Below are 47,132 nucleotides of genomic sequence, written 5' to 3'. Positions count from 1 at the left end.
GCTCCTGTGCGAATTGAAGGGAGCGCTCCCGCAAACTGCCTATTGACAACTTATAGGAGCGTCGGTTTTGTTTTCGCACTTTTCAGCATGGTCTGGGCTCTCCGCGTTAACGTAGTAGATGGGCCCCTTTTGTGGCAAGGGGCCGACCTGCGGGCCAGGGTAGCTAAAAGAGCCCCGTCCCAAAAAGACTGTTGGAAGTTGCGGTGGAATAGTTCCTGTTTTTGCAGCTGAAGGCTTTGAGCAGGAACTATTCCACCGCAACTTATGAGGGGGCGGGGGATGCGATAGTATTGCATGGTGGTATTCGACTAACCGAGGGTTTATCCGAGGGCTTTATGGAACAGCACCAGCATTATCAGAGCCTGCAAGATCAGGCATACAACGCATTGCGCTCTAAGATCATCTATGCCGAGCTCAAGCCCGGCACGCGCCTTTCGGCGATTGGTCTGGAAAAGGAGACGGGAATCGGGCGCACGCCCATTCGCGAATCCTTTGTGCGCCTGCGTGAGCAGGAGCTGGTGGAAACGCGTCCCAAAAGCGGCACCTATGTCTCGAAAATCAGCATGGAGCGCGCCGAGAACGCCTGCTTTTTGCGCGAGAAGCTCGAGAGAAGCGTGCTTATTAAATGCTGTTCGGCCGCCACGCCCGAGCAAAAGCAGCGGCTTGAGCAGATTCTTACCGAGTCCGAGTCGCTCGACCATGGCGAAACGCGCCGCTTCTTTGACCTGGATAACCTGTTCCATGAGACATGTTTTGAGATTGCTGGTCGTCACATGTTGTGGGATTGGATGAAGAGCATCAACACGCATTTTGAGCGATACAACTGGTTGCGCATGGTGTCGCAGGATCTGGATTGGGAGCCGATTCGTCGGCAGCATCGCCGGATTCTCGAGGCCATTAAGGGGGGCGATACCGACACGGCGAGCTATCTGGCAGAGACGCACTTGCACCTGATGCCCGAGGAGCAGGGCCCGGTTATCGCCGTGCATCCCGACTATTTTGAGCTGTCCAAAGACTCGTTCATCTAATCAATCCCCATATAAAGTTGCGGTGAAATAGGGACTGTTTTGCGGCCTAGGTGGCGCAAACAGTCCCTATTTCACCGCAACTGCGTTGGGGCGTAACCGGGGCACAAAAAAGCTGCGGCGCCGCTTGGAGGAAAAGACCGGAAGCAAGGGTCCATTCCTCCAGACGGCGCCGCAACTGTTTTGATGGCTCGGCTTTTACCGAAGTGGCTCAGTTGGACGCGGTTGCCAACCGAGTAAGTAAAGCGGCTCGGGGGCGTGTCGCTTCCGTCACGTTCTATCAGCATACAAGACGGTTTCGGTTCTTGTTCGTGACGGAAACGGCGCGCTTCCGAGCCGCTTTAAAAGAAAGGGGACGAGGTCTAGGGCACGCCCCCTTTCACGATAGAGAGCTAAACCTAGCCGCGGACCTTCTTGACGACGTCCATGGCCTCGCGGGCAATCTGCTCGACCTTGGAGAAGTCGCCGTCGGCAAACAGGGCCGGCTTGACCATCCAGGTGCCACCGCAGGCGATGATGGCGGAGGAGCTCAGGTACTCCTCGACGTTGGCAGTGCTCACGCCGCCGGTGGGCATAAAGCGGTGACCGACAAACGGAGCGGCGAGGGCCTTGATGGTGTTCAGGCCGCCATACTGGGACGCGGGGAAGAACTTGGTGACCTTGAGGCCCAGGTTCTCGGCTGCGGTGACCTCGGAGGGGGTCACGGTGCCGGGAAGGACGGGCAGGTCGATGTCGATACAGTGCTTCACGACGTCCTCGTTGTAACCCGGAGAGACGATGAACTTGGCACCGGCTGCGCGGGCCTGCTCAACCTGCTCGACGGTCAGGACAGTGCCGGCGCCGACGCACATCTCGGGCTCGGCCTCGGCCATAGCGGCGATGCCCTCGGCGGCGCAGGCGGTGCGGAAGGTGACCTCGGCGGACTTCATGCCGGCTGCCATAAGGGCGTGGGCGAGCGGAGCGGCGTCCTCGACCTTGTCGAGCACGACGACCGGCACGATACCCAGGGACTCAAGCGTGGTGTAGAACTGATCGAACATGATGTTCCTTTCGATGTGTGGCGCGCACGGGCGCGTGGTTGCCAAATGTGCTGGTCAGGAGCCGATTCTGGATTGGTTATCGGAGGCACTGCTTGGGGTCACAAGCAATTCCAAAACCGGCTGCTCGACCAGTCATGTAGGGAATGCCAGGCAAAACCGGAATGGGACTGGTGGCTTTGCCCGACCGGAGGAATCGGGGAGCGGGCTGCAGAGGTATGGGTATGGAAAACTGCAGTCCGCGGAATGGGGAACGAATTAACGGGCGACGCGGGTGCCACCGTCGGCGGCGTTTGCCACGGCGGCAATCTCGTCAGCAGTCACCAGGTTGGAATCGCCCTTGATGGTGAGCTTGAGGATCGAGGCCGCAATGGCGTAGTTGATGGCAGCCTGCGGGTCAAAGTCGTTGATAAGGGCATGGACGAGTCCGGCGTTGAAAGCATCGCCGGCAGCAACGCCCTCGAGCACGTGTACGTCGTGAGCAGGGGAGAACCAGTGCTCACGACTCTCGGCGTCAAAGAGCATGCCCATCCAGACGGAGCGCTCGACGCAGGAGATGTTGCGGACGACCGAGGCGACCTTCTTGCAGCCGTACTCGGCGCAGATCTGACGGGCCATCTCGACGTAGGTGTCGCGTTCCTCGATGCCGTGGGCGAGGGAACCAGAGACGCAGGTCATGCCGAGGCCGGCAGGCGCGTCCTCGTCGTTGGCGATGCAGATGTCGACGAGCGGCAGGAGTTCCTTTATGGTGGCCTGCGACTTCTCGGGCGACCACATCTTGCCGCGATAGTTCACGTCGCACACGGTGGTGATGCCCTTGGCACGGCAGGCGGTGAGCGCATCCTTGCAGGCGGCGGCCATCTCATCGGAGACGGCGGGGGTCACGCCGGAGAAATAGAAGACATCGATGCCCTTGAGAATCTCGTCCCAGTCAAAGACGTCGCGCTTGGCCATGTTGATGGCAGAGTACTTGCGGTCGTAGACGCAGCCGTTGCCGCGCTGCGAGGCGCCGACCTCAAAGACATAGGAGCCCAGGCGATCGCCCTGACGCACGACGCGCGTTGTGTTGACGCCGTAGGCCTTCAGCGAGCGCAGGGCGCACTCGCCTAGGCGGTTGGCTGGAACAACGGAGACGTAAGCGGCCTTGTCGCCCTGGTAGGCCAGGGAAAGCGCGGTGTTGGCCTCGGCGCCGCCATAGCGAACGTCAAACTCGGTCGCCTGCTCAATGCGCAGATGGTCTTTGGGCGAGAGCCTCATCATGATCTCGCCGAAGGTAAGAACCGTTTTACCCATGGTCGCGCAGCTCCTTCTTGCTCGTGCGTACACCTTTGATATGGCGTTGGCACGGAGGTGCCAAGACGGTAGGGTGCATCTTTGCACCACCGTGCCAACGCTTGCCGAAATCGGTTTACGAAATCGGTTTCGTTTCGAGTTGTAGTATACTCACCTACAGCGTTTTGCAAGCGAGATTTTTAAAAAAATGCCTAAAATGGCTCAGGCTGCCGACAATGGGGAAACGGGGTGCGCCATGGCGCAGATGAGAATCAAGGACATTGCCGCCGAGGCGGGCGTGAGCCCGGCCACGGTCTCGCGCTATCTCAACAACCGCCCCGGGCAGATGACCGAGGAAACCCGCGCTCGCATCGCGGCGGTTATCGAGCGCACCGGCTATCGCCCACGTGCTGCCGCGCGCAATCTGCGCAGCTCGCGCACCAACCTCATCGGTGTGATCCTGGCCGACATCGCCAACCCGTTCTCGAGCGCCATGCTCGAGGGCCTTTCCGCCAGTGCCGCCGCGCGCGGCTGCTCGCTCATGACGGCCATTAGCGGCAACGATCCCGCCAAGGAGGCCGAGTCGCTCACCAGACTTATCGATGCCGGCGTGGACGGCCTGGTCGTCAACACCTGCGGAGGCAACGACAAGGCGATCGCCGCGGCCGCGGGGCGCCTGCCCGTTGTGCTGCTCGACCGCGACGTTGCCGACGCCGGTGTCGATCTGGTGACATCTAACAACCGTGAGCTGGTCGCCGGCCTGGTAGACGCCTTGACCGCCGCTGGCAGCGAGCGCCTGTGCCTGCTCACCGAGGCGAGCGACGACAGCCCCGTGCGTCGCGAGCGCGCCGAGGCCTTTACCGACGAGCTGTCGCGACGCGGCCTTGCCGGCGAGGTTGTCACCTTGGCCGATGGCGGTGCCACGGGCGTTGGTCGCTTGGACGAGACCATCCGCGGCTATGCAGGCAAAAAGCTCGGCCTCATTGCCGTCAACGGCCTAGTTTTCCTGCGTCTGACCGAGGCGCTGGCGCAGCTTGGTCCCTCGCTGCCGGCGGGGCTCAAGATCGCGACGTTTGACGACTACCCTTGGAACCATGTGCTCTTTGGCGGCGTCACCACGGCCGCGCAGGATACCCTCACCATTGCCGAGCGCGTGGTCGAGTGCCTGTCCGAGCGCATCGACATCGTTACCACTACGGTGGGCGATGCCGCAAAGCTCGCCCCCAAGCGCATCGAGATCCCCGGCCACATCGAACACCGCGCCTCGACCTCGCGCTAATCATTCGTTCGTGACGGCCTGTTCGAGCACGTTTTTTGAGCGCTTGATACGCTTTAACCCTGCGGAAACATTTTTCTGCGATAGTATCTGCGATATAGACCAGTCGAAACCCGCCCGAAAGAAAGGGGAGCGACATGAACCAGCAGAACATCGATTACGTACTCCGCTCTGTAGAGCAGCGTGACATCCGCTTTGTGCGTCTGTGGTTTGTCGACATTCTCGGCCGCCTCAAGAACTTTGCCATTAGCCCCGAGGACCTCGAGGTCGCTTTTGAGGAGGGTATCGGCTTTGACGGCTCGGCCATCGAGGGCTTTGCCACGCCCGAGGAAGCCGACATGCTGGCGTTTCCCGATGCTTCGACCTTCCAGATTCTGCCGTGGCGCCCGAGCCACAACGGCGTTGCCCGTGTGTTCTGCGACGTGTGCACTCCCGATTGCAAGCCCTTTGCCGGCGACCCGCGCGATGCCCTGCGCCGCATGTTCCGCAAGGCCGAGAAGGCTGGCTATCTGCTCAACGTGGGCGCCGAGCTGGAGTATTACTACTTCCCCGACGAGCACACCCCTGAGCCGCTCGACAATGTGGGCTACTTCGATCTTTCGGTGAGCGATGCCGCTCGCGACCTGCGTCGCAACACGGTCCTCACGCTCGAGAAGATGTCCGTGCCCGTGGAGTACACCTTCCACGCCGCCGGTCGCTCGCAGCACGGTATGAGCCTGCGCCACGCCGAGGCCCTGAGCATGTCCGACGCCATCACCACGGCCAAGCTCATCATTAAGCAGCAGGCTTACGAGAGCGGGTGCCACGCCTCCTTTATGCCCAAGCCGCTGGCGGGCGAGGACGGCAGCGCTATGTTCCTGTGCCAGTCGCTATTCGACCACGACGGCAACAACGTCTTTTGGGGCGAGGACGACGAGAAGTATCACCTCTCCGATATCGCCAAGCACTACATGGCCGGCATTCTGGCACACGCGCGCGAGATCAGCGCTATCACTAACCCCACGGTCAACTCGTACAAGCGCATCACCACGGGCGGCGATTCCGTGCCGCAGTACGCCACGTGGGGCCTGCGCAACCGCGCGAGCATGGTCCGCATTCCGGTCTACAAGCCCGGCAAGCAGCTGTCCACGCGCATCGAGCTTCGTAGCCCCGACCCCATGGCCAACCCGTACCTGGTCAACGCCGTCACGCTGGCGGCTGGTCTGGACGGCATCGAGCGCAAGCTGGAACTCCCGCCCGAGGCAACGGCCGAGACGCTCAAGCTTACCGACCGTCAGATGCTCGAGGCCGGCTACACGCCGCTGCCGCGCTCGCTCAAAGAGGCGCTCGACGTGTTTGAGGACTCGCAGTTTATGAAGGATGCCCTCGGCGAGCACATCCACAGCTTCTTCCTCAAAAAGAAGCGCGACGAGTGGCATAAGTTTGAGTCTACGATCACCGAGTGGGAGATCAAGCACTACCTGGCGAACTCCTAATCGCGCTGGCTTGTTCCAGTACGATTGAGCTCATTTCCTTGGAGGCCGATATGTCCGAAAAGAGTGCCCTGTTCATGGCGCGCACGACGCGCTTCCACGAGTTTGCCCGCAGCTTGACGACCACCCTGGGTGTCGAGGTGAGCCTGGCAACCCCCGATTCGCCGACTGCGGCGCACGACTTTGACCTGCTGATTCTCGATTCCGATGGCATCCGCAGCGACCGCATCGATCAGATTGCCAAGTGGCTTGACGATCGTGGCGGCGTCCCCATGTTGGTGATTGTCGACGACGAGGCGCTCGGTACCCTGCGTCTGCCGAATCACGCGCATGCCGACTTTGTATGCCCCACGGCGACGCCCAACGAGCTCAAGGCTCGCGCGCAGCGCCTGATGGGCGAGGAAGAGACCGTCGCCGCCGACGATGTGCTCAATATCGATAACCTCGAGATCAACCTGGCTACCTACCAGGTGACGCTCGATAACGAGCCTATCGACCTGACGCTGATGGAGTACTCGCTGCTGAGCTTTTTGGCGACGCATCCCAACCGTGCCTACAGCCGCGAGGTGCTGCTGCACCGCGTGTGGGGCTTTGAGTACTGCGGCGGCACGCGCACCGTCGACGTGCACATTCGACGCATCCGCTCCAAGGTGGGCCCGCAGATCGCGGCGCACATCACCACCGTCCGTGGCGTGGGTTATCTGTTTAAGGACTAGATTTCCACCACAAAGGGGACAGGCACCTTCGTGGTGGTTTTGCCGCATGCGTGGATCCCTTTCGAGTTTGCAGCAGAACTTAAGCCTTCCTAAAAGATTGCGTTCTCATACACGTTCGCCCGCATATTGGGGTACAACTCAACGTGAACAATGATGGCCCGCCACATGTTTGGCGGGCCTTTGGTTATTTGACGAAAGGATCGCAGCTATGAGCGAGTACGATTCCCAGCGTCCCCAGGATGCGGGCAACGCCGGCGAGACCCAGCAGCAGCCGCGCGTGCAGGTGGAGTCGACGCCTGCCGGTAGCAACATTCCCTACGTGCAGGCTTACGACACGCAGACCGGAAAGCCGCTGGGCAGCCAGCAGGTTGTAAACAAGCACACAGTGGTCAAAACCAAGACCAAAAAGTTGCCGATCTTTATTACGGCACTCGCCGGCTGTGCCTGCGGCGCCCTGCTGGTCATTGCGCTCATTATGAGCGGCACGCTCGATATCGGTGGCGGCAAGAATGCCGTGACGGCGGGTGCTTCGGGTTCATCGACGCAAAAGATTACGATTGATTCCGAGGACACCACGCTGGCCGAGGCCGTTTCTGCCAAGGCATTGCCCTCCGTGGTTTCCATCACCGCCACTTCGAGCGGTAGCCAGAATGGCTCGCTTTCGCAGTCTGCCGACGAGTCGGACAACTCGGGCAGCGTCGGTTCGGGCGTGGTGCTCGATACCGAGGGCCACGTCCTCACCAACAACCACGTGGTCGATGGCTATGACCAGTACGTGGTTACCATGGACGACGGCACTACATATGAGGCCGAGTTCGTTGGCAACGACGCCTCGAGCGACCTGGCCGTCATCAAGCTCAAGGATGCCGATGCCTCCAAGCTCACGCCGATCGAGATTGGTGATTCCTCCAAGCTCAACGTGGGCGAGTGGGTCATGGCGATTGGCTCGCCCTTCGGCAACGAGCAGTCTGTCTCCACCGGTATCGTCTCGGCGCTGTATCGCTCCACGGCCATGAGCTCTACCAGCGGTAACACCATCTATGCCAACATGATCCAGACTGATGCCGCCATCAACCCGGGCAACTCCGGCGGCGCGCTCGTCAACGACAATGGTGAGCTAGTGGGTATCAACTCGCTCATCGAGAGCTACTCGGGCTCCAGCTCGGGCGTGGGTTTTGCCATTCCGGTTAACTACGCCAAGAACATTGCCGACCAGATCATCGACGGCAAGACGCCGGTGCATCCGTACATGGGCGCTACGCTTTCGAGCGTCAATGCGCTCAACGCCCGCACCAACAAGCTGAGCACCGATAGCGGCGCGTATGTGGCGAGCGTCGTTGAGGACGGCCCTGCCGCCAAGGCCGGCATTCAGGAGGGCGACGTCATCACCAAGCTGGGCGACGACGAGATCACGAGCGCCGATGGCCTGATCATCGCACTGCGCAGCCACGAGGTGGGTGAGAAGGTCGAGATCACGCTCATGCGCGGCAAGGAAGAGAAGAAGGTCACCGTCGAGCTGGGCTCCGACGAGGAACTGCAGAACCAGCAGCAGAACGACAGCGCAACCGACACTGGCAACGGCGGTATTACCGATGAGCAGCTGCGCCAGTACCTGGAGGAGCTGCTCGGCCAGCAGGGCCAGGGCCAGGGCTACGGCCAGGGTTTCTAACGAGCTGTATCGCACATATCGAAGCCAGAGGGGCTGTTCCGCCAGCGCGGGACAGCCCCTCTTTTCGCGATGATTCCTTGGAGACGGAGGAAAACGGATCATTTAGAAACGGCAAGGGCATGGTTTGAACGCGCGATCCACTCCAGTTTGACGGCTGCCGATTCGGTGCGGTTTGAGACCGCTATTCGGCCCCATCGTGACCGGTGGTACTCTTGTATCCGTTTGAAATCGAGCGAAGGAGTGCCGCTATGGAGCAATCGAGCCTGTTTGGTGACGGCGTGGACATCGATACCGAAACGCCCGCGAGCGCGGATGCCGCCGCACCGACCGATGCCCGCGCCAAGGCGGCAGCGCGCGCGGCCGAGCTGCGCCACGAGCTCGACTACCATGCCTACCGCTACTACATGCTCGATGCGCCCGAGATCACGGATGCCGCCTTCGACAAAATGCTCGTTGAGCTGCAGGAAATCGAGGCTACCTACCCTGACCTTGTGACGCCCGACAGCTATACCCAGCGCGTGGGCGGCTACGTGAGCGAGCAATTTACGCCAGTCACGCACATGGCGCGCATGTATTCCATGGACGACGCCATGGATCTGGATGAGCTCGACGCATGGCTCCAGCGCACCGAGGACGCACTTGGTGCCGGCAGCGTCACCTATACCTGCGAGCTCAAGATCGACGGCTTGGGTGTGGCGCTTACCTACCAGAATGGAACCTTCGTGCGCGCGGCGACGCGCGGTGACGGCACAACGGGCGAGGACGTGTCGCTCAACGTCCGTACCATCAAGGACGTGCCCATGCACCTGTCCGAGCCGGCGCTCGTCCACATGGGCGCCGACCGCGAGCGCACCATCGAGGTGCGCGGTGAGGTCTATATGCCCAAGGGCAGCTTCGTCCGCCTGAACGACGAGGCCGATGCCGAGGGCCGCGACCCCTTCGCCAACCCGCGCAACGCCGCCGCCGGCAGCCTGCGCCAAAAGGACCCCAAGGTTACCGCACGCCGCGACTTGGCCACCTTTATCTACGCCATCGCCGATACCGACCCGTTGCACGTCCATAGCCAGCGCGAGTTTCTCGACTGGCTGCGCAGCGCCGGCTTTAGCGTCAATCCCAACGTGGCCCGCTGCGCCACACCGGCCGAGGTCCACGAGTTCTGCGCCCAGGCGCTCGAGCATCGCGGCGACCTGGACTACGACATCGACGGCGTGGTCGTAAAGGTCGACAGCTTCCAGCAGCAGCTCGACCTGGGCTTTACCGCCCGCGCGCCGCGCTGGGCCATCGCCTTTAAGTTCCCGCCCGAGGAGAAGCAGACCATCCTGCGCGAGATTCGCATCCAGGTGGGCCGCACTGGCGTGCTCACGCCGGTCGCGGAGTTCGATCCGGTGACGGTCGCCGGCTCCACCATCGCGCGCGCCACGCTGCACAACATCGATGAGATCCGCCGCAAAAACGTGCGCGAGGGCGACACCATCATCGTTCATAAGGCGGGCGACGTGATTCCCGAGGTCGTGGGCCCGGTGCTCGACAAGCGCCCGGCCGATTCGGTCGACTGGCATATGCCCGAGGTCTGCCCCGTGTGCGGCAGTCCGGTCGTGCACGAGGACGGCGAGGTCGCCTACCGCTGCGTGTCTATCGACTGCCCCGCGCAGCTCAAGGAGCGCCTGCTCCACTGGGTGAGCCGCGGCTGCATGGACGTCGACGGCCTGGGTGACGAGATCGTCGACAAGATGATCGCCGCTGGCCTGATTCACGATGTCGCCGATTTCTATCAGCTTACGGTTGACGACATCGCCGGTCTGGACACGGGCCGCATGTATGCGAGCTCCAACAGCAAAAAGGGCGTTAAAAAGGGCGATCCCATTCCGGTTGGTCTCAAGACGGCCGAGAAGATTATCGCCGAGCTCAACAAGTCCAAGAGCCAGCCGCTCGGTCGCGTGCTGTTTGCCCTGGGTATCCGCCACGTGGGCAAGAGCGTGGGTGAGGTCATCGCTGAGCGATTCTTGTCGATTGACAAGCTCATCTTGGCGAGCGAAGAGGACATCGCCGAGTGCGAGGGTATCGGTCCCAAAATCGCAGCGAGCGTCAAGCAGTTCCTGGCCGTGCCCGAGAACCTCGCTGTGTTGGAGCGCCTGCGTCAGGCGGGCCTGTCGCTCGAGGTCGATTTGGGCGCCGCGCATGCGCAGGCTGCAGCCGATGCCGGCGTAGCGGGCGAGCTCGCCGACGCGCAGCCGCTTGCGGGCCTGACGTTTGTGCTGACCGGTACGCTCGTCAATCGCACGCGCGACGAGGCGGGTGCCGCGCTTAAGGTGCTCGGCGCCAAGGTTTCGGGCAGTGTGTCGAAGAAGACGAGTTATCTGGTCGCCGGTCCCAAGGCAGGCTCCAAACTCACCAAGGCCGAGCAGCTCGGTGTGCCCGTGCTGGACGAGGACGCGCTCGAACAGATCCTTGCGACTGGTGAGGTGCCAGAGGCGTAATGGATATCGAGAACCACAATTACTCGCAGGCGGAAGGGCGCACGAGGCGCTCCCAAACGCAGGCAAAAGAGCACCTGATGGCGCGAATTCGCGTTGCCGAGTGCGAGCGCGCGGCAGGCATATCTCGCGATGCATTTGAGGCGTTGGCCGAGCTAGAAGCGAAGCTCGGTCTAGCCTAGCGACACAGGCACCGTGATCTGCGTCACGTAGGTCGCCGGGTCGTCGCTGATGATGTCGTCGATAAGGGCGATTTCGCGCGAGGGGCCTGCGGGGGACAGGTCGCGCTCGTGCATGTAATCGAGCAGGCGCTCGTAGCGCGGGGCCGCTTGTCCGTGCGTGCCGCGGAAGCTTACGGTCAGGCAGCGCGCGGCGGGCCGAACCTCGACGTCCCCCAGGTAGTCATCCGTGTCATCCAACAGCAAAAAGACCTCGTCGTAGCCATCGAAGTCGCCGGCGGCAAGGCGCTTGGGTGCGATGCCCACGCCCAAGTTACCGGGAAAGACGAAGGTCTCGTGCTGTCCTTTTTGCAGCTGGCGAATCTGCCACTCCAGCGCATAGGCGTCGGTGGGGTTGACACGTTCGCGCAGTACGGCGCATCGAAGCTCGGGTGCCTCGGTCTCGCGGATGGTGTCGAGCTCGGCATTCAAAGCGTCTCGCAGCAAGACGAGCCGGTCATCGATCTTGCGCGAGACGCGTTCCAGTACGCGGCGCTTGCGTTCGATGAGCTCCTGTTGCTGGGCCAGTTGGCGCTGCATCAGATTCACGTCGCGCGTGGCGACAAACTCGCGTATCTGCGCCAGTGGCAAGTCAAGAACGCGCAGGTTGCTGATGGTGTTGAGAGTGGAGAGCTGTCGCGCTCCGTAGCAGCGATAGCCGCTTGCAGGGTCGATATGCGCCGGCTCCAGCAAGCCCATCTGCTCGTAATGACGCAGTGTGCCAACGCTCAGGTTAAACAGGCGCGCCACCTCGCCAATGCGGAGCAGGCCGTCGGTATGTTCGCTGGATGTTTCGGTCACAGGATTACTCCTTTCGGCAGAAAGCAGGACGGGGTCGCCAGGCTTGCGTTGCCCCGCTACGCCACGAGCTTGTCAAAAGTGCCACGCCGGTTGAGCACCGTAAACGCCACCATGCAAATGACTGCCGAAAGAATCGACCCGCACGGCGAGGCGATGCCCATGGGGAACAGCGTGTCGGAATAGGCGTTCGACAGCAGCCACGCGCCCGGCACGCGAATGAGCGCCACCGCCAGCACGTTGTGCGCAAAGCCGATGTAACTCTTGCCGTACGCGGCGAAAAAGCCGCTAAAGCAAATGTGGATGCCGGCAAAGATCGCGTCGAAAATATAACTGCGCATATAGCTGGTACCGGCGGCGACCACCGCGGCGTCTTTGGCAAAAAAGCCGAGAAACGCCGGCGCCACCAGCCACATGAGTACCGTGATCAGGCAGCCATACACCACCGAGATGGTCATGGCGTCCTTGAGCACCTGACGCGCGCGGTCGCCCTTGCCCGCGCCGGCGTTTTGCGCCGTGAGCGCGCTGACGGTGGCGCCCATGGAGCTCGGCACAATGAACAAAAAGCTGATCATCTTCTCGACCAGGCCCACGGCGGCGGCGTCGACCAGCCCGCGGTGGTTGGCGATAACGGTGATGAACATAAACGCCACCTGGATGCAGCCGTCCTGCACGGCCACGGGCACGCCAATCTTAAGGATGCTGCCGAGCACCTCGGGCTGGGGGCGCAGGTCGCTACGTTTAACGTGGATGTTCGTGCGGCGGCTCTTGAGCCATACGAGCGCGAGGGCAACGCTTGCCGTCTGCGCGATCACCGTGCCAAGCGCCGCGCCCACGGGGCCGAGCTCCATGTGACCAATGAACAGAAAGTCGAGCGCGATGTTGATAACGCACGCCACGCCGATCACGTACATGGGTGAGCGCGAATCGCCCAGGCCGCGAAAGATGGCCGAAAGGATGTTGTACGCGGCGATGCACGGAATGCCGATAAAGCAGATGCGCAGGTAGGCGGCAGTGCCCTCGACGGCTTCGGCTGGCGTACCGATGAGTGTCACGATCTGCGGGCACAACGCGAGCAAGAGCGCGGCCAACACCACCGAGACGCCCATAAAGAGCGTGATGGTGTTGCCGATGGCGGCCTCGGCGCGATCGAAGCGGCGCGAACCCACGGCATGGCCGACGATGACGGTTGTTCCCATGGCCAGGCCCACGAGCGTTACGGTAATGATATAGAGCGTCTGCGCGCCGTTGCCCACGGCGGTGATGCCGGCGGCACCGCTAAACTGTCCGATAAAGTACAGGTCGGCCATGCCGTAGAGCATCTGCAAAAAGTACGAGAGCATATAGGGCAGGGCGAAGACCGCGATGGTCTTGAGGACATTACCGCGTGTGAGGTCGTGTTCCATGAGCGGGGCTTTCTGGCTTGGTTCGTTTACGTACCAGTGTAGTGAAAACCCTACAACGATTGTAGAGTCAAGGTCCATGTTGCCGGTGGGGCGAAAAATTCTTGCCTTCAATCATTTCGGTTTGAATACGGTCGCGCGCCGCGCGGGCTTAGCGCCTGCGCCGGCCTTATAGAAATCGATTTCGGAACACTTGACACCATCGCTCGGCGCGCAATAATACGTGCGTTTGCGAACAACGTTTGATGGGGGATGAACCTGCGTGCGCAATCTCAAAATCTTGTTTTCCTATTTGGGGGCATACCGTCGCGATGCCATACTCGGCGTGATGTTCGTCTCGGTCGAGACCGCGCTCGAGCTGTTTATCCCGGTCATCATGGCCAACATCATCGACGTGGGCGTGCCCACGGGCGACGTCAATTACATGCTGCTGCAGGGCGCGTTCATGATCGTGTGCGCCGCGTTTTCGCTGGTACTTGGCTTAGGGTATGCCCGCACATCCGCTCGCGTCGCCTCGGGGCTGGGCGCTAACCTGCGCGAGGCCGAGTATCGCAAGATCCAGACGCTCGCTTTTGGCAATCTGGACAACTACGACGCCAGCTCGCTGGTCACTCGCATGACCACCGACATCACCGTGATCCAAAACGCCGTAGGTAACGGCTTCCGCCCCATGGTGCGCGGGCCGGTAAATCTGGTCATGGGCCTCGTCTACGCTTTTGCGCTCTCGCGCGAGCTCGCGGCGGTCTTTGCCGTCATTCTGCCGATGCTCGCCATCGTGCTCGGTATTATTACCGTGCGCGTGAGCCCGCTCTACCGCCAACTCCAGACCTCGATGGACCACCTCAACGGCGTGGTACAAGAGGACCTTACCGCCGTGCGCGCCGTGAAGGCTTACGTGCGAGCCGAGCACGAGTGCGACAAGTTCGACACCGTCAATACCGAGCTCGCCGGCACGGCGACCAAGACCTTCGGCACCGCCGTGCTCAACCTGCCGGTGTTCCAGCTCTCGATGTACGTGGCTGCGCTCTCGATCCTGTGGATTGGCGGCCGCATGATCATCGAAGGTCGCTTGGGCGTGGGCTCGCTCACGGGCTTTATGAGCTACGTGCTGCTGATCATGAACTCGCTCATGATGATTTCCAACGTGTTTTTGCTGCTCACGCGCGCTCTTACGAGTGTGGGCCGTATCGCAGAGGTGCTCGATGAGGAGCCCTTTATCGCCAACCCTGCGGGAGACCTCGCGACTGCGGCGCCAGCGGACGGCAGTATCGAGTTTCGCGACGTTTCCTTTAAATACCGCGCGGATGCAGCCGAGGATGTGCTCGAGCATATCGACCTTCGCATCGAGAGCGGCTCGACGGTGGGCATCCTCGGCGGCACGGGCTCGGGCAAGAGCTCGCTTGTGCAGCTGATTGCACGCCTGTACGACGCCACCGAGGGCGCCGTGCTTGTGGGCGGACACGACGTGCGCGACTACGACCTGGCTACCTTGCGCGACGCGGTGGGCATTGTGCTGCAGAAGAATGTGCTGTTCACGGGCACCGTGCGTGAGAACCTGCAGTGGGGCAATCCGCAGGCGTCGGACGATGAGCTCCTCGCGGCTTGCCGCGCGGCGTGCGTGGATGAGTTCCTTGATCGCATCGGCGGGCTGGACGGCGAGTTGGGCCAAGGCGGCGCCGGTGTCTCGGGTGGCCAGAAGCAACGCCTGTGCATCGCGCGCACGCTGCTCAAGCATCCGCGCGTGCTCATTTTTGATGATTCCACCAGTGCGGTCGATATGGCGACCGACGCTAAGATTCGCGAGCACATCGCTCGGATTCCCGATACGACCGTGCTCATCATCGCCCAGCGCATCGCGAGCGTCATGGATGCCGATCGCGTTGTGGTGTTGGATGACGGTCGTGTCCACGGCGTGGGCACGCACGAGGAACTGCTGGCGGGCGACAACATCTACCAGGAGATTTACGCCTCGCAGATGGAGTTTGCGGGGAACGCGGACGCCGGCGACGGCTGCGACGATGAGTGCGCGAATGATCCGTTTTCTTCCGTCCCCAGCGGATCGCCCTTGGAAGGGGGTGAGCGCCATGCCTAAGACCGCAGCCCAAGCACGCCCGGCCGACCTCAAACGCACTGTGCGCCGCCTGCTCTCCTACATGGGGCATGCCAAGTTTTCGTTGCTCGCGGTGGGCGTGTTCGCCTCCATCGCCGCCATCGCGAGCCTCGCCGGCACCTACATGGTGCGCCCCATCGTTAACGGTTTGGCCACGGGCGGGGAGGAACTGCTCGCCAAGCAGGTCATCCTGACGGCGATCATCTACGCCGCGGGCGTGCTTTCGGCCCTGGGCTACTCGCAGATCATGGTGCGCGCGGCCCAACGCGTGGTGTCCGATATTCGCCGCGACCTGTTCGCGCACATCCAGACGCTGCCGCTCAGTTATTTTGACGGCACGCGCTCGGGCGACATCATGAGCTTTTTCACCAACGACGTCGACACCGTCTCCGAGGCGCTCAACAACAGCTTTGCCAACGTGATTCAGGCCGCCATTCAGGTTGTGGGCACCACGGCCATGCTCATCATCCTTAACTGGCAGCTCACGATTATCACACTCGTGTGCGATGCGGCCATTGTGCTGTATGCGCGCTACTCGGGCGCGCGCTCTAAGCGTTTCTTTGCTGCCCAGCAGGCATCGCTTGGCGACCTGGACGGATATATCGAAGAGATGGTCTCGGGCCAAAAGGTCATCAAGGTCTTTAACCGTGAGGCAGCGAATGTCGCCGGCTTCACCTGCCGCAACGACGAGCTTCGCCGCACCGGTACCGCCGCCGTGAGCTATGCCAACTCCATGGTGCCCATGACCGTCGTGATTGGCTATGTCAACTATGCCATCGTCGCCGTGGCGGGCGGCATGCTCTGCATCAAGGGGCTCGCCGATGTGGGCGCACTTGCAAGCTACCTGGTCTTTGTGCGCCAGGCCGCCATGCCCATCAACCAATTTACGCAGCTCGGCAACTTCTTGCTCAACGCGTTGGCCGGTGCCGAGCGCCTGTTTGCGGCTATGGACCTTGAGCCCGAGGTGGACGAGGGCTGCGTGGAGCTGGTGCAGACGGGCGACGCCGCGTGGGCGTGGAAGATTCCCGAGGGCCAGGGCGTGGGCGCGTACGGGCACTTGCATGACGTGGCAGCCGTTGATGAGTCGGGCCGCGCGGTGGCCGCCGACGGCACCGAGCTCACGTGCGGCTTGGTCCCGCTTGCCGGCGACGTGCGCTTCCATGCCGTGGACTTTTCCTACGTGCCGGGCGCCCGCGTGCTCACGGACCTCAACCTGTTTGCCAAGCCGGGGCAAAAGATTGCGTTTGTGGGCTCCACGGGCGCCGGCAAGACGACCATTACCAACCTCATCAACCGCTTCTACGAGGTCGATGACGGCGAGATCACGTACGACGGCATCGACGTCAAGCACATTGCCAAGGCCAGCCTGCGCGGGTCGCTCGGCATTGTGCTGCAGGACACGCACCTGTTTAGCGGCACCATTGCGCAGAACATCCGCTTTGGCAAGCTCGACGCGACCGACGAGGAGGTGCGCGCCGCTGCCGAGGCCGCCTGCGCCGACTCGTTTATCCGCCGCCTGCCGCGGGGCTACGACACACCGGTCACGGCCGACGGCGCCAACCTGTCGCAGGGTCAGCGTCAGCTGCTCGCCATCGCGCGCGTGGCCGTCGCCGATCCGCCGGTGCTCATCCTGGACGAGGCCACGAGTTCCATCGACACGCGTACCGAAAAGCTCATCGAGCGCGGTATGGACCGCATCATGCGCGGACGCACCACCTTTATGATCGCGCATCGCCTGTCCACCGTCCGCGATGCCGACGCCATCATGGTCCTCGAACACGGCCGCATCATCGAGCGCGGCACGCACGAAGAGCTGCTCGCCCAGCACGGCGAGTACTGGCAGCTGGCGCATGGCTTAAAAGAGCTGGATTAACCCGTTCGAGCACGATGCTTTGATCCCTCCGTGCCCCTCACCTCGACTCAAACCATCACAACATTCGGCGTTTTTCGCCAAAAACGGGAAAAGCATCGAATGTTGTGATGGTTTTTCTACCACTCGACCGGGTGGAATCGCTTTCTTGCGCACGAAGGTGTGCGAATCCGTGAGCAGGGGAATAAGGTTGGTTATCCGACTTCATTGGAGGGCTCATGGACCTGCCGATCGTCCTGTCCCATAAGACTGCCTGGCTGTACCACAACGTGGCGCGCCCGTCCGAGCCGCTCTCGCGAGCAAGCAGCCTATACGATGAGGACTCGCTTGCTAACGAGGCGGAGCCGACTGCGGGCCTGCCCAAATTGGGACTCGATGCCAAAGGGCTGAGGGCTTCAACGGCAGTTGGGATCGTTGCCGATTATCTGGTCTCGCTTGGTATTCCACGAGAAGAGCTCGATCATATCGATACGCTCGTCAACTTCGATTTTGAGCGCTCGACGCCGGCTGGATTTAGGTGCCACGTGTTTGGAGCGCCGGTACCTTCAGGTCATCTTATCGAGGTGGCAGAGGGCCTTCTAGTGGTTGATGAGGCCATGTGCTTTGTCCAAGCGGGTTCGTGGATGAGTGAGCCCGAGCAGCTGGAATATGGGTATGAAATCTGCGCCCGATACCATTTGAATCATCTGTCGACAGGCGATTATATCGAGATAGGGCAGAGGTATACCGTTGCCGATTTGATTGCTTATTGCAATGAGAACCGATCTCGTCAGGGGGCCATACGCGCGGCCGCCGTGCTCAGGCGCGTGCACGATGGCGCCCGTTCGCCTATGGAGACGGCCACCGCAATCATGGTCGTAGCAAAACGTTCCCAGGGAGGGCTGGGATACGCCAAGATCGAGCTCAACCATCGGGTCGATGTTCCCAACGAGTTCAAGTATCTCGCTAAGTCCGGGTATTTCGAGATCGACGTATATGCGCCTGCGAGCGGTACGGGGATTGAATACAACGGCTCGGACCATCTTGATAAACAGCGCAGCGCGTCGGATGCGGAGCGTATGACCGTGCTGAGCGCGCTGGGCTTTAGGATGATCGTCCTCACCGGGACTCAGTTTGCCCACCAGCTGCAATTGCACCGGGCGATGAACGCCATCGCGCTCGCTATGGGCCTTAAGTGCGACCGAAGCGAAGCGTTCCAGAAGCGGCAGAACGACCTGCGAGAATTCGTGATTCGGCACTGGGACGGCGGCCTTTAGGGACGTTTTGGTCCCTCTACGGGGTGCCGTGGGCACGCAAACCATCACAACATTCGACGTTTTTCGCCAAAAATGGGAAAAGCATCGAATGTTGTGATGGTCTGTGCTGAGGATGGGCTTGGGAAGCCGGTCTTGCTCGAAGTGACCTGTCCTGTCGTACGGGTGTCGGCATGATTCTCTCGTGGGGTATTATGTTTTCCGAAGAATAAAACGCCGCGTGAGGGGAGGGCTGCGTGGACGGGCGCGTGCAACATGACGGCTTTGGCCGCGATATCAACTACCTGCGCATTGCCGTTACCGACAAGTGCAATTTCCGCTGCATCTACTGCATGCCGGCCGACGGCGTGGCGCCCCGTGCGCACGACGAGCTGCTCAGCGCCGAGGAAATCGCCCGCTTTGTGCGCTTGGTGGCGGGGGAGGGCATTCGCCGCGTGCGTCTGACGGGCGGCGAGCCGCTGGTCAGCCGCCGTATCATTCCGCTTATTCGTGACATCCGTGCGATCCCGCAGATCGAGGATATCTCACTTACTACCAATGGCGCCCTGCTGCCCAAGCTGGCGCCGCAGCTCAAAGATGCCGGGCTTAACCGCGTCAACATCTCGCTCGACACGCTCGACCCTACGATCTTTGGAAAGATCACGCGCCTGGGTCGGCTCGAGCAGACCATGGCCGGCATCGATGCGGCGCTGGCTTGGGGCTTTGAGCCCGTTAAGGTCAACTGCGTTGTGGTGCGCCGGCTCAACCAGGATGTAGCAGCCCTCGCACGGCTGACCGTCGACCGCCCCATCCACCTGCGCTTTATCGAATACATGCCCATTGGCGACGAACGTACGAGCTCACATTGCGCCGTGGACCCGCATGCGCCTGCGCTCAATCCCGAGCTGTGGGGCGCGAGCGATACCGTGCCGAGCGACGAGCTGCGGGCGCGCATCAATGCCGGGGCCACCGCGGCTGGTCTGGGCGAGCTTGAACCGCTCGACATCAACGACGCTCCTGCCGGCGCGGGTCCTGCGCGCTACTGGCACTTTCCGGGCGCGGCGGGAACGGTTGGCTTCATTAGCGCCATGTCCAACCATTTTTGTGCGAATTGCAACCGTCTTCGCCTGACGGCCGATGGCAACGTGCGTCCGTGCCTGTTCAGCGATGCCGAGTATTCGGTGCGCGACGCGCTGCGCCGTGGTGATGATATGCAGGTACTTTCGATTTGGCGCGATGCCGTGGCCCACAAACCGCAGGAACACGCGATAATTGAGGGCACGCAACGATTTATGTCCCAAATCGGAGGATGATCATATGGCCAAGAGCAGGTACGCCGATGCCACCAAGGCCGCTCGCAGGGCCGCGATGTCTGCCCACAAAGTCACGGCTGCGGCGAATGCTGGTAACGCCGACGCGTCCGCGCAGCCGTCTGCCAGCGCTGCCACCGAGCCCGCCCGCGACGCCCGTCGCGACGAGCTGACGCACGTGGACGCCAAGGGCGAGGTGCGCATGGTCGACGTGTCCGACAAGGCCGAGACCCATCGCGTTGCCATCGCCGAGGGCACCATCCTCATGCACCCCGAGACGCAGGCCATGGTGCTGCAGGACCGCGCCAAAAAGGGCGATGTGCTTGCCTGCGCGCGCGTGGCGGGCATTATGGCCATCAAACGCACGAGCGACATCATTCCCATGTGCCATCCGTTGCTCATTACCAAGAGCAAATGCGACATTGCGCCCATCGCTCCGGCGGGGACGCCGGCCGAGGACGTGCCCGAGGGCTGGGCGCCGGCGCGCGCGGACGGGCAGGTTGGCTTTCACGTACTGGTTACGGCCGGCGTGACGGGCAAGACGGGTATCGAGATGGAGGCCCTGACCGGCGCGAGTGCCGCGTGTCTGACCATCTATGACATGTGCAAGGCGGTCGATCGCGGCATGGAGATTGTCGACGTGCGCCTGCTGCACAAGGAGGGCGGCCGCTCGGGCGTGTGGGATCGCGCAGAGCGTCAGACCGCTGCCGTTGAGGCTGTGGCCGCTGACGGTGCCGCACCCGCGAGCGCACCCGTCGCCGTCGCGCCCGCAGCTCCGACACCGGCCGTCCCCGCGATCGCGTTTATCGGCTACCAGAACTCGGGCAAGACCACGCTTGTCGAGAAGGTTATCGCCGAGCTCACCCGCCGGGGCCTGCGCGTGGGTTCGCTCAAGCATCATGGGCATCACGGCTTTGATATCGACGTGCCCGCTAAGGATACGTGGCGCCATCACCAGGCCGGATCCAAGCACGTGGGGCTCATCTGCGCCACGCGCTGGGCGGAGTACGCCGACACGCGCGAGGAGGACGAGATGCCCGCGCGCGAGCTGCTGTCGCGTTACAACGATGTCGACGTGGTGATCATCGAGGGCTACAAAACCGAGGGCTTCGACAACATCGTGGTCGCGCGATCGGGTGTCGACCGTCTGCGCGGCAAGAGCTCGCTCGACCTGGTCGATGGCCACACGCTGGCCCTTGCCTGCAACGAAGCCCTGGCGCGTCAGGCCTTCGACGCAGGCTTTGCGACCCGAGCCATCAACATCAACGACGCCCGAGCCATCTGTGATCTCATCCAAGACCATCTGGCCTAAAACCTGCCAAAAAGGGACAGGTTTGTTTTGGCAGGTTTTATCTGGGCAAACGTCACTTCCACCACAAAGGGGACAGGTACCTTTGTGGTGGATTTTGCTTTAGTAGATGTGTGGGACATACCTTACAATCTACCAAGTAGTTCATGACGGGCGAAAAACGGAGAGAAGGGGCTCGATGCGTCCTTAATGTTTCATGCGGATAGATTGATTTGACAGACGGTGGCGAATGCCCGCCGTCCGCATTCGTATGAAACAAGGAGTCTCCATGCTCGCCCCTCTTTTCTCAAAGCCTCAACCTTCGCTGTCCGTGCAGGCCAAGCGCCTGGTGGCGATGCGCTTTCTCATCTACACCGGTTTTCAGACCAGCTACTTTATCGGCGTCATCGGAACGCTCACCTATGCAGACGATGCCTCGGTCGTGGCGACATCGCTGGCCGTCCTTTTTATGAACGTATTCGTGATCTTGGGATCCTTCGCGGGTGGCGCGGCGCTCGACGCCTGGGGCCCGCGCCGTCATTTCTTGCTGAGCATCGTGGGCACGCTGGCAACCGGCGCGGCGATCCTCATTTTTGGCAGCGCGACCGGCATCGTCCTGCTCGGCGCGGTGCTCCTGGGCTTCGTGATGGGGTTCGCCCAACCCATCGCCACATCCTATCCGGCGTATCTCACCGACGACCCCGTCGAGCTCAAAGACGTCAACTCCGCCATCGCCATGTTTTCAAACGTGAGTATCATTGTTGGCCCCACGTTGGGCGGCTTTGTCGCGGCGGCTGCGTCATCGCGCGCGGTGTTCGTGCTTATGATGATCTTTACCGTACTGGCGCTCGTCGCCGGTTGGGGCTTTAGGTCGCAGACCAGCCATGTTGCCGGGGATGCGGATGCCGATTCAGCAGAGGAAGGGGAGCGTGCGGGGCAAAGCCCCGACCCCAACACATCTTCCCGCGTCACCTTCGCGACCAGCATCAAGACGGTCTTTACCAACAGCGTCCTCGCCCTGCTGTTCTGCATTATTTTCCTTTCGAACTTTGGCTATGGCGCCTTCGATCCGCTGGAGTCGTTCTTCTACCGCGATGTTCTGCATGTCGGTGTTGAGTGGATGGGCTGGCTCTCGTCAGCCTGCGGTGTGGGCGCGGTACTGGGTGCCGTCCTCGCGCTCCGCTTGCCGCGGCGCTTCGTCAGCCTCAAAACGCTGCTCGTGGCACTCATGTCCGTGGGCGTAGGAAGTCTGATTTATGTGGGAACGCCGTACGTGGGCGTAGCCCTTGTCGGCCAGATTGCCCTCGGCGTGGCCTGGGGCGTCGTCAACCCGCTCCACAACACCATCGTGCAAACGACGGCCCCGCTCGAGCAGCTCGGTCGCGTGAACTCGGTCATGGGCTTTGGCAACATGCTTGCCGGCGTAGCCCCGCTGGCGATTGCCCCCTGGCTGGCGGCGACGTTTGGCGTGCAGCAGACGCTCGTTGGTGCGGGCGTGGTCGTGACGGCGGTTCCCGCGGCACTGCTGCTGTTTGGACGCCGGCATTTGGATCGTGCCGCAAAGCGGTAAAAACCATCACAACATTCGATGAAAATCGCGATTTTGCCGAATAACGTCGAATGTTGTGATGGTTTGCGCCCCGGGTCATGCCATCCTGCGGGTCCGGCCGCCACAAAGGGGCCAGGCACCTTTGTGGCGGTTTTTGCTTTGACAGGCCGCGCCTGCGCCTTGGTATACCATGTACGCCGTTCACGAATACACCCCACACCGCCGCACAACCTAGAAAGGCCCCCATGGACGCCACCTTCAGCCACATTAAAGCCGTACTCTGCGATATCGACGGTACGCTGCTCACGAGCCAGCACACGGTGTCCCCGCGCACTGTGGCGGCGATCCGCGCCCTGCGCGAGCGCGGCGTACTCTTTGGCCTGTGCACCGGGCGCGACGCCCGCGCGACCGAGGCCATGTACGAGCTCTGGGGTATCGAAGGCCTGGTGGACGTGCTAGTGGGCTGCGGTGGTGCCGAGGTCATCGACCGCGCGCACGACATCAACGAGCTAAGCTATCCGCTGCCGGGCGAGACCATCGCGCGCATCTGCAAACACATGGCGGACCTTCCGGCAACGCCCGTCTGCCCCCGAGACGGCGTGTTCTACGTGCCCGAGAGCAACGCGTGCGTCGAGCATCTGTCGCGCGTCGACGGCGTGCCCTACCAGGTGGTCGATTTTGCTGAGTTTTTGCGCGAGCCGCAGCCCAAGGTGATGTTTACCATGGCGCCCGAGGTAATGCCGCGGGTGATTGAGCGGGCGTCGACGTTTGTCGATGACACTGTTAAGGCGGCGGCTCTGCAAACCACGCAGCGGCTCTACGAGTTCATGGATCCGCGCGTGTCCAAGACACGCGGCCTTGTGCGCGTGGCGGAGCTCAATGGCATGGAGCTCCAGAACATCTGCGTGTTTGGCGATGCCGATAACGACACCTGCATGGTGGCTGACGCCGGCGTGGGCGTGGCCATGGCAAACGGCAGCGACGCCACCCGTGCCGCCGCCGACTTTGTAACCTCGAGCAACGACGAAGACGGCATAGCGATCTTTATCGAGGAACATCTGCTGTAGCGCCGGGGGAGAACCACCGCAGAAGGGGGCAGGCTCTTTTGCGGTGGCCTCAGGCGATTTGGGCGAATTGGTACCTAAAATCTGTGGGAAAATTCAAATATTGTTGTCTGAACATTACGCTTCTGACTACCGATGAGTTAAAGATATTCTCATCAGTTTGATAGGGTATTTCTCCCGGTAAATGACCTACAGCTCATGGTCAATTTTCGACTGTTTACAGGATGTTTACTCTTGAGCAAAATGTTGTGCAAATAAATCTAATGCCATTAAAAAATGATGGGCAACTAAATTACCAGTAGAAATAAAAAATAGATAGCGAATAAACGAAGGTAAATCTGAGCAATTGTCAAGAGAATTGATAATTCGCTACAAAACTATCGGTTTATTTGCCCAGATATTCAAACAATCGTTAGAATAGTCATTACTAAGCGTGCGCAATTTCAGGTTGCGCAGATACGTTTGATAGTGAAAGAGCAAGATCGCGGTCTCTTGGGGAGGAGACATCGATGAAAGCAAATTCAGACAAATCTAAACAGAGTAATAAAGCGACGCGCCGTGTACTGGCAGGCGTTTTGTGCGGAGCCTCCGTTTTGAGCCTGGTATTGTCGCTCGTCATGCCCCCGATCTCTCAGGCCATTGCCAACGATGCCCAGGCGGTTTCTGCCGAGGAAGCTGTGATGGGGGAGGGTTCCTCAAGTGAGTCTACTGGTGTAGACAGCACCGCTAACGGGGGTGCCGAAAAGCAGATTAGCGATGATGCCGAGAATGGCGCGAGCGAAGACGTCGCTGCCGCGGGACTGCCGTCCGACGACGCGGAGGCCAAGGGCGCCGCGCAGCCTTCCGATACACAGCCTTCTGATGATGAAACTAACGATGAAAACGCTATCGCTCCCGCTACCGTCAGTGCCGATGGCTATAACGAGGTGAAAGGTAATATTGCTGAGACGTTCACCAATGGCGGCAAGTTCCGACTGACGGATTTTGCCTATTCGGATAAGCAGATCACCATCACCAAAGACACTGCTATCGATCTTGCGGGACACATGCTCTACCGTGGTTCTGGCAACAAAGACTCCTTCTTTGTGGTCGAAAATGGAGCCACACTCACTATCGAGGATTTAGTTAAAACAAAAGACGAACAGACCCTGGTCGAAACGACGGCGGGTCATCTTGCGTCTATGGAATGGGAAACAGGAAACGGCTCAAATAGTGGCACTCCTAAGAGTCTTACTTACTTTGAGACCAAGAGCACGCCCAATCAAGATGGACTCGGCACAACCGAGACTACGATCAGGCATGTCGTTACGGGCTTTGGCGCTATTGATGCGGCATCGGACAGCGGTTCCGTAAAGCATGTGGTCACCGTTAAAGAGGGCGGCACGCTCGATCTCAAGGGCGGCATGATTACCACGGCCGCCAATCTGAGCGATGACGGCCATGTGATTTTTTCTGAGGGTAAAGTCAAAATCGAAGGCGGTTACGTCACCAATGGCAACGGCGGTGGCTGGGGTGGTGGCCTGTGCATAACGGGCGAGAAGGCGGGCGCGAATGCCAGTCTCGAAATGACAGGCGGCGTGGTCGCGGGAAACAAGTCGGGTTCTGGCGGTGGCATCTATGCTGACAAGGGAGCCACCCTGAAGCTTACGGGCGGAATTATCTCTGGCAACGCTACGTATGAAAACACTTGCAACAGCGGCGGCAGTCCCGAAAATGGTTATGGCGGCGGCGTCTTTACCAAAAATGCTTGCGTTAGTATCAGCGATTCGGCAAGCATTACTAACAATCGTGTCGATTCCAATATCTCTGAATCGTTTAACAATGGCCTGCTCGGTGGCGGTGGCATTGCATGTGTAAATGGTGGCAAGCTCAGTATAACGGGTGGCTCAGTTACTGCTAACTACTCCCATGAGGCTGGCGGTGGCGTTTACGCTGGTTTTTACAACCAGACCATCGAGTTTGAAATGACTGGCGGCACGATTGCCGGCAACGTGGCGGAGAACGCTGAGGGCGGCGGTTTGCGTATCGCTGGCGGTGACAACACTGGTACGATGGCAACAATTAGCGCTGGTGAGAACAGCAAGATTTACATTACGAACAACAAGACTATGACGGGTAAGGATCGCGGCGGCGACTGGGGCGGCGGTGGCGTCTTTATCCAGAAGGGCGGCAAGCTCAATATCGTAAAGACGCTGATCACTCAAAATGATGCTGGCGGCTGGGGTGGCGGCGTTGCTGCCTGCCCCACGGGCGAGACGATTGTCTCGCACTCAAATGGTGCCGCAATCTACAACAATACGGATCATGGTTTAAGTGATCACATGTCTGCCGGTGGTAATGGCAAGAACGAGGACAGCGATGCTGAGTACATTACCGATCCCTTCAAAAACGCCGGCCACAAGGATTTCTTCCTCGTGCGCAGGAAAGGCAGCGATAAGACGGTCGCAGTCGTTCTTGGAAAGATGCTTGGCAATCGCTCTGCTGGCTGGGAGGGCACCTGCGATGGCCAGGAGATCACTATCGATCCTAATGGCGGTGCCGAGGCCACGTACATGTTCGGCTTGGAGGCCCATCCGACTGAAGATGCCATAACAAAGGCACAAGCCGCAGCTACGACCATCATCAGCGGCAACTACTCATACACCCATGGCGGCGGCATCATGACCAACGGCGATCTCACCGTCGGTGAAGTCAGTGAACTGAGCGTTTATCCGAACATGAGGCTCAACGCCACTAAGGTGCTTGTAGATGCAGACGGAAACTCGCAAAACCTTGAGGGACACGGGTACAAGTTTAAGGTGCTCCGCGAGGATGGTGCCACTGAGCCTTCTTGGAAAGATGACGACACATTTGATATGGGCGATTGCAGTGTTGCGGGCGAGGCGACTGTTAATCAATCAAACGGCAATATCACCTTCGACTCTGGCAAGGACTATTCTTCGGGACAATACGTTTTCTATCTAGTTGAGGAACCCATCAGCGGTCAAAACGAATTGGACACCAGATTCGATAAGACCATTTACAAGATCGTAGCAACAGTTGATAGCAATCCGTACAAAACTAAAAAGCTCATGAGGATTGATATTAATTATTACAAGGTAAATGGAGTAATCGTCTATAAAAAGGGCGAGAAGGACATCGACTTTAAGCAACTAAATTCCGGTTACTCCGTTGATTACTTGAATGATCGCACGACAGCTGTGGTGACTATCGGTGACAGTAGCGACAACCCGACCTTTACCAACAAAATCGTGCCGTACGCCTCTACCGGCTTTTGGACGCCTGCGGCGACTAAGGTCGTTAAGGGCGGCGAGATGAAAGAGTTTACACTTCAGCTTGCGACCGATGACAGTTTTCAGAAAATTATTCGTGAGACCAAAACTACTGGCGATAACAAGAAGCAGACGCTTTCGTTCTTAGATGGCTCTGATAAGGGGATTAAGTACTCGCTCTCTGATATCACGAAGAATCCCTTCACTGCCGGTGACCCTACGGGCCGTGGCGCTTCCAAGACCTTCACGTACTACGTGCGCGAGAAGAATGAGAGTTCGATTTTCTCGCATTACAAGTTCGATCAGTCGGTCTATAAGCTTGACGTCACGATGGCGGATCAGAAAAATGGCAAAATCGTTGCCACGAAGGTGACCTACACAAAGATTAAGGACGCTGACGGCAACCGCATCGACGAAGCCCCGGTGAATTACAACGACGGATCCGATACTTCTAAGCCAACCTCCACCCCCACCTTCACCAACACCTACTCCACCTCTTTGCCCCTTTCTGGTATGTCGGGCGTCACTCTGACGTACCTTGCCGGCGCGGCGGTGCTTTGCGCTGCTGCAGCCTGGATGCACATTCGTCGCAAGGCGAATGCGAAGGGAGGTGAGCATCGTGAATAAGAATGTTTGCTCCTTCCCGATCTTGTTTGCGCTGCTTGCCCTCCTGATCGGCACCTGCGCGGTTGTGTTCCCCGCATCCGCGCAGGCCGCGCCGACCTCGACCGGTTCCATCACGGTGAGCGGCACCGTGGCGCGCAGCTACGACGCCTACCAGATCTTTAGCGCCAACGTCATCGATGGCGACAACGACGCTAAAATCGCCACCGACCTTGCCTGGGCAAGCGATGCCGTGCGCGACGCCGCGCTGCCTGTGCTGCACAGCGCCGGCATGCCCAACTCCCAGACCACCGCGCAGGAAGCTGCCGAGTGGCTCAACGCCGATTCCCACCTTACGAGCGCGCTGAGCGCACAGCTCGCTCGTTCCCTCCAGAGCTCTGATGCCGCGTCCGTGCCCCTTAACGCGGGCACGGCGTCAGAGCTGCCCTGTGGCTACTGGCTCATCGTCGCCGACGACGACTCCATCGCCCAGGGCGAGGCTGGTACCGCGCCGGTCATGGCCCTGGTCGGCGGCAGCGCCGTCACCGTCAAGCCCAAGGCGGCGACGCCCAAGGTCCAAAAGCACGTGCTGGAGGACAGCACCGCCGCCTGGCAGAAAGCTGCCGACGCCACGGTCGCCGACGACCTGTACTGGCGCCTCTCTGCCACGGTCCCGGTGGGTCTTACCGCCTACGACACCTATACGGTGCGGTTCGTCGACACCTTGAGCGCGGGGCTCGACCCCTCCAAGGTCGCCGCGAGCATGCGCGTGTACGTGGCGGCGGGCGCGGACGGCGGCTTTGACGCCGTCTCAACCGGTAAGGACGGGCGCGCCGGCACCGAGCCCGCGAAGGGCTGGACCGACATCACAGCCCAGTGCGCTACCAAGGTAGCGGCCGACGGCAAGACCTTCACCGTGCGCACCGGCGACCTCATCGCCGCGCTCGGCGGGGCCGACGCCTTCACCGCGGGCGCCCGCGTGGTCGCCGTGTACAATGCGCCGCTCAACAGCGCATGCAGCCACGGCATCGCGAAGGGCAACCCCAACGAGGCCTACCTGCGCTACCCGCGCTCTCCCTTTGCCGACCAGTCCGGCGATGCCGGCTTTACCCGCACGCCGAGCGATGACGCGTGCGCCTACACCTGGGATCTCGCGCTCATCAAGCGTGGTAGCGACGGTGATAAGCCGCTTGCTGGGGCGGTCCTGAACATCGCCGGCGACCGCGGCCGCACGCTAGCGGCCGACGGCACGTGGGATGCGGAGGGCAAGGCCACCGTCGCCACGGGCGAGGACGGTCGCGTGACCGTCTCGGGCGTGGACTCGGGCAAGCTGGAGGTCCGCGAGCTCAAGGCGCCCAAGGGCTACACCGCCTTTGAGGGCACGCGATCCGTGACGGTCAAGGCCGAGGGCCTGGACGTTAAGCAGGTGGCTGCCGCCAAGCCCAAGCTCACCGTCACAGCCGAGTCGCCCCTGCGCGCCGACAGCGCGGACGGGTCGACGGGCAGCCTGGAGGCATCGCTCATCAACACGCCCGCCGGCACGCCCCCTAGCATCTTCACCGGAGGCTTTATGCCCTCGACTGGCGATATGGCAATGTACGCCGTGGCCGCCGCAGCGGTCGCCGGAGCTGCACTGATCGTAGTCGCGCTCTTGATCAAGCGGGGAGGTGGCAGCCATAAAGAGTAGCTGGCAGCCCCACCGAGAGCGGGGCGAGACGTAGCGAAGCAGATGCTAAGACACAGACAGACAGATTTAGATCAAATGGAATTCGAGCAGAAAGCAGAGGAAAAGAAGATGAGCATGAGCAAGAACATCGCACGCCTGGCAGTAACCGCCGGCCTCACAGCAGCGCTGAGCTTCGGCGGCGTGATGGCCCCGGTCACGATGGCGTTTGCTGAGGGTTCAACTGTGAAGTTCGAGGATTCCAAGTACGGCACGTCGTCGACCTATAAGGGCATCCAAATCTTCAAGGCGAAAGTGACCAAGGACAACGGGACCACGAAGGTGAGTGGCATCGAGTGGGCTGGCACTGGCACTGAAATCCAGACGACTGTCGTTAATGCCATCAAGGCAAAGGAAAAAACCTATTCCAGCAAGAACGCGCAGGATGCCGCCGATTGGCTGAATGCCAACGCCGGGGTTACCGGGGCCGACTCGAAGGTCGCGAGCGACAACGTCCTGAGCTTGATCGCCGACAACCTGGATGGCGTGTCCGGCTGGAAGACGACGAACGCGGGTGACCCGTCCCTTTCCGGCCTTGATGCCGGCTACTGGCTGTTCCTCACCAACGGGGTGGATAAAACAGCTGCCGATAAGTCGACCGATACTTTTTCGTCACCTGTGTATGCCGTGATTGACGGCCAGAATGATATGACCGTCACCCCCAAGAAAGACGTGCCCACCGTCGATAAGAAAATAGTGAATGCCAAGGGCGATAAAGAGCTCGATGCCAGTGACTCCCGTGTTGGGCAGAAGGTTACGTACAACCTTTATGGCACTGTCGCCGATAACTACGATACGTACGGCTCGTACTTCTATCAGTTCTCCGATCAACTTTCCAAGGGCTTGACGCTGGAGCCCGGCTTCACAGCAACTCTATATGCGAATAAGGACCTCGCTCAGGATGATATTAACCACGCGAATGGCATTGATGTGACGAGCAGCTTTATTCAAAGCGCGGAATCTGTAGACCCTGCAACTGGAAATAAGACAACGACTTGGACCTGCGACAATCTTAAGAGTGTGAAAGGCGTTGCTGCGGGCTCCTGCATCGTCGTCTCCTATAAAGCAAAGATTAACAGCGAGGCTACCGTTGGAGACAATGCGGGTAACACCAACACTGTCGAACTTAAGTATTCAAACAATCCAATGACCAACGACTACGGCACGACGGTGCCCGATGAGGTCAAGACCTACACCTATGGCCTTAAACTGAATAAGGTTGACCTTGGCACTGAGAAGGCGCTCCCGGGTGCGAAATTTACCATCAAGGTGAGCGCGGCGGCGGATCCAAGCCTGGTGGGGAAATACGTTCAGTCCGATGGGGCTCTTGGAGCAGATGAGCATAAGTTCACGACTGGCGTCGATGGCGCCATTACCGTCACGGGCCTCGGTGCGGGAACCTATAAGGTAGAGGAGACTGACGCTCCCGAAAACTACGATAAGGTCGCATTCAATTTCACGATTAATGAAAGCGGGACAACGGGTGAAAGCTCGAACGCGGATAAGTATGAGCTAGACGGCCCAAGTAATCAGGTTATCATCGGCATGCCGAATGGTGAGAAGGGCGACAACAAGCTCGAGGCCGAGACTGACACTGCCACAAATAACGATGGTACCCTTAACATCACCGTCGGCGATACCAAGCGGGTTGGCCTCCCGCTCACCGGCCTCAACGGCGTGACCTTCACTTGGATCGCTGGTGGCGCGGTGCTGTGCATCGGCGTGGCGCACCTCATCCGCAGCCGTAAGCAGGCTGAGGAGTCCGAGCAGGAGTAACGCTCATTCAACCATCCCTTTGGCGGGTGGGATGCGATGGCCATGAGACTTGCGGACACTTTTCTCGTCCATCGACGTTCTTGCTTTGCCATTCTCTTTTCGGGGCAGACTCCGCACTGGAGTCTGCCCCGTTTTTTGGATAACGCAGCCAGCCTCCATCGTCCGATGCGGGCACGTTCGTCATCGCGTTTCTTGACTCGTATGAGGTTCGGTTTAAGGTCCGTAGGCGCACGCGCGGTGCGGACGGTAGAAGGCATTTGCGCCGCAACAAGCGCAAATAAGAATGCCCGGGGTTAGAGGCCCGGGCATTTAACAACGTCGGAAACTGGTCGCCCGCGCTTTCGAACACTTACGCGGGGTGCGTCGTTTCCTGTAGTTATTGTATCCTGAATCGCCCCGCCGATTCAGGATATTTTGAAAACGCAAATGCGGGCCCATACTCGCGCTGCGCAATGCTGCCAGGCTGCGTTGTCCGGCGCATGAGCTCGCTAATCGGCTATTATTTGTTTAGACAACTTGAGTTGTAGAGGAGTGACCGGCGATGGTGCAGGGCGCCAAACACATGAAGAGCAATAACGCCGCGGCCAACGGCGGCTCAAGCCCCCAGCCCAAACCTCAACCAAAACCTAAGCGTCGTCGCAAGCGACTGCCGCGCTGGGCCGACCGGCTCATCACCATCGTCATCATCCTTATCGGCATGGGCCTTATGACCTGGCCGTGGATCTTGGACCGGCTCGAAGCCTCGGGCGTGTTCAACCAGATCAGCACGGTGTCCAGCACCGTGGACGCGCTGTCTGCCGAGGAGCGCGAGCGCATCCTGCTCCAGGCGCGCTCCTTTAACGAGCAGCTGGCGGGCGAGGCCACCGAGCTTCCCGCCGACCAGATCGAGTCCTACGCCCAGCAGCTCATTTTTGACCGCGACCCCATGATGAGCTGGGTCGAGATCCCCTCCATCGACGTGAGCATGCCCATCTACCACGGCACGAGTGAAGAAGTCCTTATGGCGGGCGTCGGCCACCTGGAGGGCACGAGCCTGCCGGTGGGCGGCACCTCGACGCATTGCGTGCTCACCGCGCACTCGGGCATGCGCAACCTGAGCATGTTCGACGACATCCATTCGCTGAAGCCCGGCGACCTGGTGTTGCTACACACCATGAACAAGACGCTCGCCTACAAGATGGTGGACTCCGAGGTGGTGCTGCCCGAGGAGATGGAGTCGCTGACCATCGAGCCCGGCGCCGACAAGGTGACGCTCGTCACCTGCACGCCCTATGGCGTGAACGACCATCGCCTGCTGGTGCATTGCGTGCGCACCAAGTACAACAAGAAGGACGTCGACAAGCAAAAGTCGCTGGCCGGCCGCCACTGGGGCAAGCGCGAGTTTGCCGTGCTCATCGTGGTCGTGGCCATTGTGCTGTTGCTGCTGGACATCGTGATCCACGCGATCCGCAAGCGCCGCAAGGCAAAGGCCTCGGCATAAGACATTCTCCAGAACCACCGCAATAGGGACAGGCACCTTTGTGGTGGTCGGGACTTCCAAACCATCACAACATTCGATAAAAATCTCGATTTTGGCGAAAAGCGTCGAATGTTGTGATGGTCTTTGTTGTGGGCGGGACGGTTTTCGTTGCGGGTGACGCGGTTTTCGCTATGAACGGTGCGGTTTTGCTGCAGAATCGCCAGCCCGCCGCCTGCCAGCCGCCGCCCTCGTTACGTTTTCGCTGCATTTGGGTAAAGCGCCTGCTCTAAGCCGGCGTTGCCCTGTATACTAGAGCGGTTTAACTGTTATGCGGAAGGGAGCGCCTATGGCACTCAGCGAGAAAGACGTGCGCGGCATCGCCGAGTACGCAAAGATCGCACTGACCGATGACGAGCTCACCCAGATGACGTCCTACCTGAACGACGCCGTCCAGATGCTCGAGCCCGTCTTGCAATATGACTTGCCCGACGTGGAGCCCACGTTCCATCCCATCGGAAGCCTGTCCAACGTGATGGGCGATGACCTGCGCGAGCCCGAGCGCGACCTGCCGCTCGACGTCGCGCTCGAAAACGCCGGCAGCGCGCGCGACCGCTACTTCCGCGTGCCGTCCATTTTGGGAGAGGGGGAGAGCGAGTAATGGCGCAGAGCTTCGATTCCCTTACCGCCGCCCAGATCGCCGCGGGCGTTTCCGCCGGCGACTTTACCGCTACCGAGGTGGCCCAGGCCTCCCTTGCCGCCATCGAGGCGCGCGAGGGCGGGGTCCAGGCGTTCCTGCAGGTGTCGCCCGAGCTCGCGCTCGAGGCCGCCGCGCGCGTGGATGCCGACCGTGCCGCCGGAAAGCCGCTGCCCCCGCTCGCGGGCGTGCCGTTGGCCATCAAGGACAACATGAACCTCGTGGGCACGCGCACCACCTGCGCTTCCCGCATGCTCGGGGATTACCAGAGCGTCTACACCGCCACCTGCGTCCAGCGCATGCTCGACGCCGGCTGCCTGCCCATGGGCAAGGCCAACATGGACGAGTTCGCCTTTGGTAGCTCTACCGAGAGCTCGGCCTTCCATCGCACCAACAACCCCTGGGATACCGAGCGCGTGCCCGGTGGCTCCTCGGGCGGCTCCGCTGCCGCCGTTGCCGCGGGCGAGGTTGCGCTCTCGCTGGGCTCGGACACCGGTGGCTCCATCCGCCAGCCGGCGGCGCTCTGCGGCGTGGTGGGCCTTAAGCCCACGTACGGCGCCGTGAGCCGTTACGGCGTGGTGGCCTTTGGCTCGTCGCTCGACCAGGTTGGCCCCTTTGGCCGCACGGTCGAGGACGTCGCGCTTGCCATGAACGCGCTTACCGGCGCGGGCCACGATCCGTACGATTGCACCAGCCAGGACTGTGCCGTCGACTTTACCGAGCACCTCAACGACAGCATCGAGGGCAAGCGCGTGGGCATCATCCCTGCGTTTATGGAGGCCGAGGGACTAACGCCCGAGGTCAAGGCCGCTGTTCAGCGCGCCGCGCAGGAGCTGCAGAACCAAGGCGCCGAGCTGGTCGAGGTCGACCTTCCGCACCTGGACGCCGCCATCGCCGCCTACTACGTCATCGGCCCGGCCGAGGCGTTCTCCAACCTGGCCCGCTTCGACGGCATTCGCTACGGCTACCAGGAGGAGGGCTGCGCCAACCTGTCCGACCAGAGCTCGCTCTCGCGTGCCCACGGCTTTGGTGCCGAGGCCAAGCGCCGTCAGATGCTCGGCGCCTACCTGCTGAGCTCGGGCGTGTACGACAAGTATTACTACGCCGCGCAGAAGGCCCGTACGCTTATTACGCAGGACTACGACGCCGCGTATGCCAAGGTGGACACCATCCTCATGCCCGCTTCGCCGCGCACAGCCTTTAAGTTTGGCGAGATCAGCGACCCCACGCAGATGTATCTCTCCGACCTGTACACCATCTCGCTCAACATTTGCGGCAACGGTGGTATCTCGGTGCCGCTGGGCCTGGGCGAGGACAGCAGGCTGCCCGTTTCTGCCCAGCTGGTGGGACCTGCCTTTAAGGACCGTCAGCTGCTCACGTTTGCCCGCGCCCTGGAGCGCGGCTTTGCCGATGCCGCCACGGGTGCGCCCGCGCTTTCCGTCGCGCCCGATTTTGCCGGGAAGGGAGGCGAGCTGTAATGAAGGAGCTTTCCGAGGTCCTGCAGGATTGGGAGGCCGTGATCGGTCTGGAGATCCACACCGAGCTCACCGCACTCGACACCAAGATGTTCTGCAACTGCAAGCTCAGCCACGATGACGAGCCCAACGCCAACGTGTGCCCGGTGTGCCTGGGCCTGCCCGGCGCCCTGCCGGTGCCCAACAAGAAGGCAATCGAGAGCATCGTCAAAGCAGGTCTCGCCACCAACTGCGAGATCCAGCGTCACTCGATGTTCTACCGCAAGCACTACTTCTATCCCGATATGGCCAAGAACTTCCAGACCACGCAGGGTCCGGTTGCCTTTGCCATGTACGGTCACCTGGATCTGGACGTGACCGGTCGCGGTGCCGCCGAGCGCCCCGACTGCGCGTTTGGCGAGGCCGAGGCCCAGAGCCTGGCGAGCGCCTCGGCCAACGCCGAGGGCCTGTCCACGTCCATGACGTCGACCATGCGTGAGGGCAACCAGCGCGCCGGCCACCTGGCCAGCTATGACGCGTCCAACCTGCAGATGCCCGAGCGCCGCGAGGACGGTTCCTACACGGTGCCCATTCGCATCCTGCGCATCCACATGGAGGAGGACGCCGCCAAGATGGTGCACGTGGGCGGCGCCGAGGGCCGCATTACCGCCGCGGCCGAGTCGCTCGTCGACTACAACCGCTGCGGCACGCCGCTGATCGAGCTCGTGACTGAGCCCGATTTGCGTACGCCCGAGGAAGCGCGCCTGTTTATGGAGAAGCTCCGCCGCATCTTTGTGACGCTGGGCATTTCGGACTGCTCCATGGAGAAGGGCTCCATGCGCTGCGACGGCAACGTGTCGCTGCGCCGCCGCGGCGAGACCAAGCTGGGCACCAAGACCGAGCTTAAGAACCTCAACTCGTTTAAGAGCCTGCATGATGGCCTTGCCTACGAGATCTGCCGTCAGGCCGAGGTGCTCGAGGAGGGCGGCATCATCTACCAGGAGACCCGCCACTGGGAGCCCAGCCGCAAGCGCACCGTGGTCATGCGTGTGAAGGAGACGGCCGACGACTATCGTCTGTTCCCCGACCCCGACCTGGCGCCGTTCGACCTGGACGACGAGTTTATCGACCGTTGCCGTGGCGAGATTCCCGAGCTGCCCGATGCCAAGCGCGCCCGTTTTGAGGCCGACTTTGGCATTAAGGCGGCCGATGCCGAGCAGATCGCCGGCGACCCGGAGTTTGCCGAGTTCTTTGAGGCAGCCGCTACCGGCATGGCTGGCAAGGAGGCCCAGACGGTCGCAAACCTGCTGGTGAACGAGATGATCGCCTACCTTAAGGGCGCGGGCGTCTCGCTGGCCGAGTCCGGCATCGCGCCGGCTCAGGTGGCAGCCCTTGCCAAGCTGCTGGCGACCGATGCCATCAGCTCCAACCAGGCGCACGAGGTCTTTGAGGCCATGGCCCAGACCGGCGACGATCCCAACAAGATCGTCGACGAGCGCGGTATGCGTCAGGTGAGCGATGCCGGCGCGCTGCAGCCGATTGTGGACGAGGTGCTGGCAAACTGTGCCGATCAGGCGCAGCAGTATCGTGACGGCAACCAGAAGGTCATCGGCTTTTTGGTGGGCCAGTGCATGAAGGCGAGCCGCGGCAAGGGCAATCCGAAGCTCTTCAACGAGTTGCTGAGAACGTCGCTCTCGTAAGCGGGAACCCGGGAGCCCCGGCAGGGCGGGTGCTTCCTCAAAATTTCAAACAGTCCTGCGCAAGACGAAGGCCACATTAAGTGGCCTTCTTTGCGTGCGGAACTCATTTTGAGCAAGCACCCGCCCTGCCGGGGCTCCCGGGTTCCGTGACGACTCGGCCGTTCGGGTCAGGCGGGCTGATAGAAAGATGGTGACGGAGGCGCAAGTAGCGCCTCCGTCTTTTGAATGTGATGAAAGTGTGGCGAAACGAGCTTAAAACTTCCGTAAATGTGATAAACATCACGTTTTCCATGGGGTAAAATGTGGCAAATATCACGTTTTCGGAAGTTTCTTTGCGGGAGGTTCGGTCATGCAGCGAGATATCATTGCCAAGCTTAACGCTTGGAAAGCGTCGGAATATCGTAAGCCGCTTATCCTTAAGGGGGCGCGCCAGGTTGGAAAGACGTGGGCGCTTAAGGAGTTCGGTCGAACCTCGTACCGCAATTTTGTGTATCTGACGCTCGAGGAACCGTCACCTGGGGTACAGAGCGAGTACGCTCAGTTTTTCGAAGGTACGCGCGATCCTCGGCGGATCATCTCAAACCTTTCCCTGGCACTTGGACAGCCTATCGATCCCGGCGAGACGCTGCTTATTATTGATGAGATCCAGGATTGCCCTTCTGCAGTCGGAGCCCTTAAATACTTCTGTGACGAGGCCCCCGAGTATCACGTCGCATGCGCAGGGTCTTTGTTGGGCGTTCGCTTGTCCCGTGAGACCAGCGCTTTTCCGGTGGGAAAGGTCGAGTTCATGGAGATGCACCCTATGAGCTTTTCCGAGTTTCTGAAAGCCGAGGGCGCTGCAAACTACGACGAATACCTTGGCGGCCTGGATCAGATCGAGACAGTGCCCGATTTCTTCCATATCCGTCTCGTCGAGCATCTTCGTCGTTATTTTGCATGTGGCGGCATGCCAGAGGCTCTTGGTCGGTGGGTGGAGACGGGCGATATCGTTCAGGTCGATAAGGTGTTGTCCGATCTCTTGGATTCCTACGAGCGCGATTTTGCCAAGCATGGTGGCCATGCGCAGTTCGCCAAGCTTTCGCAAATATGGAACTCGATTCCAACTCAGTTGGCGCGCGAGAATAAAAAGTTCGTTTGGGGTGCGGTGCGCGAGGGGGCTCGTGCTCGAGAATACGAGGATGCTCTGGAATGGCTTGCCGATGCTGGGCTCATCACGGCGGTTCGCCTTAATGCTGCCGGTGGCGTGCCGCTCTCTGCATACGATGACCTCAAGGCATTTAAAGTCTACTGTCTTGATGTCGGTTTGCTGCGCCGCATGGCAAGACTGGATGCGTCCGCTTTTGCCATCTCGGATGCGCTATTTTCGGAGTTCAAAGGTTCGTTCGCCGAGAATTATGTGCTTCAGGCATTACTTTCACAGTTAGATGCTGCTCCGCGTTATTGGACAAACGAGAAGCCGAAGCACGAAGTCGATTTTTTGATTCAAGTCGGGAACGAAATCGTGCCCGTCGAGGTCAAATCGGGAGAGGTGGTTCATTCCAAGAGTCTTAAGTACTATGCCGACAAGCATGCGGAGACGACTCCACTGAGGGTCCGCTACTCACTTAAGAACCTAAAGCTCGACGACGGGGTGCTCAACATTCCGTTGTATTTGGCTGATCGATCTGCCCCTCTTATCAAAAAGGCGCTTGATTGTGCACATCTTGACGTTTAGATCCTGGGCGAGCTGATGGGCGGCGGCTAATTAAATCGCTCCGTAACGGCCAGGGAGCTTGGACCTTAGCGGTGCTTGCTTCGCCAAGCCGTGGGTGTCATGCCGGTGTATTGTTTGAACGCTTGGGCGAAGGCCGCCTGTTGGGGATAGCCGAGTCGCTCGGCTACTTGGGCTATCGAAAGGGGGCTGTCGGCCAAAAGGTCCTGCGCGCGTTCCATACGATGCCTCCGCATATAGGAGCCCAGTGATTCGCCCGTCTGGACTTTAAAGGTGGCGCAGAGTTTGGAGCGGCTTGTGTAGAGCCGCTCGGCGACCTCGTCCACGCCGATGCGACGCCCCTCGTCAAGGGCGCGCTCGACAGCCAGGATCGCTTCTTCGACAATGTCCAGAGCGGCCTGTGTCCCTTCGGCCTGACGTGCCTGCTTGTGGGCTGTTCGCGCGTACGCCAGCTCGGCAACCATGGTCTCTACGGTACCCTTCATGTAAAGATGCCCGCCCGTGACACGAGCGCGCGTCTCATCGAGGCGACAGAGTGTCCGATCGATCGCCGATAGCGCTTCTTCGCCCCACGACTCGGCAAAGGCGTCAAAAAGCCCAGCGAATTCGCCGGGGTAGCGGCGTTCGAAATCGTCGAAGTATCTCGGTAGGAATAACACCGAGCGCGAGTGATAGAGCTGTCCGGCGTATAACGGGCTGAGCTCGTTTCCGCAGGTATCCTGGATAAAACTACAAATTGCATTGCTCGGCCACGACCCGCGCAACGGCTTGAGGTTTGCGGGTGTTATGCCTATCTCGGGCATGCAGGTGAGCGTGGCGCTGCTGATTTGGCTCACGCAGGCGTATGGCTCGGGTGTGTATTCGGCCAGGTACATATCGTGCGTCGGGGTGATGAAATGCTCCATGACGATGCAGGCAGGGGAGAGAGGCATAATCCATGCGCGGCCGTGCGCCCGGTCGTTTGCCACCTCGCCGGTAAAGACGGCGCCCTTGCCGGTAAGCTCCAGGCCAAACTGCTCAAATTGCGGTGCGTAGAGCTCGGTTATGTCGGTCGCGGCCCGATGCATTTTCAAAAGCGTCCCCTTCCTTTGCAGAAACGTCCATGCCTGGCTTGATTGTGAGCCATGGCTAACACGTCAATGATAAGTTCATTACGGTTAACTCTCAAGCCGTTAGAAAGGAATCTCATGGCAAAGGGATCAAAAAAGGAAGGTGGCGGTATCGGCGAGCTGCTTGCTTATGCTGGTGACCGCAAATTCCTAACGTATTTGGGCATGGCGCTCTCGGCGCTCTCGCAGCTGCTGAGCTTTGGCCCGTACGTGTGCGTTTGGCTTGTCGCGCGCGATTTGATCGCCGTGGCGCCTAACTGGAGCGAAGCCACCGATATCGCGATGTATGGCTGGTGGGCCGTGGGTTTTGCCCTAGCAAGCATCGTAGCTTATTTCATGGGGCTCATGTGCACGCACCTGTCTGCGTTTCGCTGCGCGTCCAATATCCGCAAGACTACGAGCGAGCACCTGCTTAAGCTGCCGCTTGGCTACTTTGACACACACGCCACCGGTGAGCTGCGTCGTGTTGTAGACGGATGCGCCGCCTCCACCGAGACTTTGCTCGCACACATGCTGCCCGATATCGCAGGCGCCGCTGCCATGGTCGTGGGCTTGCTCGTGCTGCTTTTCGCCCTCGATTGGCGCTTGGGCGCGGCATGCCTCATCTCGGTGGCCATTTCGCTTGGCGCCATGGCCGCCATGATGGGCGGCAAAGGCGCCGAGTTCATGAAGGCCTACATGGGAGCGCTGGTCAAGATGAACAAGACCGGCACCGAATACGTACGCGGCATCCGCGTGGTCAAGGTGTTTCAGCAGACGGTCTACTCCTTTAAGGCCTTCCACGATGCAATCGCCGAATACGCCGACATGGCACAAAACTATGCGGGCACGTTCTGCCGAGGTCCGCAGGTACTCAACCTTACCGCGCTCAATGGTCTTGTGGCATTCCTGTTGCCCGTGGCATTGCTGTTGGCGCCAGGCGAGACGGACTTCGCGCATTTTATGACCAACTTCACGTTTTACGCGATATTTTCGGCCGTGGTACCGACGGCTATGACCAAGCTCATGTTTGTGGGCGAGGCCTCTCAGATGAGTGCCGATTCGCTGGCTCGTATTCGAAGCGTCATGGATTCCAAGCAGCTCTCCGTGCCCGCCCAACCCAAGCACCCTGCCGGCGGCGACGTGCGATTTGAGGACGTGAGCTTTACGTACGAGGGTGCCGAAGCACCCGCCGTTAGCCATGTAAGTTTCAGCGTTCCCGCTGGTGGCACCCTCGCCCTGGTGGGTCCCTCGGGTGGCGGTAAGTCAACCTGCGCAAGCCTGATTCCGCGTTTTTGGGATGTTTCCTCGGGTCGAGTGCTCGTAGGTGGTGTGGACGTTCGCGATATGGATCCGCACGAGCTTATGGACCAGGTCGCCTTCGTGTTCCAGACCAACCAGCTGTTCCGGCAAACACTTGCCGACAACGTACGCGCCTCCAAGCCTACGGCCACTGACGACGAAGTGCGTGCGGCCCTCTCCTCAGCTCAGTGCGACGACATTGTGGCCAAGCTCCCACAGGGCATCAATACCATGCTCGGTGCCGGCGGAGCATATCTTTCGGGCGGCGAGGTCCAGCGCGTGGCCCTCGCCCGCGCGATCCTTAAAGACGCGCCTATCGTGGTGCTCGATGAGGCCACGGCGTTTGCCGATCCCGAGAACGAGGCGCTTATTCAGCGCGCCTTTAGCAAGCTGGCGGCGGGTCGCACGGTCATTATGATTGCGCACCGGCTTTCGACCGTGGTGGGCGCAGACCAAATCGTGGTGCTCAACCAGGGCAGCGTGCAGGAGTCGGGTACCCATGCCGAGTTGCTGTCCCAAAATGGCCTGTATGCCAAGATGTGGGCCGAATACGAGCAGGCCGCGAGCTGGAAGATTACTGCTGCGACCGCGGATGCCGCCGTCACGAAGGGAGGCGAGGCCTAAATGTTCGCCTCATTCCAAAAGAAGTATTTCCTATCCGATAAAGGCGTCGCCGGCGTAAAATGCGGCATTTTCTGGACCACGCTCACTAATCTCATTACCATGGCCGGCATGGGCTTTTTATTCCTGGTCATGGCCGGCTTTGTCGAGCATCTCGCCAGCGGGGCTGACCTGCCGGATGCCCTGCCGATCGTGGGCGGCCTCCTGGTCTTTTTCGTGCTGCTCTTTGCCTCTAACTGGCAGCAGTATTACTACACCTACTGCATCTTTTACGAGGAGTGCGGCAAGCAGCGCATGGAAATTGCCGAGCGCCTGCGCAGGCTGCCGCTATCGTTTTTTGGGCGTCGCGATCTGGCCGATTTAACCGAGACCATCATGGGCGATGTCCAGACCATGGAGCATGCCTACAGCCACGTGTTGGGAGAGCTTTGGGGTGCCATTATCGCAAGCGCTATTGTGTTCGTGGCATCGCTGTTCTTTTGCTGGCAGTTGGCGATAGCGGCGTTTTGGAGCGTTCCCGTGGCCTTTGCCGTGCTGTATCTGACGCGCGGCCCCATGATCCCGGTGTTCGACCATGTGCGTGCCGAGAAGGTCAAGGTTACCGAGGCGATCCAGGAGACGCTCGACTGCGTGCGCGAGATCCGCGCCACCAACCAGGAGGCTCATTATCTTGAGGGGCTCAACGCCGTGATCGATGCCGAGGAGCGCGAGACCACCAGAGGCGAGCTCGCCAATGGGCTTTTGGTCAACTCCGCCTTTGCCATCCTGCGCCTGGGGATTGCCACCACGTTGGTCACGGGCGCTGCGATGGTCGCCTCCGGCCAGGTCGACTTTTTGATGATGTTTGCCTTCCTGCTTATGGTGAGCCGCATCTATGCGCCCTTTGATCAGGCGCTGATGCTGATGTCCGAGCTGTTTGCCGCCGAGTCGTCGGCCAAGCGCATGCGTTCCATCATGGAAGAGCCTGTGGCGCGGGGCAGCGAGAAATTTGAGCCCGTGGGCCACGATGTGGTGTTCGATCACGTGGCATTTGGCTATGGTGCGGGCGAGGATGGCCGCGCCGGCGAGAAAGTTCTTACCGATGTGAGCTTTACCGCCAAGGAAGGCGAGGTCACGGCGCTGGTCGGTCCTTCGGGTTCCGGTAAGTCTACGGTGAGCCGCCTGGCCGCGCGCTTTTGGGATGCCACTGCGGGCAAGGTTGCCGTGGGCAGTGTGGATGTTGCGGGCGTGGATCCCGAGGTGCTGCTGCGCGGCTACGCCATTGTGTTCCAAGACGTGCTGCTCTTTGACGACACGGTGATGGGAAACATCCGCCTCGGGCGTCGTGATGCCACCGATGAGGAAGTGCTTGCGGCCGCGCGTGCCGCCAACTGCGACGAGTTTGTGAGCCGCATGCCGCAGGGCTACGACACCATGATCGGCGAGAACGGCTCCAAGCTGTCCGGCGGCGAGCGCCAGCGCATCTCTATCGCCCGCGCGCTGCTCAAAGATGCGCCCATCGTGCTGTTGGACGAGGCGACGGCGAGCTTGGACGTGGAGAACGAGACCGTGGTGCAACAGGCACTCTCCCGTCTGCTTGCAGGTAAGACGGTTATCGTTATTGCCCACCGTATGCGTACGGTGGAAAATGCCGACAAAATCGTTGTACTCAAGGATGGTGTGGTTGCCGAGCAGGGTACTCCGGCACAGCTCAAGGCGGCAGGTGGAGAATTCGCCCGCATGGTTGCGCTGCAAAAGGAAGCGGCTGCCTGGCAGCTGTAGGAATATGACAAAGGGACTGTCCCTTTGTCATATTGAGTTCACCCCCATAGTTTCCAAAAAGTTAGCCATTGTTGACCAAATAGTTATACTAAACTATTTTCAAAAGCGTGCTCGAGCAAACTAATGAACTCGGGTGCTAAGGCACCATGCCGCGCTTGTGCGGCAAAAGGGAGAAGCAACATGAAGAAGTCGACTTTTAACACCCTGCTTGTCGGTGGCGGTTTTCTGCTTGGTACGGCCGGCATCAAGCTGCTCACCAGCGCTCCGGTAAAGAATGCCTGCGTGCAGGGCATTGCGTGCGGTATGCGCGTCAAGAACTGCTACCAGGACATGGTCGAGCAGGCCAAGGCCAATGTCGACGACATGGTTGCCGAGGCTGCCTACATCACCCAGAGCGAGGCCGCTGCTGACGAGGCAGCCGAGTAACGCTCCCAGGCACAAACTATGAGATTCTCGGTTATTAGCGAGATCCCCGGCAGGACCCGTCTTCAATTGGCGGGTCCTGTGCCAGAGAGCGATCTCGATGCACTTCTTAAGCTCAGCGGCGATATCGACGGCGTGCACAAGGTACGCGTTTATGGCCGTATTGGCCAGATGGCGCTGGAGTACGACGAGCCGCGCCGCGCGAGCGTGCTCGACGCCTTGGGCGCTCTCGATGCCCAGGCCATTGCCGACACAAAGACGGGTTACGTGATGCAGCTTGAGCCACGCAAGCACAAGCTCGTCATGGATCTTGCCACACTTATCGGTGCCCACTACGCGCGCCGCTGGTTCCTGCCTACGCCTCTGCGTGCGGTGTTTGTCGTGGCCGGTTACATGGCATTTTTGCGCGCCGCCCTTCATGAGCTGGCGCAGCCGCGCCTGACCGTTCCTGTGCTCGACGCTTCGGCCATCGGCATTTCGTTCGTCAAGCGTGATGTCGACACCGCGGGCCAGACAATGTTCCTGCTCAACGTGGGCGAGCTGCTCGAGGACTACACCCGCGCCATGAGCGAAAACGAGCTCATCAACTCTCTGCTCGATGTGCCCGACAAGGCGCAAAAGGTCGTCGGCGACACCGAGGTGAGCGTTGCCGCGACCGAGCTTGAGCCCGGCGATTTGGTCGCCGTGCGCACTGGCATGTCCATCTGCATTGACGGTGTGGTCGAACAGGGGAGCGCCATGGTCAACCAGGCGACCCTGACCGGCGAGCCGCTGGCCGTCGAGCGCAGCGTGGGCGACGACGTGTTCGCCGGCACCGTCGTGGAAGACGGCAGCATCTTGGTGCGCGTGCGCGCCAACACGGCTCAGACCAAGCTCCGTTCGATCGTCTCGCTCGTGCAGACGGCCGACTCGCTCAAGTCCGAGGGCCAGTCGCACATGGAGGACCTCGCCAACAAGATCGTCCCGTGGAACTTCCTGCTCGCGGGCCTTGTCGCTCTCACCACGCGTAGCCTCATCAAGACCTCGGCGGCACTGATGGTCGACTACTCGTGCGCACTCAAGCTCACGGGTTCCGTCGCCGTCATGACCGCTATGAGTGATGCCGCCAAGATGGGCGTCATGGTCAAGGGCGCAAAGTACTTTGAGTCGTTTGCCAAGGCCGACACCATTGTGTTTGATAAGACCGGCACGCTGACCGAGGCGCAGCCGCGTCTCGCCTGCGTGCTCACCACCGATGGCTGGAGCGAGGACGAGATCCTGCGCCTTTCCGCTTGCTTGGAGGAGCATTTTCCGCATCCGGTGGCACGCGCCGTGGTCAACGCCGCCCGCGAGCGCGGGCTCGAGCACCGCGAGCGCCATGCTGCCGTCGAGTACATCGTGGCGCACGGCATCGCTTCGTCCATCGAAGGGCGTCGCGCCATCATCGGTTCCGCGCACTTTGTATTTGAGGATGAGGGCGCGCAGCTCGAGTCCGACATTAAGGAGCGCATCGAGTCCCAGATGCAGGGCTTGTCGCCGCTGTACCTGGCGGTCGACGGTACGGTCGTTGGCGTGCTCGGTATCGAGGACCCGCTCAAACCCGGCGTGCGCGAGGCCATCGCCGACTTGCACGCGTTGGGCGTTAAGCACGTGGTCATGCTCACGGGCGACTCGGAGCGCACGGCCGAGCGCATCGCGCGCGAGGCGGGTGTCGACGAGTTTAAGGCCGAGCTGCTGCCCGAGGACAAATACGCGTATGTGGAGCGCATTAAGAGCGAGGGGCGCCACGTTGCCATGGTGGGCGACGGCGTCAACGACTCACCGGCGCTGGGCCTGGCCGACGTGGGCCTGGCCATGGGTGGCGGAAGCGACATCGCCAAGGAGGTCGCCGATATCATCCTGACCGATACGGATCTTGCCGCAATCGTGCGCCTGCGCCGCATGAGTCAGGGCCTCGTTGATCGTCTGACGAGCTCCTACTCTAAGGTGATGCTCACCAATTCGGCGCTGTTGGCATTGGGTATTACCGGCATGATCACTCCGCAGACGTCGTCACTGCTGCACAACGGCTCAACGATCGCCTACAGCCTGGGCAACGCAAAGGCGTACCTGCGTTAACAGACGTGTTCACCCACGTTATCTGGCCTGCGCCCAGACGGCATCGGTGTCGTCCGGGCGCAGGCCTTTTGCATTTGACCATGTGCTAGCTTCTTTATATATTGGTGCTAGCAGGGCTAGCAACTGAAGGGAGCGGGTCAACGTGGGTGCTGTTAGCGGCATGGCGCAGGTGAATGTTCGCGTAGATCGCTCGGTTAAAGAGCGCGCCGAGGAAGCGCTGCGGCTTTCGGGCGGAACGCTGCCCGAACTCATCAAAAAGGTCGTGGCCAAGGTTGCGCAGGGTGGTGGACAGTGTGAGGAAGTGCTGTCTGCCGTTGATGGCCGGCAGCAGTCCGTCGCGCCCGATACTCCGTTCGCCGCGTCGTGGGCAGCGGCAGACCGGCTTTATGCAGATTTGGGCATCGCTACGTCGCCCGTATCCGACGATCGCGATTGGGACGCAATCTATTCCGACGCCATGGATGAGCATTATCGCCAAAAGGGGATGATCCTGTGAGCGGGGCTCCCCTCAAAATAATGGTGGACGCCAACGTATGGGTTGATTCGTTTTGCGCCGACCATGCCGAGTCGATTGCCGCGCGTGCGTTTATTGGGCAGGCGACGGAGGCGGGGGCATTGCTGTTCTTTCCGGTGCATATCGCCAAGGACGTACTGTATGTTGTACAGCACGAACTGAAGCGCAGCGTTCTTGCCAGCGGGGGAGCGCTCGGCGAGGCTTCTGCCCGCGCGATTGGCGATGCGGCGCTGGCGTTTGTTCGGAACATGACCGAAAACGCCACGGCCGTGGGTGCAGATGCGTCGGACCTTTGGCTGGCCGACAAATACTTAGCGCTCCATCGCGATTACGAGGACAACTTGGTACTCGCCGCATGCAAACGCGCCCAGGTTGATTACTTGGTGACCAACGATCGAAAACTGCTCGAACATGCCGATCTTGCAGCAAAGACACCTCGTCAAATGATGCCGATTCTTGCTTTGGCCAAACGCGGCGGCACGGCTATCGGTTGACGTGAGCTGTTCGCGGGCCCCTTGGACGACGATGCGCCAAGGGGCCCGCGTCTGCTATTTACAAAAGCTCGGCCTTGATGGTGGGACTTTCTGCGAGCTGCTCGGCTGCCTTTTCGTTGGAGCTGTCGAGCGCTGCCAGACTGCGGTAGACCCACTCGTTGACCTGGGTGTTCTTGACGCCTGCGCTCTGCATAAGGGCGCCTACCTCGCGGATTGCTGCGAACAGATCTGCCTTGGGACCCGCGAGCTCGACCTCGATACCGTGGTAGGCGGCCACGCCGCGGTTCTCACTCACGTGGTCGATAAAGCCCTCGACGGTCTCAAGCTGCTGAGTGAGAGCTGCATCATCGTCAACGTCCAGCGCGACGAGTGCGTTCGATACCGTGAGGGCGGGATGTCCGCAGGGGACAAAGCCCTCGATGACATCCATAGCTTCGGTAATGGTTGAGCCCAGGCCTGCGAGGGCATTGACGAGTTGCTGCTTGGTATCCATAACGGTCCTTTCGACGGGTCAATTCTGCTTGGCGAAAATATACGTGACGCGATCGGTAGCAAAAATGCGAAGTCGTGCGCACATTGAGGGGTTGATTTCCGATCTCAGCCGAACACATTAGGCGGACAGGCCGTTCCCGCAGCTAGCCGAACGCCCCCGAGGCC

The 47,132-nt window shown here is 60.5% G+C and carries 34 protein-coding genes; 28 read left to right on the top strand and 6 right to left on the bottom strand.

The window, feature by feature from the left end:
• Positions 1 to 335 precede the first annotated feature (335 nt).
• Complete coding sequence (locus AB5750_RS07140; RefSeq protein ID WP_368146248.1) at positions 336 to 1,028, top strand: GntR family transcriptional regulator; 693 nt, start codon at positions 336 to 338, stop codon at positions 1,026 to 1,028.
• A gap of 395 nt (positions 1,029 to 1,423) precedes the next feature.
• Here AB5750_RS07140 and eda read toward each other — a convergent pair whose 3' ends face one another.
• Positions 1,424 to 2,065, bottom strand: coding sequence for a bifunctional 4-hydroxy-2-oxoglutarate aldolase/2-dehydro-3-deoxy-phosphogluconate aldolase (gene eda, locus AB5750_RS07135; protein ID WP_368146246.1), 642 nt, complete (start codon positions 2,063 to 2,065; stop codon positions 1,424 to 1,426).
• 255 nt (positions 2,066 to 2,320) lie between these two features.
• The gene (locus AB5750_RS07130) at positions 2,321 to 3,355 is read right to left on the bottom strand and encodes a PfkB family carbohydrate kinase (protein ID WP_368146245.1); all 1,035 of its coding nucleotides are present in this window, start codon (positions 3,353 to 3,355) and stop codon (positions 2,321 to 2,323) included.
• 235 nt (positions 3,356 to 3,590) lie between these two features.
• Between AB5750_RS07130 and AB5750_RS07125 the strand changes: the two genes are divergently transcribed.
• The 6 genes from AB5750_RS07125 to AB5750_RS07100 all read left to right on the top strand — a co-directional run bounded on the left by AB5750_RS07125 (position 3,591) and on the right by AB5750_RS07100 (position 11,123).
• A complete protein-coding gene (locus AB5750_RS07125) occupies positions 3,591 to 4,613 on the top strand; it encodes a LacI family DNA-binding transcriptional regulator (protein ID WP_368146244.1) in 1,023 nt (340 codons plus the stop codon).
• 134 nt (positions 4,614 to 4,747) lie between these two features.
• The gene (locus AB5750_RS07120) at positions 4,748 to 6,085 is read left to right on the top strand and encodes a glutamine synthetase family protein (RefSeq protein WP_195361716.1); all 1,338 of its coding nucleotides are present in this window, start codon (positions 4,748 to 4,750) and stop codon (positions 6,083 to 6,085) included.
• Between the two features lie 50 nt (positions 6,086 to 6,135).
• A complete protein-coding gene (locus AB5750_RS07115) occupies positions 6,136 to 6,798 on the top strand; it encodes a response regulator transcription factor (protein WP_118256204.1) in 663 nt (220 codons plus the stop codon).
• 208 nt (positions 6,799 to 7,006) lie between these two features.
• Positions 7,007 to 8,467, top strand: a complete 1,461-nt coding sequence (locus AB5750_RS07110) for a S1C family serine protease (protein ID WP_368146242.1) — start codon at positions 7,007 to 7,009, stop codon at positions 8,465 to 8,467.
• Positions 8,468 to 8,715: 248 nt separating this feature from the next.
• On the top strand, positions 8,716 to 10,944 hold the full coding sequence (ligA, locus tag AB5750_RS07105; protein WP_368146240.1) for an NAD-dependent DNA ligase LigA: 2,229 nt from the start codon (positions 8,716 to 8,718) through the stop codon (positions 10,942 to 10,944).
• Positions 10,944 to 11,123 (top strand): hypothetical protein, encoded by a 180-nt coding sequence (locus AB5750_RS07100; RefSeq protein ID WP_195535987.1) that lies wholly within the window; start codon positions 10,944 to 10,946, stop codon positions 11,121 to 11,123. Before ligA ends, AB5750_RS07100 begins: the two co-directional genes overlap by 1 nt.
• On the opposite strand, the gene AB5750_RS07095 is transcribed toward AB5750_RS07100, so the two are convergent.
• On the bottom strand, positions 11,115 to 11,960 hold the full coding sequence (locus AB5750_RS07095) for a MerR family transcriptional regulator (protein ID WP_368146238.1): 846 nt from the start codon (positions 11,958 to 11,960) through the stop codon (positions 11,115 to 11,117). The genes AB5750_RS07100 and AB5750_RS07095 overlap by 9 nt on opposite strands.
• A 56-nt stretch (positions 11,961 to 12,016) precedes the next feature.
• Positions 12,017 to 13,363 (bottom strand): MATE family efflux transporter, encoded by a 1,347-nt coding sequence (locus AB5750_RS07090; RefSeq protein ID WP_368154963.1) that lies wholly within the window; start codon positions 13,361 to 13,363, stop codon positions 12,017 to 12,019.
• Positions 13,364 to 13,688: 325 nt separating this feature from the next.
• On the opposite strand from AB5750_RS07090, the gene AB5750_RS07085 reads away from it, so the two are divergent.
• The 15 genes from AB5750_RS07085 to AB5750_RS07015 all read left to right on the top strand — a co-directional run bounded on the left by AB5750_RS07085 (position 13,689) and on the right by AB5750_RS07015 (position 38,178).
• Positions 13,689 to 15,452, top strand: coding sequence for an ABC transporter ATP-binding protein (locus tag AB5750_RS07085; RefSeq protein ID WP_438266023.1), 1,764 nt, complete (start codon positions 13,689 to 13,691; stop codon positions 15,450 to 15,452).
• Positions 15,445 to 17,343 carry an ABC transporter ATP-binding protein gene (locus AB5750_RS07080; protein WP_368146077.1) on the top strand — a complete coding sequence of 633 codons (1,899 nt, stop codon included), beginning with the start codon at positions 15,445 to 15,447 and terminating at the stop codon, positions 17,341 to 17,343. The genes AB5750_RS07085 and AB5750_RS07080 overlap by 8 nt, the downstream gene beginning before the upstream one ends.
• Before the next feature lie 215 nt (positions 17,344 to 17,558).
• Entirely contained in the window at positions 17,559 to 18,596 is a 1,038-nt protein-coding gene (locus AB5750_RS07075; protein WP_368146078.1) for a putative endonuclease domain-containing protein, read from the top strand.
• A 233-nt stretch (positions 18,597 to 18,829) separates the two neighbouring features.
• Entirely contained in the window at positions 18,830 to 19,885 is a 1,056-nt protein-coding gene (gene moaA, locus AB5750_RS07070) for a GTP 3',8-cyclase MoaA (RefSeq protein WP_368146079.1), read from the top strand.
• 4 nt (positions 19,886 to 19,889) lie between these two features.
• Entirely contained in the window at positions 19,890 to 21,194 is a 1,305-nt protein-coding gene (gene mobB / locus AB5750_RS07065) for a molybdopterin-guanine dinucleotide biosynthesis protein B (RefSeq protein ID WP_368146080.1), read from the top strand.
• A 265-nt stretch (positions 21,195 to 21,459) separates the two neighbouring features.
• On the top strand, positions 21,460 to 22,740 hold the full coding sequence (locus AB5750_RS07060) for an MFS transporter (protein ID WP_368146081.1): 1,281 nt from the start codon (positions 21,460 to 21,462) through the stop codon (positions 22,738 to 22,740).
• 224 nt (positions 22,741 to 22,964) lie between these two features.
• Positions 22,965 to 23,786, top strand: a complete 822-nt coding sequence (locus AB5750_RS07055) for an HAD family hydrolase (RefSeq protein ID WP_368146082.1) — start codon at positions 22,965 to 22,967, stop codon at positions 23,784 to 23,786.
• A gap of 506 nt (positions 23,787 to 24,292) precedes the next feature.
• Positions 24,293 to 27,682: a Spy0128 family protein gene (locus tag AB5750_RS07050; protein ID WP_368146083.1), complete on the top strand. Its 3,390-nt coding sequence runs from the start codon at positions 24,293 to 24,295 to the stop codon at positions 27,680 to 27,682.
• Positions 27,675 to 29,345: an isopeptide-forming domain-containing fimbrial protein gene (locus AB5750_RS07045; RefSeq protein ID WP_368146085.1), complete on the top strand. Its 1,671-nt coding sequence runs from the start codon at positions 27,675 to 27,677 to the stop codon at positions 29,343 to 29,345. The genes AB5750_RS07050 and AB5750_RS07045 overlap by 8 nt, the downstream gene beginning before the upstream one ends.
• Before the next feature lie 114 nt (positions 29,346 to 29,459).
• Positions 29,460 to 31,157 (top strand): isopeptide-forming domain-containing fimbrial protein, encoded by a 1,698-nt coding sequence (locus AB5750_RS07040; RefSeq protein ID WP_368146087.1) that lies wholly within the window; start codon positions 29,460 to 29,462, stop codon positions 31,155 to 31,157.
• A 562-nt stretch (positions 31,158 to 31,719) separates the two neighbouring features.
• Complete coding sequence (locus AB5750_RS07035) at positions 31,720 to 32,637, top strand: class C sortase (RefSeq protein ID WP_368146088.1); 918 nt, start codon at positions 31,720 to 31,722, stop codon at positions 32,635 to 32,637.
• Positions 32,638 to 32,962: 325 nt separating this feature from the next.
• Positions 32,963 to 33,274: an Asp-tRNA(Asn)/Glu-tRNA(Gln) amidotransferase subunit GatC gene (gene gatC / locus AB5750_RS07030; RefSeq protein WP_055287082.1), complete on the top strand. Its 312-nt coding sequence runs from the start codon at positions 32,963 to 32,965 to the stop codon at positions 33,272 to 33,274.
• Positions 33,274 to 34,788, top strand: a complete 1,515-nt coding sequence (gatA, locus tag AB5750_RS07025) for an Asp-tRNA(Asn)/Glu-tRNA(Gln) amidotransferase subunit GatA (protein ID WP_368146089.1) — start codon at positions 33,274 to 33,276, stop codon at positions 34,786 to 34,788. Before gatC ends, gatA begins: the two co-directional genes overlap by 1 nt.
• Positions 34,788 to 36,464 carry an Asp-tRNA(Asn)/Glu-tRNA(Gln) amidotransferase subunit GatB gene (gene gatB, locus AB5750_RS07020; RefSeq protein WP_368146091.1) on the top strand — a complete coding sequence of 559 codons (1,677 nt, stop codon included), beginning with the start codon at positions 34,788 to 34,790 and terminating at the stop codon, positions 36,462 to 36,464. The genes gatA and gatB overlap by 1 nt, the downstream gene beginning before the upstream one ends.
• A gap of 349 nt (positions 36,465 to 36,813) precedes the next feature.
• Complete coding sequence (locus tag AB5750_RS07015) at positions 36,814 to 38,178, top strand: ATP-binding protein (protein WP_368146092.1); 1,365 nt, start codon at positions 36,814 to 36,816, stop codon at positions 38,176 to 38,178.
• A 65-nt stretch (positions 38,179 to 38,243) separates the two neighbouring features.
• Here the strand turns inward: AB5750_RS07015 and AB5750_RS07010 are convergent, their stop codons facing one another.
• Positions 38,244 to 39,242, bottom strand: a complete 999-nt coding sequence (locus AB5750_RS07010; protein WP_368146102.1) for a helix-turn-helix domain-containing protein — start codon at positions 39,240 to 39,242, stop codon at positions 38,244 to 38,246.
• A gap of 120 nt (positions 39,243 to 39,362) precedes the next feature.
• On the opposite strand from AB5750_RS07010, the gene AB5750_RS07005 reads away from it, so the two are divergent.
• From AB5750_RS07005 to AB5750_RS06980, 6 genes are all read left to right on the top strand, one after another.
• The gene (locus tag AB5750_RS07005; RefSeq protein WP_368146093.1) at positions 39,363 to 41,189 is read left to right on the top strand and encodes an ABC transporter ATP-binding protein; all 1,827 of its coding nucleotides are present in this window, start codon (positions 39,363 to 39,365) and stop codon (positions 41,187 to 41,189) included.
• Positions 41,190 to 42,947 (top strand): ABC transporter ATP-binding protein, encoded by a 1,758-nt coding sequence (locus AB5750_RS07000; protein ID WP_368146094.1) that lies wholly within the window; start codon positions 41,190 to 41,192, stop codon positions 42,945 to 42,947.
• A gap of 180 nt (positions 42,948 to 43,127) precedes the next feature.
• Entirely contained in the window at positions 43,128 to 43,373 is a 246-nt protein-coding gene (locus tag AB5750_RS06995) for a DUF6110 family protein (RefSeq protein ID WP_022094642.1), read from the top strand.
• A gap of 78 nt (positions 43,374 to 43,451) precedes the next feature.
• A complete protein-coding gene (locus AB5750_RS06990) occupies positions 43,452 to 45,467 on the top strand; it encodes a heavy metal translocating P-type ATPase (protein WP_368146095.1) in 2,016 nt (671 codons plus the stop codon).
• A 142-nt stretch (positions 45,468 to 45,609) separates the two neighbouring features.
• Positions 45,610 to 45,963: a hypothetical protein gene (locus AB5750_RS06985; protein ID WP_368146096.1), complete on the top strand. Its 354-nt coding sequence runs from the start codon at positions 45,610 to 45,612 to the stop codon at positions 45,961 to 45,963.
• Between the two features lie 20 nt (positions 45,964 to 45,983).
• Positions 45,984 to 46,475 (top strand): type II toxin-antitoxin system VapC family toxin, encoded by a 492-nt coding sequence (locus tag AB5750_RS06980; RefSeq protein ID WP_368146098.1) that lies wholly within the window; start codon positions 45,984 to 45,986, stop codon positions 46,473 to 46,475.
• Positions 46,476 to 46,533: 58 nt separating this feature from the next.
• On the opposite strand, the gene AB5750_RS06975 is transcribed toward AB5750_RS06980, so the two are convergent.
• A complete protein-coding gene (locus AB5750_RS06975; RefSeq protein ID WP_368146100.1) occupies positions 46,534 to 46,968 on the bottom strand; it encodes a hypothetical protein in 435 nt (144 codons plus the stop codon).
• Positions 46,969 to 47,132 lie beyond the last annotated feature (164 nt).

The organism is Collinsella aerofaciens (assembly GCF_040926185.1).
GTDB classification, from domain to species: domain Bacteria; phylum Actinomycetota; class Coriobacteriia; order Coriobacteriales; family Coriobacteriaceae; genus Collinsella; species Collinsella aerofaciens_BC.
The sequence above is the reverse complement of the archived record's forward strand: the minus strand, read 5'-3'. Positions and strand labels throughout refer to the sequence as shown.

What these genes read in the sequence shown, in the direction of transcription:
- AB5750_RS07000 (WP_368146094.1), top strand. Translation starts at nt 41,190, where the DNA reads ATGTTCGCCTCATTCCAAAAGAAGTATTTCCTATCCGATAAAGGCGTC.
- AB5750_RS07060 (WP_368146081.1), top strand. Translation starts at nt 21,460, where the DNA reads ATGCTCGCCCCTCTTTTCTCAAAGCCTCAACCTTCGCTGTCCGTGCAG.
- AB5750_RS06975 (WP_368146100.1), bottom strand. Translation starts at nt 46,968, where the DNA reads ATGGATACCAAGCAGCAACTCGTCAATGCCCTCGCAGGCCTGGGCTCA.
- AB5750_RS07080 (WP_368146077.1), top strand. Translation starts at nt 15,445, where the DNA reads ATGCCTAAGACCGCAGCCCAAGCACGCCCGGCCGACCTCAAACGCACT.
- AB5750_RS07110 (WP_368146242.1), top strand. Translation starts at nt 7,007, where the DNA reads ATGAGCGAGTACGATTCCCAGCGTCCCCAGGATGCGGGCAACGCCGGC.
- AB5750_RS07085 (WP_438266023.1), top strand. Translation starts at nt 13,689, where the DNA reads ATGTTCGTCTCGGTCGAGACCGCGCTCGAGCTGTTTATCCCGGTCATC.
- AB5750_RS07115 (WP_118256204.1), top strand. Translation starts at nt 6,136, where the DNA reads ATGTCCGAAAAGAGTGCCCTGTTCATGGCGCGCACGACGCGCTTCCAC.
- gatB (WP_368146091.1), top strand. Translation starts at nt 34,788, where the DNA reads ATGAAGGAGCTTTCCGAGGTCCTGCAGGATTGGGAGGCCGTGATCGGT.
- ligA (WP_368146240.1), top strand. Translation starts at nt 8,716, where the DNA reads ATGGAGCAATCGAGCCTGTTTGGTGACGGCGTGGACATCGATACCGAA.
- AB5750_RS07140 (WP_368146248.1), top strand. Translation starts at nt 336, where the DNA reads ATGGAACAGCACCAGCATTATCAGAGCCTGCAAGATCAGGCATACAAC.
- gatA (WP_368146089.1), top strand. Translation starts at nt 33,274, where the DNA reads ATGGCGCAGAGCTTCGATTCCCTTACCGCCGCCCAGATCGCCGCGGGC.
- AB5750_RS07055 (WP_368146082.1), top strand. Translation starts at nt 22,965, where the DNA reads ATGGACGCCACCTTCAGCCACATTAAAGCCGTACTCTGCGATATCGAC.
- AB5750_RS07090 (WP_368154963.1), bottom strand. Translation starts at nt 13,363, where the DNA reads ATGGAACACGACCTCACACGCGGTAATGTCCTCAAGACCATCGCGGTC.
- AB5750_RS07075 (WP_368146078.1), top strand. Translation starts at nt 17,559, where the DNA reads ATGGACCTGCCGATCGTCCTGTCCCATAAGACTGCCTGGCTGTACCAC.
- gatC (WP_055287082.1), top strand. Translation starts at nt 32,963, where the DNA reads ATGGCACTCAGCGAGAAAGACGTGCGCGGCATCGCCGAGTACGCAAAG.
- AB5750_RS07015 (WP_368146092.1), top strand. Translation starts at nt 36,814, where the DNA reads ATGCAGCGAGATATCATTGCCAAGCTTAACGCTTGGAAAGCGTCGGAA.
- AB5750_RS06980 (WP_368146098.1), top strand. Translation starts at nt 45,984, where the DNA reads ATGGTGGACGCCAACGTATGGGTTGATTCGTTTTGCGCCGACCATGCC.
- AB5750_RS07035 (WP_368146088.1), top strand. Translation starts at nt 31,720, where the DNA reads ATGAAGAGCAATAACGCCGCGGCCAACGGCGGCTCAAGCCCCCAGCCC.
- AB5750_RS06995 (WP_022094642.1), top strand. Translation starts at nt 43,128, where the DNA reads ATGAAGAAGTCGACTTTTAACACCCTGCTTGTCGGTGGCGGTTTTCTG.
- AB5750_RS07050 (WP_368146083.1), top strand. Translation starts at nt 24,293, where the DNA reads ATGAAAGCAAATTCAGACAAATCTAAACAGAGTAATAAAGCGACGCGC.
- AB5750_RS07125 (WP_368146244.1), top strand. Translation starts at nt 3,591, where the DNA reads ATGGCGCAGATGAGAATCAAGGACATTGCCGCCGAGGCGGGCGTGAGC.
- AB5750_RS07130 (WP_368146245.1), bottom strand. Translation starts at nt 3,355, where the DNA reads ATGGGTAAAACGGTTCTTACCTTCGGCGAGATCATGATGAGGCTCTCG.
- eda (WP_368146246.1), bottom strand. Translation starts at nt 2,065, where the DNA reads ATGTTCGATCAGTTCTACACCACGCTTGAGTCCCTGGGTATCGTGCCG.
- AB5750_RS07010 (WP_368146102.1), bottom strand. Translation starts at nt 39,242, where the DNA reads ATGCATCGGGCCGCGACCGACATAACCGAGCTCTACGCACCGCAATTT.
- AB5750_RS07005 (WP_368146093.1), top strand. Translation starts at nt 39,363, where the DNA reads ATGGCAAAGGGATCAAAAAAGGAAGGTGGCGGTATCGGCGAGCTGCTT.
- AB5750_RS07120 (WP_195361716.1), top strand. Translation starts at nt 4,748, where the DNA reads ATGAACCAGCAGAACATCGATTACGTACTCCGCTCTGTAGAGCAGCGT.
- AB5750_RS07040 (WP_368146087.1), top strand. Translation starts at nt 29,460, where the DNA reads ATGAGCAAGAACATCGCACGCCTGGCAGTAACCGCCGGCCTCACAGCA.
- mobB (WP_368146080.1), top strand. Translation starts at nt 19,890, where the DNA reads ATGGCCAAGAGCAGGTACGCCGATGCCACCAAGGCCGCTCGCAGGGCC.
- AB5750_RS07100 (WP_195535987.1), top strand. Translation starts at nt 10,944, where the DNA reads ATGGATATCGAGAACCACAATTACTCGCAGGCGGAAGGGCGCACGAGG.